General features: G+C 68.9%; 52 protein-coding genes, 1 tRNA gene and 5 pseudogenes. 32 read left to right on the top strand and 26 right to left on the bottom strand.

What is annotated here, in order from left to right; genetic code table 11:
• A partial coding sequence (locus BCY76_RS20345; protein ID WP_237090027.1) for a hypothetical protein occupies window positions 1-223 on the bottom strand: 223 nt, incomplete at its 3' end.
• Here BCY76_RS20345 and BCY76_RS07390 point away from each other — a divergent pair.
• Entirely contained in the window at window positions 213-1,058 is an 846-nt protein-coding gene (locus BCY76_RS07390) for a Gfo/Idh/MocA family protein (RefSeq protein ID WP_237090026.1), read from the top strand. The genes BCY76_RS20345 and BCY76_RS07390 overlap by 11 nt on opposite strands.
• 195 nt (window positions 1,059-1,253) lie before the next feature.
• Entirely contained in the window at window positions 1,254-3,767 is a 2,514-nt protein-coding gene (locus BCY76_RS07385; protein ID WP_070162728.1) for an ATP-dependent Clp protease ATP-binding subunit, read from the top strand.
• A gap of 128 nt (window positions 3,768-3,895) precedes the next feature.
• Here BCY76_RS07385 and BCY76_RS07380 read toward each other — a convergent pair whose 3' ends face one another.
• The 3 genes from BCY76_RS07380 to BCY76_RS07370 all read right to left on the bottom strand — a co-directional run bounded on the left by BCY76_RS07380 (window position 3,896) and on the right by BCY76_RS07370 (window position 5,410).
• Window positions 3,896-4,360, bottom strand: a complete 465-nt coding sequence (locus tag BCY76_RS07380; RefSeq protein WP_070162726.1) for a DUF3817 domain-containing protein — start codon at window positions 4,358-4,360, stop codon at window positions 3,896-3,898.
• A 107-nt stretch (window positions 4,361-4,467) separates the two neighbouring features.
• Window positions 4,468-5,193, bottom strand: a complete 726-nt coding sequence (locus tag BCY76_RS07375) for an alpha/beta hydrolase fold domain-containing protein (RefSeq protein WP_085437445.1) — start codon at window positions 5,191-5,193, stop codon at window positions 4,468-4,470.
• Window positions 5,168-5,410, bottom strand: coding sequence for a hypothetical protein (locus BCY76_RS07370; RefSeq protein ID WP_085437443.1), 243 nt, complete (start codon window positions 5,408-5,410; stop codon window positions 5,168-5,170). Before BCY76_RS07370 ends, BCY76_RS07375 begins: the two co-directional genes overlap by 26 nt.
• A gap of 915 nt (window positions 5,411-6,325) precedes the next feature.
• Here BCY76_RS07370 and BCY76_RS07360 point away from each other — a divergent pair.
• The gene (locus BCY76_RS07360; protein WP_070162722.1) at window positions 6,326-7,138 is read left to right on the top strand and encodes a lysylphosphatidylglycerol synthase domain-containing protein; all 813 of its coding nucleotides are present in this window, start codon (window positions 6,326-6,328) and stop codon (window positions 7,136-7,138) included.
• Here the strand turns inward: BCY76_RS07360 and BCY76_RS07355 are convergent.
• The 3 genes from BCY76_RS07355 to BCY76_RS07345 are packed head-to-tail and all read right to left on the bottom strand — an operon-like array spanning window position 7,131 to window position 8,401.
• Window positions 7,131-7,568 (bottom strand): VOC family protein, encoded by a 438-nt coding sequence (locus tag BCY76_RS07355; RefSeq protein ID WP_085437441.1) that lies wholly within the window; start codon window positions 7,566-7,568, stop codon window positions 7,131-7,133. The genes BCY76_RS07360 and BCY76_RS07355 overlap by 8 nt on opposite strands.
• Before the next feature lie 3 nt (window positions 7,569-7,571).
• On the bottom strand, window positions 7,572-8,042 hold the full coding sequence (locus tag BCY76_RS07350; RefSeq protein ID WP_070162720.1) for an SRPBCC family protein: 471 nt from the start codon (window positions 8,040-8,042) through the stop codon (window positions 7,572-7,574).
• Complete coding sequence (locus tag BCY76_RS07345; protein WP_070162718.1) at window positions 8,039-8,401, bottom strand: ArsR/SmtB family transcription factor; 363 nt, start codon at window positions 8,399-8,401, stop codon at window positions 8,039-8,041. Before BCY76_RS07345 ends, BCY76_RS07350 begins: the two co-directional genes overlap by 4 nt.
• A gap of 181 nt (window positions 8,402-8,582) precedes the next feature.
• Here BCY76_RS07345 and radA point away from each other — a divergent pair, with 181 nt between their 5' ends.
• Window positions 8,583-10,022: a DNA repair protein RadA gene (radA, locus tag BCY76_RS07340; protein ID WP_070162716.1), complete on the top strand. Its 1,440-nt coding sequence runs from the start codon at window positions 8,583-8,585 to the stop codon at window positions 10,020-10,022.
• Window positions 10,023-10,215: 193 nt separating this feature from the next.
• Here the strand turns inward: radA and BCY76_RS07335 are convergent, their stop codons facing one another.
• From BCY76_RS07335 to arsB, 4 genes and pseudogenes are all read right to left on the bottom strand, one after another.
• The gene (locus BCY76_RS07335) at window positions 10,216-10,587 is read right to left on the bottom strand and encodes an OmpA family protein (protein ID WP_083277821.1); all 372 of its coding nucleotides are present in this window, start codon (window positions 10,585-10,587) and stop codon (window positions 10,216-10,218) included.
• A gap of 172 nt (window positions 10,588-10,759) precedes the next feature.
• Window positions 10,760-11,723, bottom strand: a pseudogene (locus BCY76_RS07330) (A/G-specific adenine glycosylase).
• Window positions 11,724-11,784: 61 nt separating this feature from the next.
• A complete protein-coding gene (locus BCY76_RS07325) occupies window positions 11,785-12,201 on the bottom strand; it encodes an arsenate reductase ArsC (RefSeq protein WP_070162710.1) in 417 nt (138 codons plus the stop codon).
• Window positions 12,201-13,376, bottom strand: coding sequence for an ACR3 family arsenite efflux transporter (gene arsB, locus BCY76_RS07320; protein ID WP_272896827.1), 1,176 nt, complete (start codon window positions 13,374-13,376; stop codon window positions 12,201-12,203). Before arsB ends, BCY76_RS07325 begins: the two co-directional genes overlap by 1 nt.
• 224 nt (window positions 13,377-13,600) lie before the next feature.
• On the opposite strand from arsB, the gene BCY76_RS07315 reads away from it, so the two are divergent.
• The 7 genes from BCY76_RS07315 (at window position 13,601) to BCY76_RS19880 (ending at window position 19,173) form a co-directional block, all read left to right on the top strand.
• Complete coding sequence (locus BCY76_RS07315) at window positions 13,601-13,999, top strand: ArsR/SmtB family transcription factor (protein ID WP_070162708.1); 399 nt, start codon at window positions 13,601-13,603, stop codon at window positions 13,997-13,999.
• Window positions 13,996-14,457, top strand: coding sequence for an arsenate-mycothiol transferase ArsC (locus BCY76_RS07310; RefSeq protein ID WP_070162706.1), 462 nt, complete (start codon window positions 13,996-13,998; stop codon window positions 14,455-14,457). Before BCY76_RS07315 ends, BCY76_RS07310 begins: the two co-directional genes overlap by 4 nt.
• A gap of 92 nt (window positions 14,458-14,549) precedes the next feature.
• The gene (locus BCY76_RS07305) at window positions 14,550-15,257 is read left to right on the top strand and encodes a DUF4232 domain-containing protein (RefSeq protein ID WP_139827671.1); all 708 of its coding nucleotides are present in this window, start codon (window positions 14,550-14,552) and stop codon (window positions 15,255-15,257) included.
• Window positions 15,258-15,550: 293 nt separating this feature from the next.
• Window positions 15,551-16,279: a hypothetical protein gene (locus BCY76_RS07300; RefSeq protein ID WP_139827670.1), complete on the top strand. Its 729-nt coding sequence runs from the start codon at window positions 15,551-15,553 to the stop codon at window positions 16,277-16,279.
• Window positions 16,280-16,344: 65 nt separating this feature from the next.
• Window positions 16,345-16,584, top strand: a complete 240-nt coding sequence (locus BCY76_RS07295; protein WP_070162700.1) for a hypothetical protein — start codon at window positions 16,345-16,347, stop codon at window positions 16,582-16,584.
• 150 nt (window positions 16,585-16,734) lie between these two features.
• On the top strand, window positions 16,735-17,730 hold the full coding sequence (locus BCY76_RS07290) for a YdcF family protein (RefSeq protein ID WP_070162747.1): 996 nt from the start codon (window positions 16,735-16,737) through the stop codon (window positions 17,728-17,730).
• Between the two features lie 63 nt (window positions 17,731-17,793).
• Window positions 17,794-19,173: an FUSC family protein gene (locus BCY76_RS19880; RefSeq protein WP_272896826.1), complete on the top strand. Its 1,380-nt coding sequence runs from the start codon at window positions 17,794-17,796 to the stop codon at window positions 19,171-19,173.
• Between the two features lie 52 nt (window positions 19,174-19,225).
• Here BCY76_RS19880 and BCY76_RS07280 read toward each other — a convergent pair whose 3' ends face one another.
• Window positions 19,226-19,771, bottom strand: coding sequence for an amino-acid N-acetyltransferase (locus BCY76_RS07280; RefSeq protein ID WP_083277822.1), 546 nt, complete (start codon window positions 19,769-19,771; stop codon window positions 19,226-19,228).
• A gap of 262 nt (window positions 19,772-20,033) precedes the next feature.
• On the opposite strand from BCY76_RS07280, the gene pstS reads away from it, so the two are divergent.
• From pstS to pstB, 4 genes and pseudogenes are all read left to right on the top strand, one after another.
• Window positions 20,034-21,161, top strand: coding sequence for a phosphate ABC transporter substrate-binding protein PstS (gene pstS / locus BCY76_RS07275; RefSeq protein ID WP_070162745.1), 1,128 nt, complete (start codon window positions 20,034-20,036; stop codon window positions 21,159-21,161).
• Between the two features lie 140 nt (window positions 21,162-21,301).
• Window positions 21,302-22,311, top strand: a pseudogene (gene pstC, locus BCY76_RS07270) (phosphate ABC transporter permease subunit PstC).
• Entirely contained in the window at window positions 22,311-23,594 is a 1,284-nt protein-coding gene (gene pstA, locus BCY76_RS07265) for a phosphate ABC transporter permease PstA (RefSeq protein ID WP_083277819.1), read from the top strand. Before pstC ends, pstA begins: the two are co-directional and overlap by 1 nt.
• Window positions 23,595-23,710: 116 nt before the next feature.
• Window positions 23,711-24,490: a phosphate ABC transporter ATP-binding protein PstB gene (pstB, locus tag BCY76_RS07260; protein ID WP_070162697.1), complete on the top strand. Its 780-nt coding sequence runs from the start codon at window positions 23,711-23,713 to the stop codon at window positions 24,488-24,490.
• 105 nt (window positions 24,491-24,595) lie between these two features.
• Here pstB and BCY76_RS18040 read toward each other — a convergent pair whose 3' ends face one another.
• The 4 genes from BCY76_RS18040 to BCY76_RS07240 form a co-directional block, all read right to left on the bottom strand.
• Window positions 24,596-24,880 (bottom strand): inorganic phosphate transporter, encoded by a 285-nt coding sequence (locus BCY76_RS18040; protein ID WP_170922623.1) that lies wholly within the window; start codon window positions 24,878-24,880, stop codon window positions 24,596-24,598.
• Between the two features lie 23 nt (window positions 24,881-24,903).
• Window positions 24,904-25,614, bottom strand: a complete 711-nt coding sequence (locus BCY76_RS07250) for an inorganic phosphate transporter (protein ID WP_085437433.1) — start codon at window positions 25,612-25,614, stop codon at window positions 24,904-24,906.
• A 10-nt stretch (window positions 25,615-25,624) separates the two neighbouring features.
• Window positions 25,625-26,239, bottom strand: coding sequence for a DUF47 domain-containing protein (locus tag BCY76_RS07245; protein ID WP_083277818.1), 615 nt, complete (start codon window positions 26,237-26,239; stop codon window positions 25,625-25,627).
• Window positions 26,240-26,684: 445 nt separating this feature from the next.
• Window positions 26,685-27,812, bottom strand: a complete 1,128-nt coding sequence (locus BCY76_RS07240) for a DVUA0089 family protein (RefSeq protein ID WP_070162693.1) — start codon at window positions 27,810-27,812, stop codon at window positions 26,685-26,687.
• Window positions 27,813-28,108: 296 nt separating this feature from the next.
• Here BCY76_RS07240 and BCY76_RS19120 point away from each other — a divergent pair, with 296 nt between their 5' ends.
• Window positions 28,109-28,603 carry an NAD(P)/FAD-dependent oxidoreductase gene (locus BCY76_RS19120; protein ID WP_237090029.1) on the top strand — a complete coding sequence of 165 codons (495 nt, stop codon included), beginning with the start codon at window positions 28,109-28,111 and terminating at the stop codon, window positions 28,601-28,603.
• A gap of 20 nt (window positions 28,604-28,623) precedes the next feature.
• Window positions 28,624-30,660 (top strand): GcvT family protein, encoded by a 2,037-nt coding sequence (locus BCY76_RS19110; protein WP_336582014.1) that lies wholly within the window; start codon window positions 28,624-28,626, stop codon window positions 30,658-30,660.
• A gap of 61 nt (window positions 30,661-30,721) precedes the next feature.
• Here BCY76_RS19110 and BCY76_RS07230 read toward each other — a convergent pair whose 3' ends face one another.
• On the bottom strand, window positions 30,722-31,531 hold the full coding sequence (locus tag BCY76_RS07230) for an IclR family transcriptional regulator (RefSeq protein WP_085437432.1): 810 nt from the start codon (window positions 31,529-31,531) through the stop codon (window positions 30,722-30,724).
• Between the two features lie 144 nt (window positions 31,532-31,675).
• Here BCY76_RS07230 and BCY76_RS07225 point away from each other — a divergent pair, with 144 nt between their 5' ends.
• Window positions 31,676-32,926, top strand: a complete 1,251-nt coding sequence (locus tag BCY76_RS07225) for a glycine cleavage T C-terminal barrel domain-containing protein (protein WP_070162689.1) — start codon at window positions 31,676-31,678, stop codon at window positions 32,924-32,926.
• A 138-nt stretch (window positions 32,927-33,064) separates the two neighbouring features.
• Window positions 33,065-34,858: a formate--tetrahydrofolate ligase gene (locus BCY76_RS07220; protein ID WP_083277816.1), complete on the top strand. Its 1,794-nt coding sequence runs from the start codon at window positions 33,065-33,067 to the stop codon at window positions 34,856-34,858.
• Between the two features lie 124 nt (window positions 34,859-34,982).
• On the opposite strand, the gene BCY76_RS07215 is transcribed toward BCY76_RS07220, so the two are convergent.
• Complete coding sequence (locus BCY76_RS07215; RefSeq protein WP_070162687.1) at window positions 34,983-35,387, bottom strand: MmcQ/YjbR family DNA-binding protein; 405 nt, start codon at window positions 35,385-35,387, stop codon at window positions 34,983-34,985.
• Between the two features lie 205 nt (window positions 35,388-35,592).
• Here BCY76_RS07215 and BCY76_RS07210 point away from each other — a divergent pair, with 205 nt between their 5' ends.
• The 8 genes and pseudogenes from BCY76_RS07210 to BCY76_RS07180 all read left to right on the top strand — a co-directional run bounded on the left by BCY76_RS07210 (window position 35,593) and on the right by BCY76_RS07180 (window position 39,977).
• Window positions 35,593-35,979: a VOC family protein gene (locus BCY76_RS07210; RefSeq protein ID WP_070162736.1), complete on the top strand. Its 387-nt coding sequence runs from the start codon at window positions 35,593-35,595 to the stop codon at window positions 35,977-35,979.
• 45 nt (window positions 35,980-36,024) lie between these two features.
• Window positions 36,025-36,450: a helix-turn-helix transcriptional regulator gene (locus BCY76_RS07205; protein ID WP_336582012.1), complete on the top strand. Its 426-nt coding sequence runs from the start codon at window positions 36,025-36,027 to the stop codon at window positions 36,448-36,450.
• Between the two features lie 10 nt (window positions 36,451-36,460).
• On the top strand, window positions 36,461-36,868 hold the full coding sequence (locus tag BCY76_RS07200; RefSeq protein WP_070162734.1) for a VOC family protein: 408 nt from the start codon (window positions 36,461-36,463) through the stop codon (window positions 36,866-36,868).
• A gap of 86 nt (window positions 36,869-36,954) precedes the next feature.
• Complete coding sequence (locus BCY76_RS07195; RefSeq protein ID WP_070162682.1) at window positions 36,955-37,350, top strand: VOC family protein; 396 nt, start codon at window positions 36,955-36,957, stop codon at window positions 37,348-37,350.
• A 111-nt stretch (window positions 37,351-37,461) separates the two neighbouring features.
• On the top strand, window positions 37,462-37,848 hold the full coding sequence (locus BCY76_RS07190; protein WP_070162680.1) for a YciI family protein: 387 nt from the start codon (window positions 37,462-37,464) through the stop codon (window positions 37,846-37,848).
• Window positions 37,770-38,087: pseudogene (locus BCY76_RS20340) on the top strand (hypothetical protein); the annotation flags it as partial. The gene BCY76_RS07190 and the pseudogene BCY76_RS20340, both read left to right, overlap by 79 nt.
• Window positions 38,088-38,578: 491 nt before the next feature.
• On the top strand, window positions 38,579-38,950 hold the full coding sequence (locus BCY76_RS20335; protein ID WP_336582010.1) for a DUF6596 domain-containing protein: 372 nt from the start codon (window positions 38,579-38,581) through the stop codon (window positions 38,948-38,950).
• A 103-nt stretch (window positions 38,951-39,053) separates the two neighbouring features.
• A complete protein-coding gene (locus tag BCY76_RS07180) occupies window positions 39,054-39,977 on the top strand; it encodes an ATP-grasp domain-containing protein (protein ID WP_070162678.1) in 924 nt (307 codons plus the stop codon).
• A 40-nt stretch (window positions 39,978-40,017) separates the two neighbouring features.
• Here the strand turns inward: BCY76_RS07180 and BCY76_RS07175 are convergent.
• Window positions 40,018-42,686, bottom strand: a pseudogene (locus BCY76_RS07175) (aminotransferase class I/II-fold pyridoxal phosphate-dependent enzyme).
• A 262-nt stretch (window positions 42,687-42,948) separates the two neighbouring features.
• Window positions 42,949-44,178, bottom strand: a complete 1,230-nt coding sequence (locus tag BCY76_RS07170; protein ID WP_070162676.1) for an IS110 family transposase — start codon at window positions 44,176-44,178, stop codon at window positions 42,949-42,951.
• 372 nt (window positions 44,179-44,550) lie between these two features.
• Here BCY76_RS07170 and BCY76_RS07165 point away from each other — a divergent pair, with 372 nt between their 5' ends.
• Both BCY76_RS07165 and BCY76_RS07160 read left to right on the top strand, forming a co-directional pair.
• On the top strand, window positions 44,551-45,564 hold the full coding sequence (locus BCY76_RS07165; RefSeq protein WP_201791092.1) for a hypothetical protein: 1,014 nt from the start codon (window positions 44,551-44,553) through the stop codon (window positions 45,562-45,564).
• Window positions 45,557-47,017: a hypothetical protein gene (locus tag BCY76_RS07160; RefSeq protein WP_070162674.1), complete on the top strand. Its 1,461-nt coding sequence runs from the start codon at window positions 45,557-45,559 to the stop codon at window positions 47,015-47,017. The genes BCY76_RS07165 and BCY76_RS07160 overlap by 8 nt, the downstream gene beginning before the upstream one ends.
• 37 nt (window positions 47,018-47,054) lie before the next feature.
• Here BCY76_RS07160 and BCY76_RS07155 read toward each other — a convergent pair whose 3' ends face one another.
• Window positions 47,055-47,636: an HhH-GPD-type base excision DNA repair protein gene (locus BCY76_RS07155; RefSeq protein ID WP_070162730.1), complete on the bottom strand. Its 582-nt coding sequence runs from the start codon at window positions 47,634-47,636 to the stop codon at window positions 47,055-47,057.
• Window positions 47,637-47,723: 87 nt separating this feature from the next.
• Window positions 47,724-47,867 (bottom strand): annotated as a pseudogene (locus tag BCY76_RS19105) (winged helix-turn-helix transcriptional regulator); the annotation flags it as partial.
• A 214-nt stretch (window positions 47,868-48,081) separates the two neighbouring features.
• Here BCY76_RS19105 and BCY76_RS07150 point away from each other — a divergent pair.
• Together BCY76_RS07150 and BCY76_RS07145 are read left to right on the top strand one after the other, a co-directional pair.
• Window positions 48,082-48,711 (top strand): dihydrofolate reductase family protein, encoded by a 630-nt coding sequence (locus BCY76_RS07150; RefSeq protein ID WP_070162672.1) that lies wholly within the window; start codon window positions 48,082-48,084, stop codon window positions 48,709-48,711.
• Between the two features lie 557 nt (window positions 48,712-49,268).
• Window positions 49,269-50,288, top strand: coding sequence for an IS481 family transposase (locus BCY76_RS07145; protein WP_070162669.1), 1,020 nt, complete (start codon window positions 49,269-49,271; stop codon window positions 50,286-50,288).
• Here the strand turns inward: BCY76_RS07145 and BCY76_RS07140 are convergent.
• From BCY76_RS07140 to BCY76_RS07130, 3 genes are all read right to left on the bottom strand, one after another.
• Window positions 50,285-51,007 (bottom strand): HNH endonuclease, encoded by a 723-nt coding sequence (locus tag BCY76_RS07140; RefSeq protein WP_070162667.1) that lies wholly within the window; start codon window positions 51,005-51,007, stop codon window positions 50,285-50,287. The genes BCY76_RS07145 and BCY76_RS07140 overlap by 4 nt on opposite strands.
• Window positions 51,008-51,323: 316 nt before the next feature.
• Complete coding sequence (locus BCY76_RS07135; protein WP_070162665.1) at window positions 51,324-52,037, bottom strand: hypothetical protein; 714 nt, start codon at window positions 52,035-52,037, stop codon at window positions 51,324-51,326.
• A gap of 54 nt (window positions 52,038-52,091) precedes the next feature.
• Window positions 52,092-54,656 (bottom strand): AAA family ATPase, encoded by a 2,565-nt coding sequence (locus BCY76_RS07130; RefSeq protein ID WP_070162663.1) that lies wholly within the window; start codon window positions 54,654-54,656, stop codon window positions 52,092-52,094.
• A gap of 31 nt (window positions 54,657-54,687) precedes the next feature.
• Between BCY76_RS07130 and BCY76_RS07125 the strand changes: the two genes are divergently transcribed.
• Window positions 54,688-55,230 (top strand): hypothetical protein, encoded by a 543-nt coding sequence (locus BCY76_RS07125; protein ID WP_139827668.1) that lies wholly within the window; start codon window positions 54,688-54,690, stop codon window positions 55,228-55,230.
• 12 nt (window positions 55,231-55,242) lie between these two features.
• Here the strand turns inward: BCY76_RS07125 and BCY76_RS07120 are convergent.
• Window positions 55,243-55,318 (bottom strand) — tRNA-Lys (locus BCY76_RS07120).
• Between the last annotated feature and the right edge of the window lie 380 nt (window positions 55,319-55,698).

The following is a 55,698-nucleotide window of genomic DNA, read 5'->3' as shown; positions in this document are numbered from 1 at the left end:
CGATCGCGGTCAAGGCCGAGACGACCACGAGGGTGATGAAGGCGTGGACCTTGAAGCGGATGATGAGCAGCAGGATGAGCGCGACGGCGCCGACGGCGTGGCCAGCAGCGGACCGGCGCCCAGGCGGCGGTGAACGTGACGATCCCGCGCGCCACCACCCGGTCACCACGGCGGCGCTGACGGCCGGGCTGCCGGTGCTGGGGGAGAAGCCCGTGGCCGACACGCTGCCCCGCGCCCTGTCCCTGGCCGCCGCCTCGGAGGTCACCGGACAGCTGTTCATGGTGAGCCAGTCGCGCCGGTACAACCAGCAGCTGTTCACCCTCCGTGCGCAGGCGCGCGGCCTGGGCGCGCCGGGCGCGTTGGTGACCGAGTTCTTCAAAGCTCCCCGCTTCGGGGGCTTCCGGGAGCGGATGGTCCACCCGCTGCTTGTGGACATGGCCATCCACCCCTTCGACGCCGCCCGGTTCCTGCTCGACGCCGAACCGGTGTCCGTGTACTGCGAGGAGTTCAACCCGCCGTGGTCCTGGTACGACGGCGACGCCGCGGCCAGCGCGATCTTCGAGATGGAGGGCGGCTCCCGGTTCGTCTACACCGGCAGCTGGTGCAGCCCGGGGCAGGAGACCTCCTGGAACGGGTCGTGGCGGCTCTCGGCCGAACACGGCACGGCCGTCTGGGACGGCGAGGAGGCGCCGGTGGCGGACGCCCCAGATCGCGCGCCGGAGGCAGTCAGCGGCAGGTTCGGTGACGCCGACGCCGACGATGGCGCCGTCGCGCCGGGGGAGGGCATCGCCGGGGCGCTGGTGGAGTTCCTGGACGCCCTGGAGGCCGGCCCGGGCGGCACAGCGCCGATGGGCGAGGTCCACCAGAACATCATGAGCCTGGCGATGGTGGAGGCCGCCGTCGAATCGGCCTCCCGCGGCGGGCGCGTGCGGGTCGACGAGGTGCTCGACAACGCCTGGCGGCAGGCGCTCGCCATCGAGTCCCGTGGCGATGTCCGGGCACGACTGGCCGCCTGGCCCTCGGTGCGCGCGGCGCTGACACCGCCGGCGAGGGTGTGAGGCGGCGGATCGGTGCAGGGATCTCTCTCTGTGAGAGATCGTCCCTGATTTAGGGACGATCTCTCACAGAGAGACGATCCGCGCGGGAAGGGCCCTACCCGGACCGAACTTTCCCCGGTGGCGAACAGGCGCCCCAAAGCGGTCACACCCCCGTAGCATCGAGAGTGAGCATCAACGCGAGGAGTGTCATTGGCCATGTTCGAGAGATTCACAGACCGCGCACGGCGAGTGGTTGTGCTGGCCCAAGAAGAGGCCCGCATGCTCAACCACAACTACATCGGCACCGAGCACATCCTGCTCGGACTCATCCACGAGGGTGAGGGCGTCGCCGCCAAGGCCCTGGAGTCTCTGGACATCTCGCTGGGCGGGGTCCGCGAGAAGGTCCAGGAGAAGATCGGCCCCGGGCAGAACGCGCCCAGCGGCCACATCCCCTTCACTCCGCGCGCCAAGAAGGTCCTGGAGCTCTCGCTGCGCGAAGCCCTGCAGCTGGGCCACAACTACATCGGCACCGAGCACATCCTGCTCGGCCTGATCCGCGAGGGCGAGGGCGTCGCCGCCCAGGTGCTCGTGGAGCTCAACGCCGACCTGAACAAGGTGCGCCAGCAGGTCATCCAGCTGCTGTCCGGCTACCAGGGCGGCGGCCAGGAGAAGGCCGGCGCCGGCGTCGGGCAGGGGGCCACCGAAGGGCAGCCCTCCGGCTCCGTGGTGCTGGACCAGTTCGGCCGCAATCTCACCGCCGCCGCGCGGGAGGCCGCCCTGGACCCGGTGGTCGGCCGTGACTACGAGCGGCAGCGCGTGATGCAGGTGCTCTCCCGTCGCACCAAGAACAACCCGGTCCTCATCGGTGAGCCCGGCGTCGGCAAGACCGCCGTCGTCGAGGGTCTCGCCCAGGCGATCGTGAACAACGACGTCCCGGAGATCCTGCGTGACAAGCAGCTCTACACGCTGGACCTCGGCTCGCTGGTGGCCGGCTCCCGGTACCGCGGTGACTTCGAGGAGCGCCTGAAGAAGGTCCTCAAGGAGATCCGCACCCGCGGCGACATCATCCTGTTCATCGACGAGATCCACACCCTCGTCGGGGCCGGAGCCGCCGAGGGCGCCATCGATGCCGCCAACATCCTCAAGCCGATGCTGGCCCGTGGTGAGCTTCAGACCATCGGTGCCACCACGCTGGACGAGTACCGCAAGCACATCGAGAAGGACGCCGCCCTGGAGCGCCGCTTCCAGCCCATCCAGGTGGAGGAGCCCTCGGTGGAGGTCACCGTGCAGATCCTGCGCGGGCTGCGCGACCGCTACGAGGCCCACCACAAGGTGTCCATCACCGAGGAGGCCCTGGAGGCCGCCGCGTCCCTGGGCCACCGGTACATCAACGACCGCTTCCTCCCGGACAAGGCGATCGACCTGATCGACGAGGCCGGCGCCCGGCTGCGCATCCAGAAGATGACCGCGCCGCCGGAGCTGAAGGAGTACGACGCGAAGATCGAGGACGTCCGGCGGGAGAAGGAGGCCGCCATCGACGCCCAGGACTTCGAGGGTGCCGCCTCGCTGCGCGACAAGGAGCAGAAGCTCGTCGACGAGCGCCAGCAGAAGGAGGACGCCTGGAAGTCGGGCTCCATGGATGAGATCGCCGAGGTCGACGCGGACCTGATCGCCGAGGTCCTCGCCTTCTCCACCGGCATCCCGGTCTTCAAGCTCACCGAGCAGGAGTCCGACCGTCTCAAGCGGATGGAGGAGGAGCTCCACAAGCGCGTCATCGGCCAGGACGAGGCCGTCAAGTCCCTGTCCCGGGCGATCCGCCGCACCCGCGCCGGCCTGAAGGACCCGAACCGGCCCTCCGGCTCGTTCATCTTCGCCGGCCCCACCGGAGTCGGAAAGACCGAGCTGGCCAAGACGCTGGCCGAGTTCCTCTTCGGCGACGAGGACGCGCTCATCACCCTGGACATGTCGGAGTTCTCGGAGAAGCACACCGTCTCCCGGCTCTTCGGCGCCCCTCCCGGCTACGTGGGCTACGAGGAGGGCGGCCAGCTGACCGAGAAGGTCCGGCGTCGTCCGTTCTCCGTGGTGCTGTTCGACGAGGTGGAGAAGGCCCACGCGGACCTGTTCAACTCGCTGCTGCAGATCCTGGAGGACGGTCGTCTGACCGACTCGCAGGGACGGATGGTGGACTTCAAGAACACCGTCATCATCATGACCACCAACCTGGGGACCAAGGACATCTCCAAGGGTGTGATGACCGGGTTCCAGTCCTCGACGGACACCGCCACGAACTATGAGCGGATGAAGGGCAAGGTCAACGAGGAGCTGCGCCAGCACTTCCGTCCCGAGTTCCTGAACCGTGTGGACGACACCATCGTGTTCCCGCAGCTGGATCGGGCCGAGATCGTCAAGATCGTGGACCTGTTCGTCAACCGCCTGCGGGAGCGCCTGGCCGAGCAGTCCATGACCCTGCAGGTCACCCAGCCGGCCCGCGAGTTCCTCGCGGAGAAGGGCTACGACCCGTCCATGGGTGCCCGCCCGCTGCGCCGGACCATCCAGTCCATGATCGAGGACCAGCTCTCCGAGCAGATCCTCTACGGCGAGATCCCGCACGGCGCGGAGATCACCATCGGGCTCAAGGGTGAGGGCGACGACCGCGAGCTCACCTTCGACTGGACGACCCCGGCGCCGCAGATCGAAGGCACCGAGGAACCCGCCGCGATCGAGAGCTGACCTGGCAGGTCTGATCTCGTTGCGCTGAACGACAGCGGGGGCCGAGTTCCATCCCAGGAACTCGGCCCCCGCTGTCGTGCGTGGACGGTGCAGACCTCAGCTGTGAGCGGGCCGCTCGCGGCCGGGCGTCAGCCCTTCGGTACGGGCGGCCCTGCCACCAGCAGTCCGACGAACACGACGACGACGCCGACCGCCAGCGCTCCGCCGACCAGCGCCGGCCGGTTCAGCAGCACCCGCAGCAGCCGGTCATGCCAGCTGTGGTCGCGCGGGTCCTCGCCGGCGTGGAGGCGCCACGGTCCGTCCAGTCGGCCGCTGCGCTTGAGCCAGATGTCCACCGGGACGGTGGCGTAGGGGATGATCGCGCTGATGATGGCGGTGGCGGCCGGGCCGGCGCTCCAGCGCTGGTTCTTCGCCACGATCACCGCGGTGGCGGCATAGGCGAGGAACACGAAGCCGTGGATGCCGCCGCCGATGGTCACGGCGACGTCGAGGCCATGGGTGGCGCGCAGGATCATGCCGCCGATGAGCAGGGTCCAGGAGATCGCCTCGGCGATCGCCAGGACGCGGAAGAAGATCTTGGGGGAGCGGAACACGCCTCTCCTGAGGGTCTGGGATGAACGGGTCATGACGACGACGGCGGCCCCGGTGCCGGGCCGCGATCGCCCGACCGTATGGTACGGGGTCCGCCTGGGAGCGGCGCTCAGAGTGTCGGGGCGGTGCTCGACGTCGCCTGCCGCACGGCGTCGACCATCCTGCGCCGTGCCCGCCTCCCCTCCGGGGTCGGCAGCAGCGGGTAGACGTGCAGGTGGCCGGGCTCCTCGTGGTACTCGACGTCGGCGCCGTCGTCTGTGGCGCGTTGCATGAACAACCGGGTGTCAGGGTGGAGGATGTCTCGGGTGCCGCTGAAGACCAGCAGCGGACCGATGCCTGTCAGGTCACCGAGGAAGGGGTTGAGGAGGGGGTCCTCCCCATGCTCGCCGATCCACCGCTCCGAGAGTTCGAGCTGACCCTTCTTGACCAGCCACGGGTCCTCCGGTTGGCGGGCGTCGATCTCCGGGTTGCTGAACCGCAGGTCCAGGGCCGGGGAGATCAGCGCGGTCAGCGCCGCCGGCCGCTCCTGCTGGGCGAGCGTCAGGCTCACGGAGAGGGCGATGGAGCCGCCTGCGGAGTCGCCCATCAGGATGACGGGCTCACCGGAGTCGGCGGAGAGCTCTGCCGCGAGGTCGGCCACGCGCGGCACCACCGTGGCCCCCGTGCCGCCCTCCTGGACCAGCGGGTAGGCGGGCATGACCACCCGCACCTGCGCCTCCGCAGCCAGGCGCTGGACCCACCGCCAGTGCGTCGGCGCGGCCTCGTGCACCCAGCCGCCGCCGTGCAGGTACAGCACGGTCCCGCGGGGCTCACCCTGCGGTGCGAGGGTGTGGATCCGCCAGCCGCGCTCCCAGCGCCATGACGACGACGTCGCCGCGGATCCTGCGCGGAGGGCCGGCGGGACGCGGCCGCACGGTCAGCTCCTCCAGGTGCCGGCGCACATGCTCGCGGGTGCGGTAGTGCCGATTCGCCCGCCGGAGTCGCATGGCCGCGGGCATGAGGCGGGCGGCGAGGCTGAGGCGTGGGGGAGTGTCGGCGCGCGGCTCGGACATCGGCGTGCTCCAGGCGGTGAGGCTTCACGGAGAGGGGTGTGGTGTCTGAGCCTAGCTGCGCATCCCGGACGAGAGCGCCGACGCCGGGAGGGTCGCCTCCGGGACGCCCCCTGCTCGTCCACCCCAGAGACTCGGTAAGGTCTCATGCCATGACCTACTCGCCGAGCTCCCGGTCTGGGGAGGTGCTGCTGCAGCGAAGCCCTCGCGCGCGGCGCTGGGTGCCGCGGACGGCGGGTTTCGTGTGCGGAGTGACGGTGACCATCGTCCTGGCGGTCCAGGGCTTCGAGCGGCTGCCGGCGAGCGTCGGCGGAGTCCTCATGTGGGGCGCGGTGTACGGGGTGCTCCGTCTGATCCTGGGGTGGTCGGGCCCCACCGTCGCGGTGGACTTCTCACAGGGCATGATCCGCGTCGGCCGTCAGGAGCATCCGTTCGGCGCCGTGCGTCCCCTGCGGATCGAGGCGGGGGCACGTGCGGGCGCGTCACGGTATGCCGCCGTCACTCACGTCTTGGCGACGGATCCCGGCCCCCAGGTGCCGATCCTCCTGGTGGGGCGTCGGGGTGACGGCATGGATCGGGCTGCGCTGACCGCCTACGAGCGTCTCCTGCAGTCGTTGCCGTTGAGTGCGCTGGGATCCGAGGGGCCCTGGGCCGATCCGCGAAGACGTTGGGACGACGAGTGGCGGCGCGCGGAGATGCTGCGCCACGTCGCCGTCCTGCGGCAGCAGGGACACGACGGCGGAAGGCTCGAACCCGGCTGGGACGCCCATGCGGGGCCCGTGGAGCAGTTCCTCAGCCCTGCGGCCCGGCAGGCGCTGCAGCATCGGCACAGTCCGCAGCCCTCTGACGCGGCGGCCCAGTCCCCGGCTGTCCAGTCCCCGGCGGTCCGGCACCCGTCGGACCGGGTTCCGGATCACCATGGATCACGTCGCTCTCGACGTCGAGGTCGCTGCCGCCGGGATGAGGACGATACGGCGTCTCACCGGTGTTCTCGGGACACTCGCCGCCGCAGCGGCCGTCGTCGGATTCGTCGGCCTGCTGGTCACCCCCGAGGAGGGAGCCGCGGAGCGGCTGTTCACCGTCTTCGCGGTCCTGTTCATCGTGCTCGGCCCGGTGGCCGTGCTGCTGATCCTCCTCCACAGCGCGGCACATGACCTCCACCTCCGGCGGCGCCGCGCTGCTGCGCGTCGGCAGCTCGCGCCGGGCTCTCCGGCCGGTCACGCCGCGGCGGTGCTCTATACGAACTGGTGGCAGCGCGCCGTGGGGGCTCCGGCTCGGCACGCGCCGACGATCGAAGGCGTCAGCCAGGGGCACGGACCGTATGACCCCGACCAGGACCCCGTCCGTGTGGTCCAGGACAGCGCGGTGCTGCCGCCGAGCGTCGAGGACGCGTGGCGGCGGAATCCGCGTCGGCTGGCCAAGACGACGGCGGCGTCCGCCGGCCTCGCCGCCGTCGTGACGCTGCTGGTGTCCCTCACCTCGGACGGGCCCTGGCTGCTGATCACCGGCGCTGTGTTGGGAGCGCTCGGCATGGGACTGTACGTCTGGGCGCGCCAGCATGACCTCGGACGACGTCGGCAGGACATCCGTGAGCTCGCTCGCCTGCTGGAGCAGATGCGCACCGACCCTGCCTACGGGGCGCACCCTCAACCGCCCATGCCGCTGAGGGTGCCCGCGGCCGGTCGTCGTGAGCTGCCGATGCTGCGCCGTGGTCTCGCACGACTCAGCTGAGGCTCTGCGCGAGTCCGACGAGGATGCCCTCAGGCCCGCGGATGTAGCAGAGCCTGTAGGCGTCTTCGTACCGGACGATCTGGGTGCTGACAAGCTGCGTGCCATGCCTCTCGACACGAGCGAGTGTCTCGTCCAGGTCCTCGACGTCGAACATGACGCGGAGGTAGCCCAGTGCATTGACAGGAGCGTCTCGATGATCCTGGGCGATATCCGGGACGAGGAATCGAGAGAGCTCCAAGCGGCCATGTCCATCGGGGGTTCGCATCATGGCGACCTCGACGCGCTGATCGCCGAGACCGGTGCAGCGCCCAGCCCATTCACCCTCGACCATCGCGCGGCCCTCCAGCTCCAGACCGAGGTCACCGAAGAACGCGATCACCGGATCCAGGTCCTCGACGACGATGCCGATGTTGTCCATGGTGATCGACATGATTCAGCCCAGCCTCTCCCTGAGCAGGTGGCGGCCGATGTTGGTCAGTGCCTCGTCCCAACCGTCGTAGACGAAGCCGTCGCCGGGCTGGCCGTCGTACCCGCGCAGGTGAAAGACCAGCTCGGTGTGCTCGCCGTGTGGGATCAGCGTGAGCGTGATGACCGGCGCTGCGTCGGCAGGAGCATCAGGGTCGCCCCAGGTGAAGACGAGTCGGTGCATCGGCTTCACCTCGAGATACTCACCTCCCGTCGGAAAACGCTGGCCGGTCTCCTCGTTGATCATCGTGTACCGGTACCGCCCGCCCACTCGGACGTCGAACGACACGCTCTCGGTGGTCACCCCGAAGGGGTGCAGCCAGCCTGCGAGTTCAGCCTCCTCGGTCCACGCACGCCAGACGAGTTCCTGCGGGGCGTCGAAGGTGCGGATGATGGAGAACTGAGGGATCTCTCCTGCCGCGGTGTCCGTCGTGGTCATGACTGTGCTTCCTTCCTGTCGTCGGACGTCGGTCGGGTCGCCATGGTCTTCAGATGTGCGTCGAGGTGGTCGAGGCGCAGACTCCACTCGCGACGGTGCTCCTCCACCCAGGCCGATGCTGCGTCGAGCGGCTGGGTCTGCATCGTGAGGGTTCGCCATTGAGCGTGCGTGGTGCGGGTGACGAGCCCTGCGCGCTCCAGCACCTTCAGGTGCTGGGAGATCGCAGGAGCGCTGATGGCGAACGGTTCGGCCACTTCGCCGACCGTTGCCGGCCCCTGTGTCAGCCGTGCAAGGATCGCGCGTCGGGTCGGGTCTGCGAGCGCAGCGAATACGAGACTCAGAGGATCGGAGGAGGCCATTTTGCCCTTCCCTTAATTAAGAGACAACTACATTGAAAAGGTTGCTCTGTCGGAATGTCAAGAGGCTGCGGGCCAGGTTGCCTACGGGCCCCCTCTGAACCGGCCGCACCAGGGACCTTGGCTGTTGACCTCGTACTGACCCGCTCAGAACGTGTCACCTGGTCGCGATACCGTGGTCCCCATGGCCACCCGCACCTCCACGCGCAGCAAGTCCAAGGCGAAGAACGCCTCGACCTTCGAGTGCTCCGAGTGCGGCTGGCAGACCGTCAAATGGGTCGGCCGCTGCCCGGAGTGCCAGTCCTGGGGCACGGTGGAGGAGAAGGAGCAGGTCACCGCGCGGACCACCGCCGCCTCCAACCTGGCCGCCCCCGCTCAGGCCATCGGCGACGTCGACGCGTCGGTAGCTGAGTTCCGCGCCACCGGCATCGGGGAGCTGGACCGGGTGCTCGGCGGCGGTTTGGTGCCCGGGGCGGTGATCCTGATGGCCGGGGAGCCCGGCGTCGGGAAGTCGACCCTGCTGCTGCAGGTGGCCTCCGCCGTCGCGCAGGCCCACCCGGACCAGCCGGTGCTGTACCTGACCGGCGAGGAGTCCGCCGCGCAGGTGAAGAAGCGGGCCGAACGCATCGACGCCATGGCTGAAGGGCTGTATCTGGCTGCGGAGTCGGACCTGGGGCAGGCGCTGGGGCAGATCGACCAGAGCTCCCCGCAGCTGACCATCATGGACTCGGTGCAGACCCTGTCCTCGGCGGAGGTGGAGGGTGCGGCCGGCGGGGTCACTCAGATCCGCGAGGTCACCGCCTCGATGATCGAGGCGGCCAAGCGCCGCAACATGACCACCATCCTGGTGGGCCACGTGACCAAGGACGGCAACATCGCCGGGCCCCGCATGCTCGAGCACCTGGTGGACGTGGTCTGCCAGTTCGAGGGGGACCGGCACTCCCGGCTGCGTCTGCTGCGTGCGGTGAAGAACCGCTACGGCCCGACCGACGACGTCGGCTGCTTCGATCTGAACGAGGGCGGGCTGACCTCCTTGGCCGACCCGTCCGGTCTGTTCGTCTCTGCCATGACAGAGCGCGTCCCGGGCACCTGCATCACCATCACCCTGGAGGGTCGGCGCCCGCTGACCGCCGAGGTGCAGGCCCTGGTGGCCGAGTCCCCGGCCTCCCAACCCCGGCGGGCTGTTTCCGGGCTGGACTCCTCCCGGGTCTCGATGCTGCTGGCCGTGCTGCAGCGGCGCGCCCGGCTGGCCACCCTGTTCAAGTCGGAGACCTACGTGGCCACCGTCGGGGGCGTGAAGATCACGGAGCCCGCCGCGGACCTGTCCATCGCGCTCGCCGTGGCCTCGGCCGCGCTGGAGAAGCCCCTGCCCAACCGGTTCCTCGCCTTCGGAGAGGTGGGCCTGGCCGGGGAGGTGCGGCAGGTTCCCGGGCTGCAGCGACGCCTGCAGGAGGCCCAGCGGCTCGGATTCACCCATGCGATCGTGCCCCGCGGGGCTTCGACGAGCGACATCCCCGCCGGCATGACGGTGAAGGAGATCGGCTCCCTGCCGGAGGCGATGGCGCTGCTGTTCGACGGCGGCGCAGCACAGGCGTCGTCGCGCGCGGGAGCCGCGCAGAACTGAGCCCGGCGGCGCGCAGTGCGAGAGTCGGGCCGCCGCGAGTCATGCCCGACAGCCGACACGGATCAGTCCGCGAACTGGATCTCCACGCGACGATTCTCGGCGTACGTGCTCGGTTCGGTGGGGTCCTCTTCCACCGCCGGATCCGTGTCGGCCCGTCCCTCGATCGTCAGCACGAGATCATCACGTTCCGCACTCAGGCGTCGGCCACCGACTGCGCGCGCCTCTCGGAGAGCTCCTCATTGGTGAGGTCTTCATCGCTCTGGCCAATCGGCCGGGAATCCGTGTGGCCGATGATGTGGACCTCGGCGTCGTCCGGGACTGCCTCCGCCAGCTCCGCGATCAGCACGTCAGCACCCCGCGGCAGCTCCCAGCTGTTGGCGCTGAAGAGGATGTCCGACTCGAGGACGATCGAACCGTCTTCCGCCGCGCTGACGGAATCCTCGAAGTCCTGTTCGTCGACCGTGTCCTCCGGAGCGAAGATGCCACAGCCACTGAGGGCAAGGACGGTGGCGATCCCGAATCCGGCCACCGTTCCTCGACGTTGCCAGCAACGGTCGTGCCTCATTCAGGTCCCCATCCTCAGGTCGAGTGCGATGCGCGGAGCCGAAGGCGCCACGGCTCGCCCCTCCCTCGACGAGCTGAACGGCCAGCCTACCCGGCACGCCGGAGGGTCACAACGGAGGCCGGAGCGGCCGGGCAGGCTGGAGGTCCTGCAGCCGGCGGCGCCGCGGCGACACTCAGCCGCCCAGCACTCCCGGCAGCGCCACGATGTCGCCGCGCCGCTCCGCCAGGCCGTCCCGCACCAGCGAGTCCAGGCAGCGGCGGCGCTGGTCGTCCTCGGCCTCCGGAAGCGGCAGTCCGGCCAACAGGGTTTCAGCCTGCACCGGCTCACCGCGGCGCAGCACCGCCATGATCGCCCCGCGCACCTGCCGGTCTGTGCCCGCCCAGGCTTGGCCGCGGGTCTTCTGCTCCTCGGTCGGCGGCGGGGAACCAGCCGTCCGCCACGCGCACAGGTCGGCCACCGGGCAGATCGCGCACTGCGGGGAACGGGCGGTGCAGATCAGTGCCCCCAGTTCCATGGTGGCGGCGTTCCAGGCGCAGGCGCGGCGCCCGCCGTCGTCATCGGTGTCCGGCATCAGGTCACGGGCGAGCCGCCGCTGGGCAGCCGTGTAGGTCTGTCCGGGCAGGGCGACGCCGGTGAAGATGCGGGCATGCGCCCGACGGATGTTGGTGTCCACCACGACTTCCGGGATCCCGAAGGCGAAGCAGGACACCGCGGCGGCCGTGTACTCGCCGATCCCCGGCAGGGCGCGCAGCGCCTCCGGGTTCGCCGGGACCTCGCCGCCGTGCCGGTCCACGATCGCCTCCGCCCGCGGCCTGCAGGCGCAGCGCCCGCCGGGGATACCCCAGCCGGTCCCAGACCGTGAGGATCTCGGCGCTCGGCGCGGCCGCGCAGGCGGCGGGCGTGGGCCAGCGGTGCAGCCATTCCTCCCAGCGTGGCAGCACCCGGACCACGGGGGTCTGCTGCAGCATGATCTCGCTGACCAGCACACCCCACGGGGTGCACTCCGGGCGGCGCCACGGCAGGTCCCGGGCGGCCTCGGCGAACCAGTCGATCACCCGGGTGTGCACGTCCTCCGGCGCCGGCGGGATCGGGGCCTCGGCGAGGGCCGCATCATCAGGCAGAGTGGTCTCAGGCATCCCTGCGATTCTACGGACGATCGACGCGGGGCGACGTGGGGCGACGCGGGGCGACGCGGCCTCAGGCCGGGGTGCGCAGCGAGGCTACCAGCTCCTCCACGCGGGCCCGGATGTCATCGCGGATCAGCCGCACGGCCTCGATGCCCTGGCCGGCCGGGTCGTCCAGCTGCCAGTCCTCGTAGCGCTTGCCCGGGTAGAACGGGCAGTCGTCCCCGCAGCCCATGGTGACCACCACGTCCGACTCCTGGACGGTGTACGGGGAGAGCTGGTCCGGCACGCGGGTGGAGATGTCGATGCCGACCTCGGCCATCGCCTCCACGGCCACCGGGTTCACCTGGTCGGCCGGCTGGGTGCCGCCAGAGTGCACGACGACGTCGTCGCCGGCGATCTCCCGCAGGAAACCCGCGGCCATCTGGGAGCGGCCGGCGTTGTGCACGCAGACGAACAGGACGGTGGGCTTGTGGTTCTCGCGGGTCATCAGCGGGTCCTCTCAGGAGTCTCAGCAGGGGTGTCAGCAGGGGAGGGGCGCGGCGTCTCAGGTGAGGCCCCGACGGCGGCCGGCGTCGACGTCGCGAACCAGCGGCGCGCCCACAGGGCCACATAGACCAGCGCCACGAGGATGGGCACCTCGATGAGCGGGCCGACGATCCCGGCCAGCGCCTGACCGCTGGTGGCACCGAAGGTGGCGATGGACACCGCGATGGCCAGTTCGAAGTTGTTCCCCGCCGCGGTGAAGGACAGCGTGGTGGAGCGCTCGTAGCCCAGGCGCAGAAGCCAGCCGATCAGCATGGAGGCGCCGAAGGTCACCAGGAAGTAGATGGTCAGTGGCAGCGCGATCCGGGCGACGTCCAGTGGACTGCTCAGCACCTGGTCGCCCTGCAGGGCGAAGAGCACCACGATGGTGAACAGCAGACCGTACAGGGCCCAGGGGCCGATGCGCGGCAGGACCGTCTCCTCGTACCAGTCGCGTCCGCGGGCGCGCTCGCCGAGGGTGCGGGTCAGGAATCCGGCCACCAGAGGGATCCCCAGGAACACCAGCACGGAGACGGTGATCGCCACCACCGAGAACTCGGCGCTGGTGGTGGGCAGTCCCAGCCAGCTGGGCAGCAGCTGCAGATAGAACCAGCCGAGCACTCCGAACATGATCACCTGGAACACCGAGTTGATGGCGACCAGCACGGCGGCGGCCTCACGGTCCCCGCAGGCGAGGTCGTTCCAGATCAGCACCATGGCGATGCAGCGGGCCAGCCCCACGATGATCAGCCCGGTCCGGTACTCCGGCAGGTCCGGCAGGAAGAGCCAGGCGAGGGCGAACATGAACGCCGGAGCGAGCAGCCAGTTGATCAGCAGCGAGGTGATGATCAGCTTCCGGTCGCCGATCACGGTGGCGGTCTCGTCGTAGCGGACCTTCGCGAGCACCGGGTACATCATGATCAGCAGTCCCAGGGCGATGGGCAGGGACACCCCGGCGATCTTGAACGATTCCAGCGCCTCACCGAAGCCTGGTGCTGCGGCGCCCAGGCCGAGACCGACCGCCATGGCGGCGATGATCCACACCGGCAGGAATCGGTCCAGCAGTGACAGCTTCGCGACGACGCCGGAGGCGTCCGGCGGTGCTGATGAGGCGGTGGCCGAGGTGGTGCTCTGCGACACGGTGCTCCTGAGGTCTGGGTGGAGGAGGGTTTCAGGGTCTGCGGCGCTTCCGTGGAGGGGGCACCGCAGAGGGTGAGACGACGGCATCGACAACCATCGATGGTCCGAGTATCGTCAGGGGCATCGAAGAATGTCAATGTCGGTGCTCGGGGGTGTCTCTGCGCGTCGATGTCACCAGGCGTCGCGGACTGACCACCCGTGGCCCCTCACCAGTCGGAGGACCCATGACTCTCTCCCTCACGTCGGACCAGGCCGACGGCGAGACCTCGAGCTGCTGCACTCCCCAGCCTGGCACGCCCGCACTCGACGCCGAGGCGGCCGTCGAGCTCGCCGCCCGGCTCAAGGCCCTCGCCGACCCCAACCGCCTGACCTTGCTCGCGCTCGTCGCCGCCGACGCCCGCGGAGAAGCCTGCGTCTGCGACCTCACCGGCCCGCTGGACCTGGGGCAGCCCACGGTCTCACACCACCTGAAGATCCTGGTCGACGCCGGCCTCCTCACGCGGGAGAAGCGCGGTGTCTGGTCCTACTACGCCGTCGTCGACGGGGCGCTGGAGAGCATCGCCCACGCTGTCGGCCATGGGATCGTCCCACCGCACCCGAACTCTCCCCTGGAGCCCGCATGAGCATCACACCCGATCCCGCCGTCCAGCGTGCCGACCGGCCCTCCGACGGCGTGCTGTTCGTCTGCGTGAAGAACGGCGGCAAGTCTCAGATGGCCGCGGGACTGATGCGCCGCGAGCTGGAAGCGGCCGGGGTGCCGTCGTCGGTGAGCGTGGCCTCCGCCGGCACCGCACCGGGGGCGGCGGTCAACGCCCTCTCGGCCGAGGTCCTGCAGGATCTCGGCGTGGACATCACCGGCGAGACTCCCACCCTGCTCACCGAGGACATGATGCGCCGTGCCGGGCATGTGGTGGTCCTCGGCGCCGAGGCTCAGGTGCCGCAGCCCGACGGCGTGCTGGTGGAGCGGTGGGAGACCGACGAGCCCAGCCTGCGCGGCATCGAGGGCCGCGAACGCATGGAGCTGGTCCGCGACGACATCCGCCGCCGTGTGCAGGAGCTCGTCGGACGGCTGACGGCCTGACAGCCGCGCGACGGGGCGGCCGGTGAACATCACACCCGTCTCCGAGTGGCGTGGGCGGGATGCGTCCAGGACGCGGAGATACCCTGGTGCGCATGGCTTCCCCAGGTCCGCGCCGCATGCCCAGGCGCCAGTCCGCCGCGGTGTATCGGCGACGCCGGCTCGTGGTCGGGGCGCTGCTCCTGGTGGTCCTGGTGGGCCTGTGGTGGGCGGGCTCGGCGATCTTCGCGCTGCTGGTGGATGAGGACCCGCACGACCCCACGGCGCAGCAGGAGGACGACACTGAGGGCGGATCCGGCTCGGAGTCGGACTCGGACGAGGGCTCTGATGAGGGTGCCGCCTCCGAGGAGGACTCAGATGCGGACTCGGAGGAGGACTCAGACGCAGGGTCCGACCCGGACACCGACGACGTCCCGGAGGGCCACTGCGCTCCGGGCGACATTCGGGTGACCGCCGACACTGACGACGCCGAGTACTCGGCCGCCGTGGCGCCGCTGCTGATCCTCACCGTGCAGAACGTCGGGGACGAGGACTGCACCCTCGACGTCGGCACCGCCGAGCAGGAGTTCACGGTCTCCCATGCCGGACGCGAAGTCTTCACCACCACGGAGTGCGGCGGCGAGGCGGACTCCTATGAGCTCACGATGGAACCGGGCCAGCAGGAACGGGCGCAGCTGAGCTGGCCCCGTTCGGATTCGTCCGCGAGCTGCACCGAGCCCGTGGAGCTCGAGCCCGGGGCCTACGAGCTGACGGTGAGCCTGGGCGGGATCACCTCGGAGCCGCACCGGTTCACGCTGAAGTGAGGGCGACGCGGTGGACCCGTTCTGCCCCGTCGGTTCTGCACCCCGGTATCACGTCTGCCCCACGAGATCTCGCTGTGCAGACATGATGTCGGTGTGCAGAACGGCGTTCTCCACAGGGCGCACCCACACGGCCCCACTGACTCTCTGAATCGGCCACAGTGGAAGGCATGCTCACGCACACTGTCACGTCCGCGTCACGCGATCCTGTGCGCCTGCTCTGCGTCGCAGATGTGCCCCGTGAGGACCGGGCCCATCGGAGCAACAGATGGTCGTCGGCGGTGCGTCGTGGCGAGATGCTGCGCCTTGCCCATGGCGTCTACATCGAGCCCGGGCACTGGCTCAGCGCCCCGTCGTGGGACCGACATCTCATGGCTCTCGGCGCCATGGCGGCGGCAGCCTCGCCACTCTTCTGTCGCGGCTCGGCGCTCGCCCTCTGGGGTGTCCCTCTGCTGCGCACTCCGGGAGAGATCACTGTCCGGGAGACCCGGCGTGGACGCGTGGGGCGGAGGCGGGCTGGCCCGCTCACCGGGACGGCCGATGCCGCCGTCGTCGCTCGCCTGCTGGCGGATCACCAGGAGCTGGCCGGCGCGCGGGGCAGACCGCTCAGTGGCCGTGACCTGCAGCCGATCCCCCTCCGGCGCCTCGGGGCCGCCTTGCCCGAAGGCATCGGTCGTGAGGATCTGCAGGTCAGAGTCCGGCGCGGGGAGCACGCGGTGCCGCGCGAGCCCCTGGGACTGGGTGTGCATCCGTGGCTGCAGGGCGGCCCGGAAAGTGCCGACGTCGAACCGCTTGCCTTCGCTGTTCTGGACACCGTGGCGGAGTCCTCGCTGGCTGAGGCGGCGGTGATTCTGGACGCCGTGCTGGCGGGTCGGATCACCTCCGAGCGGACCCTCGTGCTGGACGACTTCGTCGAGTGGGAGCCGTATCTGCGCACGCACCGCCGACGGGCACGGTGGGCTCGGGCCGTGGAGTTCGCCGACCCTGCCGCCGAGTCCCCGGGGGAGTCCGCGGTACGAGCCTGATCCGGGAACTGGGCTTCCACGCCCCGGAGCTGCAGCGTGAGGTCGTTCTGCCCGACGGGCGGCGTGTGCGTGTGGACTTCGCCTGGGAGGGTGTCGTCGCCGAGTTTGACGGGATGGTCAAGTACCGGAGGTCCCAGGAGCTCAGTGGGGTGAGCCCGGTGGAGGCCCTCGAGGCGGAGAAGCACCGTGAGGACGGCCTCCGGGCGCTGGGCCTCGGCGTCGCCCGGATCATCTGGGAGGACATTCTGCGGCCCGAGCGACTCCGTCGGAAGCTGCTGCAGGCTGGAGTGCCTCGCGCCCGGTGATCGGTGATTGGCGCGTTCTGCACCCCGATATCACGTCTGCCCCGCCAGATCTGGCTGTGCAGACGTGATTCTGGTGTGCAGAACGGACGGTGCGACGACGGCGGCCCGCCTCACCACCCCCGCCCGCCCCGCTAGGCTGGCCCCGTGTTCATGCTGATCCTCGCCGTACTCTTCGGAGCTGTGTACCTGCACTTCCGCCGGAGGGACCGGCGCATGCTCCGCAACGGTGTCGCGCTCGTGGCCGCGGTCGGCTGCGCCCTGCTGGGCGTGGTGGAGATCCTCACCCAGGTGGTCCCCGGCTTCGGGTTCGTCACCCTGCTGATCGTGCTGCTGCTGCCGGCCAGCGTGCTGGTGCTCAGCGGCTTCCTCATCGCCAACGGGGTCACCATGCTGCGCCGTGAGGGCCGCCGGCTGGGGAACATGCTCTCCCTGCTGGCGGGGCTGGCCATCCCAGCACTGCCGGTGATCGCCGTCGTCCTCGTCGTCACCGGGGACCCGTACCTGATCACGTTGGCGGTCCTGCTGTTCCTGGCCACCGGCTACGCGGGCGCCGCCTTCGTGATCTTCCTGAGCTACGCGGCGGCCTACGGGCGGATGACGCACCAGGAGCACCCGGCCGCCGTCGTGGTGCTGGGGTCGCGGCTCATCGACGGTGGGGTGCCGCCGCTGCTGAAGGCGCGCCTGGACCGTGCCCTGGAGATCTACCGGCAGTCCGAGCAGAAGCCGCTGCTCATCCCCTCCGGCGGGCAGGGGCCGGACGAGTCCCGCCCCGAGGGCGAGGCCATGGCCGAGTATCTGCTGGGCCAGGGCGCGGCGGCAGAGGATGTGATCCCGGAGAACCGGGCGGTGAACACCGCACAGAACCTGCGGTTCTCCCAGCAGATCCAGGACGACGCCGGTCGCTCCGGTCCGCTGCTGGCGGTCACCAACAACTACCACGTGCTGCGGGCGGCGCTGCTGTCTCGGAAGGCGGGCATGCGCGCGGAGGTCACCGGCGCGAAGACGGCCCGCTACTACGTGCCCAGCGCGTTCCTGCGCGAGTTCATCGCGGTGATGAAGGGTCATATGTTCCTGCACGTGCTGCTGTTCCTGCCCTTCCTGGCGTTCAGCGTGCTGGTGCTCATCGCGGGCCTCAATGCCGCATGAGCGCCACATGGCCTCGGCCACATGCCCCCTGATCACAGGCTCGGGAGAGCATAGACTCGAAGGGTGAGCACAGCTGCGGACTCCTCGGACCCCCAGGACCCCGCCGGCACGGGCCGGTCGGGGACGGGCGCGTCGCTGCGGCAGCACCTCGCAGAGCTCGGCGCTTCGCCGTGGCCCGCGCCCGGTCCGGCGGGATCCGCGCGGGCCCGCTCAGTGGTCCCGGCCCTGCAGATGACGATCGCCGGCGTCGGCTCCTTCGCGCTGGCGGAGACGCTGCTGGGCCATGACGGCCCGCTGTTCGCCGCGGTCGCGGCCATGATCGCCCTCGGGTTCACCAAGGAGCCCCGGCTGCGCAAGGTGGTGGAGGTCGCCGCCGGCTGCACGCTGGGCATCTTCATCGGGGACATGGTGCTGCACATCTTCGGGGCCGGCCTGGTGACGGCCTCGTTCGTGCTGTTCATCTCCGTGATGCTGGCCCGGCTGCTGGACAACTCCTCGCTGCTGGCCATGCAGATGGGCCTGCAAGCGCTGCTCGTGGTGCTGATCCCGGCTCCGGAGAGCGGGCTGCTGGGTCCGTTCTCGCGCAGTGCGGACGCGATCCTAGGCGGCACGGTGGCCATGCTGATCGCCCTGCTGACGCCGAAGGACCCGCGGCGCGAGCCGATCCGTGAGCTGCGCGGAGTGGTGGACGATCTGGTGCTGGCGCTGCGGGAGACCGCCCGGGCCATCCGCACGTCGGAGTCGCGGGAGGCCTGGCATGCGCTGATCCGCTGCCGGGGGATCCAGTCGCAGATCGACGACGCCGAGGCCGCCGTGTCTTCGGCCCAGGAGCTGACCCGCTACTCGCCGGCCTACCGGCGGCATCGGCACTACGTGCGCAGGATGGGGCGGCTGACCGAGAAGATGGACCTGGCGGTGCGGTCCATGCGGGTCATCACCCGGCGGGCGGTGTCCATGGTGGACAACGCCTCCCTCAACGACGACGCCACGACCAGTCTGTCCGCGCTGCTGGACGAGCTCGCCGACGCCGTCCACATGCTGGCCCGGGCGGTGTCCGAGCCGGGGCCGGCCTCGGCGGAGCGGATGGAGGCGGCCCAGCATGGGCTGGCGGCGGTGGCCACCCGCCTGCACCCGACCCGGCTGGAGATCGACACCCTGGAGGGGGAGTCGGTGGTGCTGATGCTGCGCACCATGATCGTGGACGTCATGGAGGCCGCCGGGCTGACCCATGAGGAGGCTGAGGAGCATCTGCCGGCGCTGGGTCGGCGCGATACGCTCACCGGGCGGATCCGGATCGTGAAGGCCGAGCGTCGCGCGGAACGGGCGGAGCGGAAGCCCCAGCCGCAGGATCCCTGGCAGCACGAGCCGTTCGAAGAGGACGACGACGGCGCCGCCCCGGACGGTCCCGACGCCCCGGGAGAGGGCACGCAGCCGCCGCGCTGAGCTGAGACCTGCCCACCCGCGCACCTGCCCACCCGCGCAGGGCGGCGTCGGTTCAGAGGTGCAGGATCATCCGGGTGTTGCCCAGCGTGTTGGGCTTCACCCGCGCCAGGTCCAGGAACTCGGCCACACCTTCGTCGTGGGAGCGCAGCAGTTCCGAGTAGACCTCGGGCGGCACGGCGTCCTGCTGCTCCATGACGGTGAACCCGTGCCGGGTGAAGAACTCCACCTCGAAGGTCAGGCAGAACACCCGGCTGACGCCGATCTCGCGGGCCTGCTGCACCAGTCGGCGCAGCAGGGCGGAGCCGACGCCGTGGCCGCGCCAGGAGTCGTGGGTGGCCAGGGTGCGAACCTCCGCGAGGTCCTCCCACATGACGTGGAGGGCGCCGAAGCCGATGAGCTCGCCGGCGTCGGACTCGGCGATCTGGAACTCCTGCAGGGACTCGAAGTAGGCGACCTTCTCCTTGGGCACCAGCACGCGTCGCTCCACCAGCGGCTGCGAGAGGTCCACGATCCGCTGCACATCAGGGGTGCGGGCGGGCCGGATGCTGAAGGTGTCGTGGGCCGGATCCTGGGGACCGGCCGGCGCGGTGGAGGTCATCGCCCCAGTCTACGACCGGCCCCGGGCCAGGGCGTGTGCCGTGGTTCACCGAGCGTTCACCGGATGCGCGCGCTCTGGTCACGTCGTTCCGGCCGTTCCGTCACCTGCTGTCCCTACTGTGGCTCTCGGTCCGCGGCATGACTGTGTCCGGGCCCCTGGCACGATGCCACCCCTGGCATCATGCCGGTCCCGCATCTGCGCGGGGACACCGAGCAGGAGCCGATCGGCTCCGCCTGGCAGTCAACACCTGAGAGAGGACGACGTGAAGCTTCATCGTTACGGTCGCGCGGCGGCCATCCTGTCCGTGGCGTCGCTGGCGCTGGTCGCCTGCGGCGAGGCGAACAACCCCGGTGGCGAGAACGCCGCCGGCGGAGACGGCGATAACGGCGGGGAGACCTCGGAGGTCCAGGGCACGCTCTCCGGCGGCGGCTCCTCGGCCCAGGAGGCGGCCATGACCGCCTGGACCAACGGCTTCACCTCCGTGGCCCCTGAGGCGCAGGTCAACTATGCCTCGGTGGGCTCCGGCTCCGGTCGGGAGGGCTTCCTGGGCGGGGAGTATGACTTCGCAGGCTCCGATGCGGCGATGGACGACGGCGAGTGGGAGCAGTCGCAGGAGGTCTGCGGACCCGACGGCGCGTTCCACATCCCGTCCTACATCTCGCCGATCGCCGCGGCGTACAACGTCGAGGGCATCGACGGCACGCTGAACCTGGATGCTGACACCCTAGCGCGGATCTTCACCGGGGACATCACCTCCTGGGACGACGAGGCGATCGTCGAGCACAACCCGGATCTGGACCTCCCGGACACCCCGATCACCGTGGTGCACCGCGCGGACGACTCCGGCACCACCGAGAACTTCACCGAGTACCTGGAGGCCGCGGCCCCCGACGTCTGGGAATGGGAGGCCGACGGCGCCTGGCCGGCGGAGGTCTCCTCGGAGTCGGCCCAGCAGACCTCCGGCGTGGTGGATCTGACCACCAGCACCGACGGCGCCGTCACCTATGCCGACGCCTCACAGATCGGCGGTCTGGACTCGGTGGCCGTCCAGGTGGGCGAGGAGTATGTGGAGTACTCCCCGGAGGCCGCCGCGCAGGCGGTCGCCTCCTCCAGCCCGGTGGAGGGTCAGGCGCCGAACAACATGGCTGTCGAGCTGGATCGCGAGACCGAGGAGTCCGGCGCGTATCCGATCGTGCTGGTGGCCTACAACATCTTCTGCAACGAGTACCCGGAGCAGGAGACCGTGGACCTGGTGAAGGCGTTCGGCGAGTACGTGGTCTCCGAGGACGGCCAGTCCACCGCCGAGTCGGCCGCGGGCAACGCCCCGATGTCGGATGAGCTGCGCGACCAGGCGCTCGAGGCCCTCGACCAGATCAGCGCGGCCGAGTGACCGGCCACTGATCCGGGACCCCGGTGGCGGGCGCCGCATGGCGCCCTCCTCCGGGGTCCGTCCGTTGACCTGCGCGGTGCAGCCGACGACGACGGTGCTCGCCCGGCGGCGTGCGCACCACTGACACCTGTGATGCTCTGATGGGAGATCCTGTGACCAGCTCGGACGAGTCACCCACCCCCGGGACGGCCGTGGCGGCCGCACCCGATCGGGAGAACAGACATAATTCGCTGACCACCTCTGACTCCGGGGGAGTGTTCGGTGACCGGGTGTTCTCCGGCCTGGCGCTGGGGGCGGGCGTCGCCATCCTGGTGGTGCTGGCCTTCGTGGCCCTGTTCCTCACCGCCAACTCCACCGGCGCGGTCTACCGGGAGGAGGAGGGGCTCATCATCGGGGCGTTCCTGGAGTACGCCTATCCGCTGGTGATCGGCACCGTGGTGGCCTCGGCGATCGCGCTGGTGCTGGCCACCCCGGTGGCGGTCGGCGTCGCTCTGTACATCTCGCACTTCGCCCCGCCGCGGCTGTCCAAGTCCATCGGATACGTGATCGACCTGCTGGCGGCGATCCCTTCGGTGGTCTACGGCGCCTGGGGGATGAGCTTTCTCGGGCCGGCGCTGGTGCCCGCCTACACGTGGCTGCACGAACACCTGGCTTCATCCCGCTGTTCGGGGACGCGCCCTCGCAGACGGGTCGCACGATCTTCACCGCCGGAGTGGTGCTGGGAGTGATGGTCCTGCCGATCATCACCTCGGTGTCCCGGGAGATCTTCGTGCAGACCCCGAAGCTCCATGAGGAGGCCGCGCTCGCGCTGGGAGCGACCCGCTGGGAGATGATCCGCATGGCGGTGTTCCCCTTCGCCCGGGCCGGCATCATCTCCGGAGTCATGCTGGGGCTCGGACGGGCGCTGGGAGAGACGATGGCGGTGGCGCTGGTGCTCTCGGCGGGACCGCTCTCGGCCTCGCTGATCTCGGCGGGCAACAGCACCATCCCGGCGGAGATCGCCCTGGGCTTCCCGGAGGCCCCTCCGGGCTCCGAGCGGCAGGCTCAGCTGATCGCCATCGGCCTGGTGCTGTTCGTCATCACCCTGATCGTGAACATGACCGCCCGGTGGATCGTCAGCCGCCACAAGGAATTCTCAGGAGCCAACTGATGGCCGACACCCCGAACTCCGTTCAGCAGAGGGAGCGTCGCGACGACGACGCCTCCGCCTCCACACCTGCCCCGACACCCGCCACCGTGCAGACGCCGGGTGCCCCGACCCTCGGGTCCCGCTCCGATGACGCGCCGGGACAGTCCGCCGGGGACCTCGCCGGACGGCGCAGCCGACTGACCCGGAACACCCTTCCTCGCTGGACCTGGCTCGCGGTGCTGGCCGGATCCGCCGTCGTCGCCGCGGCCGTGAGCGCCCTGCCGGGCTTCTCGGTGCCGCTGTGGCTGGTGCTCACCGCGGTGCTGCATGTGATCGTCAGCTATGTGGTCACCCGTCTTCGGGTGGGCAGGCGCAAGGCCACCGACGGGCTCTGGACCAATCTGGTGCATCTGGCGTTCCTGACGGCGCTGCTGCCGCTGGTCTCGGTGATCTGGTCGGTGGTCTCCGTGGGGCTTCCCGGGCTGATCGAGCCCGGCTTCTTCGCCTCGGACATGCGAGGCATCGACGGCACCATCGACCAGGCGTCCCAGGAGCAGGGGGCCGCGGTGCTGGGCGGGATCCGGCATGCGATCATCGGGTCGCTGCTGATCACCATCGCCGCGACGGTCATCTCGGTGCCCATCGGCCTGCTGACCTCCATCTACCTGGTGGAGTACTCGCGCGGCGGCCCCCTGGCGCGGGCGATCACCTTCTTCGTGGACGTGATGACGGGCATTCCGTCCATCGTGGCCGGTCTGTTCGCCGGCGCCGCCATGGCGTGGTTCCTCTCCACCGTGAACACCCTCACCGGGGCGTTCGGCGGGATCCGCTCCACCATGGGCATCACTGCGGCCATCGCGCTCTCGGTGCTGATGATCCCGGTGGTGGTCCGCACCACGGAGGAGATGCTGCGGGTGGTGCCCAACGAGCTGCGGGAGGCCTCCTATGCGCTGGGGGTGCGCAAGTGGCGCACCATCCTGAAGGTGGTGATTCCGACGGCGATCTCCGGCATCGCCTCGGGCGTCACCTTGGCGATCGCACGGGTGATCGGGGAGACCGCTCCGATCCTGGTGACCGCCGGGTTCGTGGTGAACGTGAACTGGAACCTGTTCTCCGGATGGATGACGGCACTGCCGGTGTACATCTATCGTCAGTTCCAGAACCCGACCTCCCCGAACTTCTCGGACCCGTCGCATCAGCGGGCCTGGGCGGCGGCTCTGGTGCTGATCATCATCGTCATGCTGCTGAACCTGATCGCCCGCCTGGTGGCCAAGGTCTTCGCGCCGAAGCAGACGGGCCGCTGACAGACCGGGCGCTGACAGACGGGCCACTGACAGACCGGGCGGGGCTGCCCGGAGCGCCGATCAGGCCCTCATCCTGCCGGGCAACACCCGGCGCCGATCCAGTGAGAGAGTGAGACATGTCCAAGAGCATCGAGGCGAAGGACCTCAACGTCTACTACGGCGACTTCCTCGCCGTGGAGGGGGTGAGCATCGAGATCGCCTCCCGGTCGGTGACGGCGTTCATCGGCCCGTCCGGCTGCGGAAAGACCACCTTCCTGCGGAGTCTGAACCGCATGCATGAGGTGCTGCCGGGGGCCACCGTCTCCGGGAAGCTGCTGCTGGACGGCGATGACATCTACGGCCCCGGGGTGGACCCGGTGACGGTGCGGACCATGGTCGGCATGGTCTTCCAGCGGCCCAACCCATTCCCCACCATGAGCATCCGGGACAACGTGCTGGCCGGGTACCGGCTCAACGGGACGCGGCTCTCCCGCGCGGAGGCCGACGACGTCGTCGAGCGGTCCCTGCGCGGGGCGAACCTGTTCAACGAGGTCAAGGACCGCCTGGACAAGCCCGGGTCGGGACTCTCGGGCGGTCAGCAGCAGCGGCTGTGCATCGCCCGGACCATCGCGGTGAAGCCTGATGTGATCCTCATGGACGAGCCGTGCTCCGCGTTGGACCCGATCTCCACGCTTGCGGTGGAAGACCTCATCGCCGAGCTGAAGGAGGAGTACACGGTCGTCATCGTCACGCACAACATGCAGCAGGCGGCCCGGGTCTCCGAACGGACGGCGTTCTTCAACATCGCGGGCACCGGCAAGCCGGGGAAGCTCATCGAGTATGACGACACCTCCACGATCTTCAACAACCCGAAGGAGAAGTCCACCGAGGACTACGTCTCCGGCCGGTTCGGCTGAGCGGCTCCGCCCTGGGTTGCCCCCGGAGGGATTGTCGCTAAACCTCGCTTAAGTGCGCGTATTCCGACAATTGTTCCGGGGCCAACGGGCAGGGCGTGCCGGGCGTCAGTACTCCAGCAGCGGAGAGAGTGCCAGCAGCAGGACCCCGGAGGCCGCACCGACCGCCAGAGGGGTCACCGCCCAGTAGGCGAAGAGCCGGATCGCCTGTGGCCAGTTCACGGTGGCGAACCGCTGGTTGGACCCGGCCCCGATCACCGAGGAGGCCGCGGTCAGGGAGGTCGACAGCGGCAGCGACATCGCCATGGAGCCGACGAACAGCAGCGCCGAGGTGGTCGTGGTGGAGACCATGCCGCGCAGCGGGTCGATGGTGACCAGTCGGTGGCCCAGCATGTGGCCGATGCGCCACCCGCCGGTCAGGCAGCCCAGCCCGATGAGCAGCGCGAAGAGACGTAGGCGACGGGGATCCAGGCGCCGGAGTGGTCGATGTTCGCCGCCGGAAGGGCCAGCAGCAGGATGAAGGCGAACCGCTGTCCCTGCTGCAGGCCGGTGCCCAGGCTGGTGAGCCCGGCGCACACCGCCTGCACGGTCCGGCTGGTCTCGTTGACGGCGTCGGGATCCGCCCCCCGGGCGACCCGCACCGCCAGGAACACCAGCAGATAGGCCAGGCCGAAGGCGACCAGCGGGGAGAGCAGCAGGGTGGCCAGCGGGGCCGCCCACGGGAGGCCGAGCACCGCGCTGGAGTCCGTACCGTCGAGGATCATCGAGGCCAGGGCGCCGCCGATCAGTGCGGCCAGCAGGGCGTGGGTCGTCGACGTCGGCACCCCCCGGAAGTAGGTCCACAGGTTCCATCCCAGCAGGGAGATCAGTGAGGTCAGCAGGACGCCCAGGACCATCTGCGGGTCCATCCGCGGGAAGTCGAACCAGGAGAACAGGTGCACTCCCAGCGGGATGGTCATCAGCACTCCCAACGCGTTGGCCCCGGCGGCCAGCCGGGTCGCGATCCGCGGGGTCAGCGCTCGGGTGCGGGTGGGGATGGCGATGGAGTTGGCGACGTCGTGCATGCCGGCGACGAAAAGGTTGGGCAGCAGGACGACGACGATGAGGACGAGCAGCAGGATCTCCACGTGGCGGGCCTCAGGACTCCCGGACGATGATCGACCCCGCCGTGGTGCTGACCATCCGCAGCGACTCCACCGCCTGCAGCATCGCGCTGGCGATCTGCGCCTGCTGCAGTGCGATGTTGGGCTGGAAGGCGCTGTCGGAGGAGATCAGCCACTCCCGGTGGGTGCGATTGGCCTGCTTGGTGAGCCGCTGGATCTGGATCCAGTACTCCTCGAGGTGGTCGAAGTCGTCGAGCCGGGCCAGCGCGTCGATCGTGAGGTCCACCTGACGGCCCATGGTCTCCAGCTGGTCCGAGCTCTGGCGCGGCAGCACCAGGTTCTCCCGGGCGATGATGAGATCTCCGGCGGCCACCACATGTTCGAGGGTGCGGTTCAGCAGCTGGGAGAGGGCGTAGATGTCCTCCCGGGGGAGCGGGGTGAGGAAGACGCTGCGGATATGCGTCATCAGGTTGAAATGGAGGTCCATGGCGGTGCCCTCCAGGCCGATGAGCTCCTCGCGGAGCGGTCGGCGGTCGGCGGCGGGCATGCCCAGCAGCTGGGACAGCAGGTTGACCCCGGTCCGGACCTCCCGGCCGATGTCGGTCAGCAGCTCCACCGCCTGCGAGTGGCGCTGTCGTCGTGCGTTCATGCCGTGGTCCTCATCTGGTCTCCCGGTGAAGCGATGTCCGTGGAGAGTGTATAGCGGGAAGATGAATCGATTGTGTCGGTGGCTCCGCGACGGGATCCGGGGTCATGGGTCAGATCTGGGAGGCTCGGCGGGCTCTGCAGACAGGTGAACCCGCCGCATGTCAGGGCATGGGCGGGTTCAGAGCTGACGACGGTGCCTGCTGAGGGCGCGTCCGCTATGTGGTTTGGGGTGCCGGGCTGGGAACGCCTCACGGCGCGTGGCCGCTCGAAGCGGCTAAAGGTTGGAGCCCGGGGGTTACCTGCAGCCCGGCACATTCCCAGTGTCCCCCTGGAAGTCGCTGCGGTCAACTGTGTTCTCGGATCCGGTTCCCGTGTGTCTGCTCACGGGGACTGATGGGGCCGGTCGGCAGGGCCGATGAATCCTGGACCGTTCAATCGTCGACCGTTCAGTCCTCGACCTCGATGCTGATGGTGCCGGAGGCGGCGCCGGAGCCGGAGCCGGAGACCATGATGGTCAGGACCCCGCCCTCGTCGACGTCGAATTCCAGATACGGGTCCAGCACGCTGTCCGACTCCGGATCTCTGACGCTGCGGTCGTCGTTGCGCTCCTCGGAGCCGTCGGGGAGCACGACGTCGAGGACCAGGTCTGCTCCGTCGTCGCCCCGGACGTCGAGCACCACGCGGGCTCCGTCCGGGACGTCGACGGTCGCCAGCCAGGCGGCGTCCGCGGCAGCCTCCACGGTGTGCTCCCCGTCCTCGAGCTGCTCGGCGACGGCGATCTGTTCCGTGGTCACTGTCACCTCAGCGGGGTCGCCGGAGAACTTGGTGACCACCACGTCGTACTCGCCCGGGACCAAGGCGGTCTCGAATCCGCCGTCCATGACGTTGGGGGAGTCGGTGCCGCCGTCGTCGGCGAAGGCGATCTCGGTGCCGTCGGCGTCCTGCAGCGCGAGGACCGGGTCGGTGCCCTGCTCGCTCTGCGTGGCCACGTGGTAGAGGCCGGCCTCTTCGACGCTGAGCTGCAGGCGGGTCTCGGCGTCGTCGGGGACGTGCACCGTGACGGAGTCGTCGACGGAGAGGGTCTCGGGGTTCTCCTGGGGTCGCTCCGGCCCCGTGGTCGTGGTGGTGTCCTCGTCGGCTCCGATGCGCGAGACGATGACCACGACGAGGACGACGACGAGGACCAGGAACAGCCCGATGCCGAGCCCCAGCCCGATGATCAGGCCGCGGCCGGAGGAGCGTTGCGCCGGCTGCTGCTCCCAGGGCGGACGCTGGTCATGCGGGGGCTGTCCGGGGTGGCCGGGAGGTTGAGAGTGGCCCGGCTGCTGGCCATACCCGGAATGGCTGCTGTATCCGCTGGGCTGGCCGGGTACGGCAGGCTGACCGTACCCGGCGGCCTGCCCGTACCCGGTGGGCTGGCGAGACTGGCCTAACCCCGCGGCCTGGGCGTGCCCGGACGGGGGCGTGCGGTGCGGCATCGGCGTCCGGTGCGGGGTCCACTGCTGGCCGTCCCAGTAGCGCAGCTGGTCCTGCTGTTCGGGGTCCGGATACCAGCCCGAGGCGGGTGCAGTCATAGGTCCTCTTCCTTCCGGGCGTGCGGGAGGCTGTGGCCGTCCCCGCCCCTCATCGTCCTGGCTCAGCGTAATCTCGTCGCCGCAGGAGGGCCATGTATGACGGGAGTCGGCTCGGGTGGGCGATGAGCGTCGTCGCGTCGGGGCCCCGCACTCCACCCCGACCCCTGCCCCGAACCCTGTCCCGAACCCTGTCCCGAACCCCGCCCCGCACCCCGCTCCGATCCACCATGGCCAGGCCCCGGAGCGCGGCACTATCATCGGGGCACAGACATCGCCCGGCAATGGTGGTGAGAGCGATGGTCAGCATTCCAGACAGCGCACAGGTGGTCGTCATCGGGGCCGGCATCGTCGGCAGCTCGATCGTGCGACATCTCGCCGAGCTCGGCTGGCGGGACATCCTCCTGGTGGACAAGGGCCCTCTGCCGGAGCCCGGGGGCTCCACCGACCATGCCTCGAACTTCGTGTTCCCCGTGGACCATTCGCGCGAGATCACCGAGCTGACCCTGGACTCGCTGCGGCAGTACCGGGCACTGGGCGTGCTCACCGAGCGCGGCGGGATCGAGGTGGCCCGCACTCCGGAGCGGCTGCAGGAGCTGCGTCGCCGGATGAGCTCGGCGGCCGCCTGGGGCGTGGAGGCCGAGCTCATCGGCCCCGCCCGCGTCCGCGAGCTCATGCCCCACATCCGCGAGGATCTGCTGCTGGCCGGCTTCCACACGCCCACCGGTGCCATCGACGACGCGTCCGCGCCGCGGAGCTCCTGCGCGCCCGGGCCGAGGAGCGCAGGGCACTGACCGTCGCCGACCGCACGGAGGTGACCGGGCTGGAGGTCGACGCCGGCCCGCACGGCGGGGTGCCGGGCCGCATCCGCGCGGTGGTCACGGATCACGGCCGGGTGGAGGCGGAGCATGTCGTCGTCGCCTGCGGGGTCTGGAGTCCCCGGATCGCCGCCCTGGCGGATGCCCGCATCCCGCTGGTGGCCGCAGTGCACCAGATGATGGACCTCGGGCCGATTCCGGAGCTGGCCGCCACCGAGGAGTGGATCTCCCTGCCGCTGGTCCGGGACATGGACGCCCGCATGTACGCCCGACAGCGCGGACCGGATCTGGAGGTCGGCTCCTACGCGCACCGGCCGATCCTCCACGAGCCCGACGAGATCCCGCCCTTCGGTGCCCCAGGGCAGGCCTCGCCCACCCAGATGCCCTTCACCGCAGAGGACTTCGCCCCGCAGCTGGCCCATGCCCGGCAGCTCTACCCGGAGCTGCTGGGGGAGCAGGGCCGCGACGGCGTGGAGGTCACCCAGGCGATCAACGGGCTGCTCTCCCTCACCCCGGACGGTGCGCCGCTGCTCGGAGAGACCGCGGAGGTCCGCGGCCTGTGGTCCGCGGCGGCGGTGTGGATCAAGGAAGGACCCGGCGTCGGGCGGGCGGTGGCCGAGTGGATGACCGACGGGGCCTCCGAGGTGGACGTCCATGGGGCCGATGTCACCCGCTTCCCGCCCTATGCCCGCACCCGGCGCCACGTGCGGGCCCGGGCGGCTGAGGGCTTCCCCAAGGTGTACGGGATCGCGCATCCGCGTGAGCAGTGGGCAAGCAGTCGCCCGATGCGCACCAGTCCGTTCCATCCGCGCACCCAGGCGCTGGGCGGGGAGTTCTTCGAGGCTTCGGGCTGGGAGCGGCCGCAGTGGTACGCGGCCAACGCGCCTCTGGTGGAGGAGTATGCGCGCCGGATCGACCACCGGGTCCACGAATGGGACGTCCGCTGGTGGTCACCGATCATCGAGGCCGAGCATCTGAGGATGCGCCAGCACGCAGCCATGTTCGACCTCACCGCGTTCAGCGTCTTCGACGTCACCGGCCAGGCGGCGCTGGAGGGGGTGCAGCGGATGGCGGTGGCGAATGCGGACCGGCCCGTGGGACGGGTCACCTACACTCCGCTGCTGGATGTCCGCGGCGGCTTCCGCTCGGATCTGACCATCGTGCGGCTGGGGGAGCAGCACTTCCGGGTCATCACCGGAGCCGCCGACGGCGCCCGGGACCTGGCCTGGTTCCGCCGTCATCTGGCCGCTGAGCTCGACGCCGGGCGCGTCGAGATCCAGGATCTGACCTCGGCGACCTGCGCGATCGGTCTCTGGGGGCCGCGTGCCCGGGACATCGTCGCATCGCTGACCGACGACGACGTCTCGGCTGACGGCTTCCGCTTCGGCACGGCACGGGAGGTGGTGCTCGCCGGGATCCCGACGCTGATGGTGCGCATCTCCTATGTGGGCGACCTCGGCTGGGAGATCCACCTGCCCACCGAGCACGGGCTGCCGCTGTGGGACGCCCTGTGGGAGGCCGGGCGGCCACACGGGCTGATCGCCGCAGGGGGCGGGGTCTATGGGACCACCGGTCGGCTGGAGAAGGCGCATCGGCTCTTCGGCGCGGAGCTCACCCCGGAGCGGGACCCGGTGGAGGCCGGGCTCGCGCTGCCGACAGTCAAGGAGGCGGACTTCCTCGGCAAGGGTGCCTACCTTGCGGCCCGCGCCCAGGAGCCCGCCGCCGTGCTGTGCACCCTCGCGCTCACCGGCGTCGGGGCCGCGGAGCCGCGGTTCCCCACCGGCAATGAGCCGGTGCTCGACGTCGACGGCTCACCCCTGGTGGACGGCCGCGGGCGGCGCAGCTATGTCACCAGCGCGGGCCCGGCGCCGTCGCTGGGGCGATACGTGATGCTGGCCTACCTGCCGCCCGAGCGCGCGGTGCTCGGCACGGAGCTGCTGGTGGAGTACCTGGGGGTGCGGCTGCCGGCCGAGGTGCTGACCGTGGGCCGCACGGCGCCCTTCGATCCGGAGCATCGTCGGCTGAAGGGCTGAAGGGCTGAAGGGCTGACAGGCCGGGTGCCAGGTCGGGGAGGAGCCGGCGTTTCGCCGGCGGTCAGCGACGGCCGCCGTGGCCCAGGCGCCTCGACAGGGTGTCGGCGGCCTGGATCACGCTCCGGACGTCCGGGAGCCGGTCCGGCGGCAGACGGTAGGACGGGCCGGCCACGCTGATCCCGGCGACGACGGCGCCGCTGTGGTCGAAGACGGGGGCCGCCACCGCGTTGAGCCCCTCCTCGTACTCCTCCACGGCGTAGGCCCAGCCGCGGCCGCGTATGCGCTGCAGCTCCTCGGTCAGCTCGGTGGGGCGGGTGAGCGTGTGCGCGGTGAAGGGCTCCAAGCCGGCGTCGAACACGGCGTGCCGGTCCTCCTCCGAGAGGTGCGCCAGCAGCACCTTCCCGTTGGAGGTGGCGTGCAGGGCGGTGTGCTGGCCGATCCAGTTGCGCATGGCGACGGCCGTGTCAGCCTCGGCCTGGCAGACGTTGATGGCCACGCCGTCGCGGGTGATGGCCACGTTGGTGGTCTCGCCGATCTGGGCGGAGAGCTCGTCACACACGGGCTGGGCCTCCAGGGAGAGGTCCAGCCGCGCCGCCGTGGCGCCGGCCAGCCGCAGGCAGCCCACGCCCAGGCGGTACCCGCCGGCGCCGTCGGGAGCCTCGACCAGGTCATGGTGGACCAGCACCTCGGCCAGGCGACCCACGGTGGACTTGTGCACTCCCAGTTCCCGGGCCATCTGGCTGAGGGTGGCCTCGCCGTCGCGGGCCAGGATGCTCAGCACGGTCAGGGCGCGGTCCACGGACCTCACCGGTGCCCCCGGGGGGCGATGCGTCGGGGCGGTGGCGTTCTCCGGACTCGTCGGGGCGTTCATGGCAGGCCTCATCCCTTTCGAGCATGACGCGGTCGGCCTCGCAGGGCAAGGGGCACCGTCGCGCAGGGCGCAACCTATTGTGTGGTACGCGACACAGTGTCATGCTGGAAGTGTCCCGAAGATGTGGCAGCCGGGGAGGATCCCATGACGCTCGATGAAGGCCCGCTGACCCTCGACGACGGCCTCGGCGCCGTCGTCCCGGACCCACGGATCCTGCTGTATCCGCGCCTGAGGAAATCACCGTTCTTCTGGGCGTCGCGGCGGCATGGAGTGGCGATGTACAGCGTGTACAACCACACGTATCACCCCCGGCACTACGGCGATCCGGTCGCCGAGTACTGGGCGCTGCTCAACGGGGTGACCCTGTGGGACGTCGGCGTGGAACGGCAGATCGAGATCACCGGACCTGACGCCTTCGAGTTCACCAACATGCTCGTCCCGCGTGACCTCACCAAGTGTGAGGTCGGACAGTGCAAGTACGTATTCATCACCGGCGAGGACGGCGGCATCCTCAACGACCCCGTCCTGCTCCGCCTCGGAGAGAACCACTTCTGGCTCTCCCTGGCCGACAGCGACATCCTGCTCTGGGCCCGCGGGCTGGCCATCAACTCCGGATTGGACGTCACCGTCGAAGAGGCCGACATCGGCCCCGTCCAGGTCCAGGGCCCGCTCTCTGGGCAGGTCATGGCCGCGATCTTCGGCGACGGCGTCTTCGACATCGGCTACTACCGGCTCCAGGAGTATGAGCTGGACGGCATGGAGGTCATCGTCTCCCGCACCGGGTACACCGCGGAGCTGGGCTTCGAGATCTACGTCAAGAACGCCTCCCGCGACGGCGTCAGGCTCTGGGAGACCGTCTGGGCGGCCGGCGAGCCGTTCGGGATGCGCGTCATCGGGCCGTGCCATATGCGGCGCATCGAGGCCGGCATCCTCGCCCACGGCTGCGACATCACCTTCGACACCAACCCCTTCGAAGTCGGCATGGGATACGACTGGATGGTGGATCTCGAACAGGAGGCCGACTTCATCGGCAAGGCGGCCCTGACCCGCATCAAGGAGCAGGGTGTCAGCCGTCGTCTGGCCGGGGTGGAGATCGGCGGCGCACCGCTGGGCACCTTCAACGACGGCTCCATGATCGAGGCCTTCCCCGTCTGGCGAGGAGGAGAACGCGTCGGCGAGGTCACCTCCGCCTGCTTCTCCCCCCGGTTGGAGCGCAACATCGGCTTCGCGATGGTGCCGACCGAGCTCAGCGACATCGGCACGGAGCTGGACATCGAGACTCCGGCCGGCATCGTGCCCGCCGTGGTGGTGCCCAAGCCGTTCGTGGATCCCACCAAGGATACGCCCAAGCAGGCGTTCGTCGCGGGCAACGGGCATCCGGCCACGGAGAACTGAACCCGCTGGCGGCGAGTCTGGCCGCGGCGGACCGCGGCGTCGTAGTCTCAGCCGACCACCCCGTCACGTCCATTCCGGTCGCACCGGCCGGGCACCGACGTCGGCGCCGACCAGCGCGCCTCAAGGAGGGACACCTGGATGACCACCACCCGTCACACCGGATCCGACGAGGGCCGCACGGAGGCCAGCGCTCGTGGCAACGGTCAGGGGGCCGTGCCGCTCAGCGCCCAGGACAGCCTGGGGATCTCCTCGCGGACCGAGCTGCGACCCATCCATCAGATCGGCGCTGAGCTGGGCCTGGACGAGGACCTCATCGAGCCCTACGGGCGGGGCGTCGGGAAGGTGGACCTCGCCGCGATCGATCGTCTCGCGGACCGCCCGCAGGCCAAGTACATCCTGGTCACAGCGATCACTCCGACCCCGCTGGGTGAGGGCAAGACCACCACTGCGGTGGGGCTCAGCCAGGGGATGGCGCGCACGGGCCGACGGGCCGCCGTCGCCGTCCGGCAGCCCTCCCTGGGACCGACCATGGGGATCAAAGGCGGCGGCACCGGCGGCGGGTGGAGCCAGGTGGTGCCCATGGAGCGGCTCAACCTGCACCTGACCGGCGACATCCACGCGGTCACCGCGGCGCACAACCAGCTGGCCGCCATGGTGGACAACCACCTGCACCGCGGCAGCCCCTCCGGGCTGCATCCGGAGCGGGTCACCTGGCGCCGGGTCATGGACGTCAACGATCGCTCCCTGCGGCAGATCGTCTCCGGCCTGGGGCCCGCCGGGGGAGGGCCGACGGCGAACGGGCCGGTCCGCCAGACCGGCTTCGACATCACGGCGGCATCTGAGGTGATGGCCACTCTGTCCCTGGCGCGCTCACTGGAGGACCTGCGGGCCCGGCTGGGACGGATCGTGGTGGGCACCACCGGTGACGGTGAGCCGGTCACCGCCGAGGACATCAAAGCCGCCGGCGCCATGACGGTGCTGCTCAAGGAGGCCATCCGCCCCAACCTGCTGCAGACCGTGGAGCACACGCCTGCCCTGGTGCACTGTGGGCCCTTCGGCAACATCGCCACCGGCAACTCCTCGGTGGTGGCGGACCTGATCGGCGGCCGGGCCACCGACTACCTGATCACCGAGGCCGGCTTCGCCGCGGATATGGGTGCGGAGCGGTTCTTCAACATCAAATGCCGGATCTCCGGACTGGCGCCGGACGCAGCCGTCGTCGTGGCCACCGTGCGGGCACTGAAGGTGCACTCCGGCAGGCACCGGGTGGTGGCTGGGCGGCCGCTGCCCGAGGGGATGCTGCGGGAGAGCCCGGAGGACGTGCGCACCGGCGCGGAGAATCTGCGGGCGCAGCTGCGGATCATCCGCCGCCACGGGGTGACCCCCGTGGTGGCGGTCAACGCGTTCCCCACGGACTTCCCCAGCGAGCACGAGGTCATCGCGCAGGTGGCCGCCGAGGAGGGCGCGCGGTGTGCGGTGTCCACGCATTTCGCCGACGGCGGCGCCGGCGCCGCGGACCTGGCCGATGCGGTGGCCGAGGCTGCGGAGGAGCCGAGCGAGTTCCGGTTCCTTTACTCCGACGAGGCGCCGCTGGTGGAGAAGATCGAGACCATCGCCACGCAGGTCTACGGGGCCGACGGCGTGGACCTCTCGCCGGCGGCCGCCAAGGACCTCGCCGCCTACACCGAGGCCGGATACGGGCGGCTGCCGGTGTGCGTGGCCAAGACCCACCTGTCGCTGTCCTCGGACCCGAAGCTGGTGGGGGCGCCCAGCGGCTGGCGGCTGCCGGTGCGGGAGGTGCGGCTCTCCGCCGGGGCCGGATTCGTCTACCCGATCTGCGGCACCATGCAGACCATGCCCGGTCTGGGCTCCTCCCCGGCGGCGGAGAGCATCGGCATCGACGCCGATGGGCAGGCCGTCGGGCTCTTCTGACGTCTCGGCGAGCGAGCTCCCTTCTCCCTTCCCGTGAGCGTCCTTCCCGTGAGTTGGTCTGGAGTGTGCGGTACTCGACTCGATCGAGTCGAGTACCGCACACTCCAGACCAACTCGATGCGGATCAGCGTCTGTCCCGACGCCGGCCCAGGAACTCCTCGGCGAGGTCCGCGGGCGCGCAGGCGAACCAGGCGTCCTCGAGTGCCACGCGCAGATCCTCGCCGCTGACCGCGTCCAGCTGGATCAGCACGGAGGGGTGGCCGTCGAAGTGCGGGGTGCTGAACAGGCCCGGGACCCCTGAGCCGAGGACAGCGTCCTTCTCCCCGAGGTCATCCACGCGGACGGCCAGGATCGGGCCCGACGGCGGCGTCTCATCGCCGAAGCGCCGGATGTCGGCCTGTGTGAACGGCCGCTCCCAGGCGAAGGCCGCACCCCGGATCGACCACTGGGGATGCCCGTGCGAGGTGCCTTCCACGACCTCGGGCAGGGACAGGGCCAGGGTGCGGACGTCGTCGACCGTGGGAGCCATCGGGTCACTTCCTGAGCGTGCCGGACGAGCTGAGCAGCGGGTGGGACGCTGCGTCGTCGTCGCCCGCATCCCCAGGCTACCGGGGGCGGCATCTGCCGCAGCAGGGTCGGTGGCCCATTCCCTGGGGTTCTCGGGACGTGGCAGGATGCTGCCAGGCCGCCCGGGGGCGCCGGACGGCCGTGACGAGACGAAGGAGGGGCTGCGCATGGCGTGCAGGATCGGTGAGCTGGTGCTGGAATGTCGGGAGCCGGAGCGGCTGGCGGAGTTCTGGTGCGAGGTGTTGGACTTCGTGGTCCTGGACCGCCCCGGCGACGGCAGCATCGAGATCGGCGCCCGGGACGGGTTCGGAGGCTCCCAGCCCACCATCATCCTCAGCCCTCGGGACGAGCTGACGCCAGTGGACGCTCCGCGGCTGCACCTCGACCTCAACGCCACCGACCGGGACCAGGCAGCCGAGTTGGACCGGCTGCTGGCCGCCGGGGCTCGTCCCGCCGATGTCGGGCAGTCCGGTCAGGAGGAATGGCACGTCCTGCAGGATCCCGAGGGCAACATCTTCTGCCTGCTGCGGGCCCGCATCGCGCCCGTGGGGTGACCGATGGTCCGGGATGCTGAGAATCGTCACGCCACCCTGGTGCTGATGCGTCAGGTCCGTGATCGGATCGACCGGGACTATGCCCAGCCATTGGACGTGGAGAGTCTCGCCCGGGGTGTCCATCTCTCGGCGGGGCATCTGAGCCGGCAGTTCCGGCTCGCTTATGGGGAGTCGCCGTACTCCTACCTGATGACCCGCCGGGTGGAGCGCGCCATGACGCTGCTGCGACGTGGGGATCTCAGCGTCACCGAGATCTGCTTCGAGGTCGGGTTCTCATCCTTGGGCACCTTCTCCACCCGGTTCACCGAGCTGGTGGGTATGCCGCCCCGCGAGTATCGACGGCGGGCGGCGGCGTCATTGCGGGGGTTGCCGCCCTGTGTGGCCAAGCAGATCAGCCGGCCGCGCCGGGGTCGGGCCCGAGGTGGAGAAGTGATCAGGAATCGAGAAGCTGGACAGGCGCCCGCTCCGTAGTGTGAGCTCCATGAACATCACCATTCAGCACGCGTTCCTGCCCCATCTGGACCCGGAGGCGTCCCTGCGCTTCTACCGTGACCTGCTCGGCTTCGAGGTGCGGCAGGACGTCTCCTATGAGGACAAGAGGTGGCTCACGGTGGGCCCTCCCGGCCAGCCGGAGACCGCCATCGCGCTGCACCCGCCGGGTCTCGACCCGGGCATCACCGAGGAGGAGCTCGCCGCCATCCGCTCGCTGATGGCCAAAGGCGCCTTCGCGGCGGTCACGTTGGCCACCGACGACGTGGACGGGCTCTTCGAGTCCCTGGCTGCCGGCGGCGCCGACGTCATCCAGGAGCCCATGGATCAGGACTGGGGCGTGCGGGACTGCGCCGTGCGGGACCCCGGTGGCGCCATGGTGCGCATCAACCAGCGCTGACGTCCCGGCGATGCTGACAGCCGGGGGTGGGCGAGACCGGGCGGCAGCCCGGGACCCGGCCCGCACGTGGATGTCAGGATGCGTCCATGAGATTCGCGCAGCAGATCGTGGTCCTGGACGCCGACGACGTCGCCACAGTCGCCTCCTTCTGGGCCGGCGTGTACGGGGGCCGGGTCAGACCCTCTGATCCCAGTTGGTATGAGGTGGAGGTGGACGGCGACTACCCGCTGGCCGTGCAGCACGCCCCGGACCATGTGAGGCCTGAGTGGCCGGACGGCCAGCCGCCGCAGATGCACCTGGACCTCTATGTGGAGGACATTCGGGCCGAGCATGAGCGGGTCATGGGGCTCGGAGCGGAGCTGCTGGAGGCGGCCGAGGACCTCGACGCTGCCACCGGATTCCAGGTGTACGCCGACCCGGCCGGGCACCCGTTCTGCCTGTGCTGGGGCTGGCCGGTCTGGCGGGCCCAACTGGACGACTGACGATTCAGGTGTCGATTCGGTCCCGTCCCGATCGTCATCACTGTGTCACAGCATCTTCCCCTCATGACATCTTCCTGCCGTGATGGGAACCGACGAAAGGACGTGGTGGCCATGCGGTGCACCCTGCTGCTCTACTACCCGGAGCCCGCCCCCGGAGAGCTCACTGAGGAACAGCTCGCCGAAGGGATGAGGGCGTTCGACGCCTACGCGACGTCGCTCGAAGAGGCCGGCGTGCTGCGCGGTCTGGAGGTTCTGCATGACACCCACGCGACGACGTCGGTCTCCGGCTCACCAGGAGACCTCCGTATCCAGGAAGGCCCCTTCGCCGATGGCGAGGAGCGCCTGGGCGGCATCGTCACCGTGGAGGTGGCGGATCTCGACGAGGCCGTCGCCTGGGCGGGCCGGGCGCCGGCCGTCGAATGGGGGCGTATCGAGATCCGGCCGGTGGCCACCCGTTTCGTCGACAGCCAGTGGCTGGGCGACGCACCGGGAGGCTGACAGGCCCCAAGGACGAGTCCGTGCAGAAGAGCGAGCCTCCGGCGGAGGACGGCGCCACCCACGACCCAGTCCCGGGGTCCGCCCGCGAGGCGGTGGAGCGCCTCGCCGCCGAGTCCCGGGGACGGCTGCTCGCCCTGCTGGCGGCCGCAGTGCGGGACCTCGCCCTGGCGGAGGACGGCCTGGCCGACGCCTTCGAGCGGGCGCTGCGCACATGGTCGGAGACCGGCGTGCCGCAGCGCCCGGAGGCCTGGCTTATGACGGTCGCCAGGAACCGGATTCGGGACCACCTGGGCTCTGCGGCGGCCCGGAGCTCAGTGCCGATGGATGCCAAGGTGGCCGATGTCCAGTCCGAGGACAGCACGGCGCGGCTGGACGCGGTCGACGTCGAGAGGATCCCGGACAAGCGTCTGGAGCTGCTCTTCGCCTGCGCCCACCCGACGATCGCAGAGACCATGCGCACTCCGCTGATGCTGCAGGTCGTCTTCGGCTGCGACGCCGCAGAGGTCGCACGGCTCTACGGCGTCCCGACGGCGACGATGGCGCAGCGGTTGGTACGCACCAAGCGGCGCATCCGCGACGCCGGCATCCCCTTCCATATCCCCACCCGTGAGGACATGCTGGCCCGGCTGGCTGCCGTCCTGGAGGCCATCTACGGGGCGTATGCGAGTGACTGGCTCGACCAGCGCGACGCGTCCGGGAGTCGCTGGCCGACGAGGCGCGGTGGCTGGCGGTGCTGGTCGCCGAGCTGCTGGGAGACGAGCCCGAGGCGTGGGGGCTGGCCGCGCTGCTCACCTTCGCCCAGTCGCGCGCTCCGGCCCGTGCCTCAGAGCCGTGGCCGCCCATCCAGGAGCAGGACACCGCCCTCTGGGACTCCCGGCTGATCCGGCAGGCTGAGGCGTTCCTGCACCGGGCGCACCGGCTCGGCGCGCCGCTGGGCCGCTTCCAGCTGGAGGCGGCCATCCAGTCGGTCCATGGCGATCGGAAGCGCACCGGGAGGCTGGACACGGGCCGGCTCCTGCAGCTCTACGACGGTCTGATCGCCGTCGCCCCCACACAGGGGGCGGTCGCCGCTCGCGCCGCTGTGCTGGCCGCAGACAAGTGAGGCGCAGGACTCGGCGGGCGGCGGTGCCGCCCGCCGTTGTATCGTCGAGAGGCCCGGCGTCGTGATCCTGCCGAGGCGTCCCGAGGATCAGCGGAGGTGGACCGTGACCGCACATGTCGGCGTCGTCGTGACCGATCAGTACCAGCCGGGGGTGCAGGACCCGGACACCGAGGTGCTGCTGCCCGCGCTGCGCGCCGCCGGGCTGCGGGCCACCCCCGTGGTCTGGCACGCCCACACCCCGGGTGAGGGAGACTACGACCTCCTGGTGCTGCGCAGTCCCTGGGACTACCCCTGGAGGGAGGATGAGATCCGCGCCTGGCTGCATGAGACGCATCGACACGTGCCGGTGCTGAACACCCCGGCCCTGGTGGACTGGAATCTGGACAAGGTCTACCTGCGGGACCTCGAGTCCCACGGGGTGTCCACCGTGCCCACCCGGTGGGCGGACACTGCTGAGCAGCTGAACGCAGCCCTGGCCGCCCACGACGACGACTGGATCGTGCTGAAACCCACGGTCTCCGCCGGCGCCCTGCACACTGGGCTGCTGCAGGCCTCCAGCGACGACGCCCGGCGCCTGGGCGAGCAGATCCTGGCGGCAGGACGCACCGTGATGATCCAACCGGAGGTGCCGGAACTCTCCGCGGGCGCGGAGAAGGCGCTGTACTTCATCGACGGGCAGCACACCCACACCATCAGCAAAGGCGCGATCCTGGCCCGCGGCGGGGGACTGGCCGGCGGCGAGTATTCCGAAGACCCGCAGCCGGTGGAGGCCACTGCCGCCGAGGCGTCCTTCGCCCACCAGGTCATGGCCGCCATCGACGCCGCCTCCCCGGCGGAGTCCCCGCTCTATGCCCGAGTCGACCTGGTCACCAGCGCCCAGCACGGCATCGTGCTGCTGGAGGCAGAACTGTTCGAGCCGGTGCTGAACCTGCACAAGGTGCCGGAGGCGGCGACGGCGCTCGCCGCGGCGATCTCGCGGCGGATGGCGCGCGTCTCTGACGGCGCCTCCTCCCTGCCGCGCCGATGAGCCCGCCGCTGAGTGGCGGCGCGCGGCGGCGTGAGGTTCGTCACACGTCCGACGGCGGCGTCGCGAAGATCCGGTAGCCCCGGTGCGGGTCATAGCCGTGGACCTCGCGGGTGCTGAGCACTGCCATGAACTCCAGCACGTCGCTGGTGATGACCTGTCCGGGCACCAGCACCGGGAAGCCGGGCGGGTAGGGGGTCACGAAGCCGGCGGAGACCGGGCGCTCGCCGGCGGCGACCCGGGCACGCAGCTCCTCCGGGAACACATGCTCGGTGTTCCGGCGCTGCTGCCCGGCGAAGAACGCGGTGCGCATGTCGCCGTCGGGAAGCGTCGCATCAGTGGCGTAGTCCGGGGAGAAGGCGCTGAAGTCCGGCAGCGGGGGCAGCGGCTCCTCGGGCGTGGCACGGTCGTCGGGGTGGCGCCGGGACAGGGCGTCGTCGAAGCGTTCGGCCAGCTTCACCAGCACCTCGATCAGGTAGGCGATGGCGCTGCGGGAGGTGCCGATGTTGGTCATGAACAGCACCGTGTTCCCGCTGGTCTTGTTGACCTGGATGCCGTACCGGTCCATCAGGTGCTCGTGTTTGAACGTGTCCCCGTCGACGCCGGTGCGGCTGATCTCGATGGTGATGCGGCTGGGGTCGACGACGAACTCATCATGGGCCCAGGCCTCCCACAGGGGCGCCAGCCCGTGGCGCAGCGGCATGGGCCTGCCGACTCCTCGGAGCTCGGCCGGGATGAGGTCGTGGGCGGTGAGCACACGGAATGTGCGGCGCAGCAGCGGGTGGCGGGCGATCGTCTGGGCCAGGCTGGAGGCCAGGTCCAGCTGGCGCTGCACCAGCGCGTAGCCTCCAGCTCCACCTGACGGCGCCCGATGTCCAGGGAGGAGAGGATCTGATAGTTGGGCGAGGTGGAGGTGTGGGTCATGTACGCCTCATGGAAGGACTCCTCGGCCTCCCGCTCCCAGTCCTGGTCGTAGACGTGGATCATGGAGCCCTGCCGCAGGGCGGTCAGCGTCTTGTGGGTGGACTGGGTGGCGTAGACCCGGATGCGGGCCTCCGGGCTGGGGATGAGTTGCTCGGCCAGCCAGACCTCGTCCGGGGCGGGGGCGCCGTCGGCGTCGTGCAGCCGTTCCTGCTGGGCCCGGTGGGCGGCGGCATGGGCCGGGGACTTCAGCCGCTCCTCCAGGTTCTTCGCCGCGTTCATGGCGGTGCGACGCCGGGTGACCGGGTGGAATGCGGCGAAGGCGAACCACGCTTCGTCCCACAGGAACACCAGGTCCGGTTTGATGGCCAGGCATTCGGCCATAACCCGCTCGGGGTCGTAGACGATCCCGTCGAAGGTGCAGTTGGTCAAGGTCACCATGCGTACCTCGTCGAGGCGCCCGGCGGCCCGGTAGTCGAGCAGCAGCTGCTTGATGCGGTCCAGCGGCACAGCCCCGTAGAAGGCGAAGTCGTTGAGCGGGTAGGCCTCCAGATAGGCCGGCTTCGCTCCGGTGAGGACCACCGCATGGTGGTGGGACTTGTGGCAGTTGCGGTCCACCAGCACGACGTCGCCCGGTGCGGTCAGCGCCTGGTGGACGATCTTGTTCGCGGTGGAGGTGCCATTGGTGACGAAGAACGTCTGCCGGGCGCCGAAGGCCCGGGCCGCCAGGTCCTGGGCCTTCTTGATGGTGCCGGTGGGCGCCAGCAGGGAGTCGAGCCCGCCGGAGGTGGCGCTGGTCTCGGCCAGCAGCAGGTTCAGCCCGTAGAACTCCGCGAGGTCCTTGATCCACTGGGAGGAGACCACGGAGCCTCCGCGAGCCACCGGCAGCGCATGGAAGACTCCGACCGGGCGGCGGGCGTGGTCCTGTAGGGCGGTGAAGAACGGCGTGTCATACAGGTGGGAGGCACGGCGCAGCAGGGACAAGTGCAGCTCCAGCTGGTCCTCGCGCCAGAAGACCCGCCGGAAGCGGTGGGTGAGCGCCCCGGCCAGCTCCTCCAGGTGGGCGCCGGCCATCAGGTAGAGGTCCAGCTCAGGGCGCAGTGCGGCCAGCGTGTCCGCCAGGCGCAGCACCCGCTGCACCGAGGCCAGCTGGCTCTGCGACGACGCCGACCCCTCGGACACCTGGGAGCGGGCCAGGGCGATGGTCTCCCGGAGGTCGCGGCTGAGCGGCTGGTGGGTGTGCTCGCTGAACCCCGGACGCACTACGCAGGCCAGGATGTGCGGATTCGTCAGCACCGCGGCGACGGCGTCGTCCGCGGAGGGCACGACCACGAACTCATAGGTGAACGCGTCGGCGGGCGAGCGCAGCCGCAGCCCTTCGGAACGGATGGTGTCTCGATCGGCGGCGGTGGTCTCGTCGATGATCAGCACCTCGAACCGCGGGCGCGGATCCGGGTCCGAAGTGGTCTCGGGTCGCTCAGGCTCCTCCAGGTGCTCGTCCCGGGGCTCATCCGGCACGGTGTCGCCGCGCAGCCGGTGCACCACGCGGCCGATCAGGTCGAAGGCGGTGCGGTAGTCGCCGTCCTCCAGGAGTTCGCCGATGGTGCGCACATAGCGCTGGCCGAAGCCGGCCCAGTACATCTCGATGGTCTCCAGAGCGCGCAGGGAGCGGTGGATCTCGCTGTCAGAGGCGAGGACCTCGACGTCGTCGCTGCCCAGTGCCAGGCGCTTCACCGCGAACCGCAGATACTCCCAGGCGTCGCTGCGCAGCCGCCAGGTGCTCGCCGGCATCCCCGGGTCGCGCTCCAGGGCCGACGTCCAGGACGCGGTGCGGCGCGGAGACGTGTGGCGCGGGGGCGCGCCGTCGGCGGTGCGGGAGCCGGAGGCAGGGGTCTCCGGGGGTGCGGGGTGGTCAGCGCCATTGCTGATCATGATCGGGTGGTGTCCTTCCGGGTGTCGGCAGGCCGTGTGCTCCGATGATAGAGGGCATCAGGTCAACGGCATGTTGCCGGACGTCATCCGCGGACTCCGGGGGGTGCCTCTATGGTTTTCGTCAAGCCGCGAGGGCGTGGCCTGAGCCTCCGCGGGCGTTGTCTGGTTCCTGGTAGAAGGTGCCGTCTCGCAGCATGGCGTAGAGAGTGTCCAGACGGCGACGAGCGAGGGCGATGACGGCCTGTTTGTGAGTCTTCCCAGCGGCTCTCTTCTTGTCGTAGTAGGCCCGTGAAGGCCCGTGGTGCAATGAGGCGAAGGCGCTGTTGAACAGAGTGGACTTCAGTCTCTTGTTCCCGGCGCGGTTGGCAAACTCCCCGCGAATGGAAGTCCCGGAGCGCCGGGTCGTGGGGGCGATCCCGGCGTAGGAAGCGAGGTGACCGGCAGTCTTGAAGTTCTTGCCGACGACCTCGGTGAGGATTCTAGCGGCGGTCCTGACCCCGATTCCGGGCATCGAGGTCAGGACCTGGGCAAGAGGGTGGGCCTCCACCAGTGCCTCGACCTGGGCCAGCACGTGGGCCCGCTGGGTGTAGAGGTCCTTCAGCTGGTTGGTGAGGATCGGGATGATCGTGGCCGCAGCCCCGGTGCCAGCGACCACGACGGTCTGGGCATCCAGGGCGGTGAAGATCGCCTCGGTGATCCTCTCGGCCAGGCGAGGATTGTGCTTCTTGATCCTGTTGCGCACATGCCCCCGGCCAGCGGCCTTGAGCTTCTGCGGGGTCGGCCAGGCGGCCAGAGCATCGAGGACCCCGTAGTGGTGCAGGTGCGATCCGATAGCTCGCTCCAACCCGGGGTGGGTCTGAGTCAGTAACCCGCGCAGCCGGTTCCGGGTCGCGGTGGTCTGGCCCAACAGGTCATCATCGAAGCCAGCCAGCACCGCCAGCTCGGCGATCTGCTCGTCGCTGGCGGCGATCTGCCGCAGCGCTGAGGGCATGGTGCGGGCTGTCTCGGCGATGATGAACGCGTCCCGGGCATCGGTCTTGGCCGAGCCGGCGTGCAGGTCAGCCATCCGGCGCATGGTCAGCCCCGGCAGATACGCCACCTCGACCTCGGGGGTTTCTTTGGCCACCGCGACCGGCAGTGCCCCGATGGTGGCGGGCTGATCGACGACCAGCAGCGCCCGGCCATGGCTATCGGTCAGCTCGGTCAGCAGCTGCCGCAGCTTGGTCTCGTCGTTGGGCAGTGCCTTGTCGTAGACCTTCTCGCCGGTGCGGGTCAGTGCGGTGGCGTGATGTTCGGTTCTGCCGACGTCTAGGCCGATGAACAGCGCGAAGTCCTGAAGATCCCAGGCCATGAGCGGTATCTCCTCTTCGGTGTGAATCCTCGTCACCGCCCTGGGCAAAGCGCTCAGCGCGGCCAGTCATCCGGTCCGCGGCCCAGGACCTGGGGTGAGTCGGTGGGCGGGTCATGCTCGGCATCCACGTTAGAAAACAAGTCCTCAAGGAGTGGGACTGTCGTGCCTCTATCAGCGATCCACGATCCGCCCGTGACCAGCTCCTGGGTGACAACACCCCCCGGATCATCACATTGACTGGGGGCAAACGATCATGCCCAGGAGCCGGACCGGACAACACCACTTATCCTGCCGGAGAAGCGGTGCCCTTAGAAGCTAACGGGGGTTCGTCTGTCGGTGATGATCGCTATCCTCGTGCAGAGAGGTGCATGCATGAGGGGGAAGATCACGATGGTCGGACAGACCGGGGAGGACGATGCCAAGGCCACGCTCGGCAGGACCGTGGGGAGCATCGGACGGGTCCTCCGGGGGAGCTCTGCCCAGCTTGTGGGTCAGCTCGGCGGGCTCAGCAGCTCGGCCGCGGAGTCGGCGGAGCGGCTGATCGAGAAGGCCCCCGACCCATACGAGGAGGCCATCGCAGCGTATAACGGCGCCTTCACCTCCATGAGCGACAAGGGGGTCGCTCTGCTGCGCCAGCGGGAGCGCGCTGCCGATCTGATCCAGCTGACCGAGGAGCTGATCAACTCCATCGCCCACACTCCGAAGTCCTTCCACGCGGACGTCGAGGCCATGGAGTTCCACCGGGCGAGATTCGTGGCGGCGGAGCAGTTTGCTCAGGACGACGTGGAGGCGGCGCGACGATCGGCGGTCGGCACAGGAGCCGGATTCGCGGCAGGTGCCGCCGTGGCCAGCATGGCCCCGACGGCGGCGATATGGGTGGCGACGACGTTCGGCACCGCTTCGACGGGCACCGCAATCTCGACGCTGTCTGGTGCGGCGGCCTCGAATGCGGCCCTGGCCTGGTTGGGCGGCGGCGCAGTGGCCGCCGGTGGTGGCGGCACTGCCGCCGGCAGTGCCTTGTTGGCACTGGCGGGACCCATCGGATGGACGGTGGCGGGCGCTACCGTGCTGACATCGATCGCGCTGTTCGCCAGGAAGAAGCACACGACCCGTGAGGCGAGACGGGAGGCGCTGGCATCAGTCGAGCAGAACACCGCGACGGTGAGGATGATAGACACCCAGCTGGAGGACATCCTCCAGCGGACGGCGCTGCTCCGGGAGCAGCTGATGACGAGCTACCGCCGGGCTGTCAGGTTCACCGACGCCGACTTCCTCGCTCTGCCCCACGAACAGCAGGCCCGCCTCGCGGCGCTGGTCAACAGCGCCAAGGCCTGCGCGGTCCTGCTCGGCGCTCGCGTCGACCCGGAGCCGACCGGCGATGGATGAGACCGAGAGGCAGTCGACGAGTGCTGAGGCGCAGGCCGTCGCAGCATGGGTGGAGCACATCAACGGGTGCCGTCTGAGTGCCTTGCTGAGTGATCTCCAGCAGCAGGACGTGCATCTCAGCGACGCGCTGGCCAGCATCGATCACGCGTTGGAGACCATCTCCCAGGATGTGGTGTCCACGAATCGGGGCGGGGTGAAGGGGATGCACGGGTTCATCGCTGAAATCGCCGAGGTGGGGATCGGCAATGCTCGCAGCCAGGTCCGGGGCCGACATGCGGTGTATCAGTGGATCGATGACAACGGCGCGGTGGACCTGGTGCGCGAGGGTGTCGGCATCCAGCAGAAGTTCGTCGCCTCCGGAGGGCGCCTCGGGCTCGGCGCGATCGCCGAACACCTGCGGAGGTATCCCGACTTCCTCGCGCAAGGTGGGAAGTACCAGGTGCCTCTGGACCACTACGAGACGATCCGGGCTCTGTATGAGATGCCCGCGGAGGAGGCCGGGAGGACTCTTTCGCGCGTCGCTGAAGGGCCCTCCTTCGCCGACTGGAAACGGATCCGCGACTTCTTCAGCGACGGCGTCATCGACATCGAGTCGATCGAACCCTCCACGATGAGATACGACCAGGTGCAGCGGCAGGTCTACGACACGACTTTGGAGTCAGAGCGAGAGGGCCTGCGCGCCACAGACCTGCTGGAACGCGAGGGGGCGCGGCAGAGGAACCGCCCGTCTGTGCGCCAAGCAGGACAGGCGGCCGCCACCGCGGCGGCAACAGAGGGTGGGATCTCCTTCGTCCGGGCCCTGACCGCTAAGCGTCGGGAGGGTAAGAGATTCCATGACTTCGCGGAGCAGGACTGGATCGACGTCACCTCCGGCACCGCCGCCGGCGCCCTCACCGGTTCCGTCCGTGGGATCAGCCTCTACGCGCTCACCAACGTCACCGCCGCCCCGGCGGCCGTGGCCAGCTCGGTCGCGACGGCCGCCTTCGGAATTGCCGAACAGGCTCACCAGCTGCGCGCCGGGAAGATCGACGAGCTGCGATTCCTCGAGAACGCTGAACTGATCTCTGTGGATGCCTCCCTCAGCGCCCTGTCCTCGATCGTAGGGCAGGCACTCATCCCGGTGCCGGTCCTGGGGGCCGTGATCGGCAACACGGTGGGAACGGTGATGCACCGGGCGGCCTCCTCCACGTTGGCCGCGCGAGAAGCGGCTCTGGTCGAGCGCAGCGCCCGGCACCGACGGCGACTGGCGGCCGAGCACACCGCGCAGCACCACCAGCTGCTCAAGGCCCTGGACTCCGCCATGACGCGCTACCTCGAGATCTTGGATCGCGCGTTCTCCCCGGATCCGGAAGTCGCCTTGGAAGGGTCGGTGGAACTCGCCATGGAGCTCGGTGTGGCGCCGGACGAGGTCCTGGATACCGAGGCGAAGATCGCCGCCTACTTCCTGGAGTGAGGCGTCACGTGTTCGTATGCTCCCGGAACCCCGAAGGTCAGCTGGACTTCTCGGCTCTGGCCGCGGCTTTGGCGGCACGTTTGGTCTCGCGGACTTCGAGCAGCGATTCTCGGTCATAGATGTCGGCCACTGACCGTTTGGCATCTGCCTCGCCGTAGGGCGCGCTGGCCTCCCGCCAGCCCTCGCCGTCGAAGGAGAGCTGCTTGCCCAGCAGTGCGAGGAAGATCTTCGCCTTCTGCTCCCCGAAGCCGGGCAGCTTCTTGAGGCGTTTGAGCACCTCGGGGCCGGACGGGGCGTCGTGGGTCCAGATCGCTGCGGCGTCGCCGTCCCAGTCGTCCACCACAGCCTCGGCCAGCTTCTGCACGCGGCTCGCCATGGAGCCGGGGAAGCGGTGCACCGCGGGCTTCTCGCGGAAGGCCGCGGTGAACTCCTCGGCGTCGTAGTCGGCGATGGTCGCCGGGTCCAAGGTGCCGAGGCGCTCGTGCAGCTTCTGGGGTCCTGCGAACGCGACCTCCATGGCGACCTGCTGGTCCAGGAGCATGCCGGTCAGCAGGGCGAAGGGGTCCTTCGAGAGCAGGTCGTCGGCCGCAGGTTCTCCGGTGAGGTGCAGGTGAGCCATGAGTTCATGATGCCAGGTGGCGGAGTCCGCGTCATGGAGCTCGGCCGTGGGTGGAGGTGAGGACGAGGAGGGCGGCCGTGGGGAGATCAGAACACCCTGCGCCAGCTCGGTCAGCCGGGTGGACAGCAGGTGGGAGGGGTTGCCGGGCAGTGCGCCGGCGGGATCCGAGTATCGCTGAGGTCCGACCAGCAGGTCCCGCAGGATCAGCAGGGTCCATCGGCGCCCGACCATCTCGGCGGCGCGCGCCAGTCCGCAGCACTGTCCGTTTTCCCGGTTCGGCATGGTAACAGGACGATCCTTGACATCAGATCCGCATGCAGGCTTCCCTCAATGAAGGTGGCGTGATGTGTCTGTGACGCGAGCCCATCGGGCAGCGCACCCTCCACGGCCACGCCCAGGAGCTCATCCATCACTCCACACCGCGCGACTGAGGACGGAGCACACGATGGCCACGACCTACCTGCACAATGTCGTCACACTGGACGGATTCATCGCGAAGGAGGATGACGACGTCGGCGCGATGCACGACTGGTACTTCTCCGGTGACCATCCGTTGCAGGATGACGAGTCCCATGCTGATGTGCATGGCGGCGCCCCCTTCCGGGTCTCCGCAGCCTCCGCGGAGTACGTGCGCGGCATGTGGGGCCGGCAGACAGTGGGGGTCATCGGACGGCATCTGTTCGACATCACGAATGGCTGGGAGGGGCACGCTCCCGCCAGCGACCATGTCGTGGTCGTCTCGCATCGCCCCAAGCCCGACGGTTGGCATCCCGAGGCGCCGTTCCATTTCGTGGGATCCGTCCAGGACGGCGTTGCGCTGGCCCAGGAGCTCGCCGGCGAGGGCGAGATCGGGATCGCCTCCGGCAATATGGGTGGGCAAGCTCTGGAGCTGGGGCTGGTGGACTACGTGGCGATGGACCTGGTGCCCGTCATCTTCGGCCGAGGCAAGCCCTTCTTCGGGTCTTTCAGCGACGGTCCGCTGCTGCTCGAGGATCCTGACGTCGTCATCGCAGGCGAAGGCGTGCTGCATCTGCGCTATCCCGTGCGGGGCAGGGCCCAGGCCGCACGGGGATGAGACCCGGCGACGGCGGCAGCCGATCGAGGTCCGAGGGGGAGCCGGCTGTGTCGGCGCTCTGACAGTCGACGATCTGGTGGACGGCAGTGGAACCAATCCAAACACTCAACGTCGCCTGGAGCGGCTTATTTCCGCTTGGGAACAGGCGAAGTGGGGCGATGTGGATGACTCAGAGTTGGCCGCGGAAACGGAGCCAGATGTCGTCGCACACCTTAGTCGGCGTAATCGAACGCCGCTGACGGAGAAGGAAGTAGATGCTATTCGAACTGCTCGTGAGGGCGGTGAGAGCGTGCTGTCGATAGCGAAGCGCTTCGGTATTCACCGGGCAACCGTTTGGGAACACACGCGACGAAAGTCGAAGTAGGTGCGAAACCCTTGTTGGACCAGTCCATGACCCAGGTTGCGGAGAACGTGGATTCGAGGGGCTCTAGTTGTTGTGGGGCTTGACGTTGTTTACAGCACCGACGGGATGAGCCAAGAAGAGGAGCAGGCCCTCTCCGCGGCATGATGGGTAATCGCGAAAGAACCGTCATCAGCGAAAGCGAGCCTGCTCCTCGATGCCCCACGATAACGCGCCACTGACCCCGGAAGGACGACTCCGCCTCATCGGCCGCATCCAGAACGGACGACCGCTGGCCCACGTCGCGGCTGAAGCCGGAGTCTCGAGAGCCTGTCTGTCGAAATGGCACAAGCGCTACCAGCACCACGGCCAGGACGGCCTCCACGACCGCTCGTCGCGGCCGCAAACATCGCCGGATGCCACCCCGGACTGGGTGGTGGAGCTGATCGAGACCTGGCGCCGGGAGCATAAGTGGGCGGCCTCCCGCATCGCCGTCGAGCTTGAGAGAGAGCACGGCTTCGGCATCCACCCACGCACCGTGGGCCGCTGGTTCAAGCACCTGGGGATCAACAGGCGCCGCCACATCGACGAGTCCAACCGGCAGCCCGGCACGATCACCGCCACCGCCCCTGGGGCGATGGTGCACCTGGATGTGAAGAAGGCCGGCCGGGTCCCCGATGGCGGCGGCTGGTTCGCCCACGGCCGAGACTCCGACGCCGCTCGCGCCGCCAGCCGGTCGAAGAGCGCCGCGAAGAAGCAGGGCCACAAGATCGGCGGCTACACCTACCTGTACTCGGCAGTTGCTGGATACACCCGAATCGCCTACACCGAGGTGATGCCAGACGAGAAGGCCGCCACCGCGGTGGAGTTCTTGAACAAGGCCAGAGCGTTCTTCGCGGCAGAAGGCATCACTCGGCTGGGCAGGGTGGTCACCGATAACGGGGTGAACTTCGCCGCCGGTGCCTTCACGCAGGCGGTGAACAACCTCGGCGGGATCCATCAGCGGATCCGGCCCTACACGCCGCGGCATAACGGCAAGGTCGAGCGATATCAGCGGATCCTGGCCGACGAATGCCTCTACGCGAGGACCTACGACTCCGAGTCGGCCCGAGGAGAAGCGATGAAAGTCTGGGTTCAGCACTACAATCATCACCGCCCTCACTCAGCTGCAGACGGTCAAGCTCCTGCCAGCCTCGTCCCGGGGCCCGTCACCAACGTCCTGCCCTCCTACATCTAGTTAGCCGACTTTCGGACGTTGCAGATCAGGTGCGCGAGGACTGAGTTCGCTCGGGTGTGGTCTCCGCCTTTCGATAGCGGGACGACGTGGTCCAGGCTCGGACTCATGGCATCGGGGTGTAGCACTTGTGGATCTACCTGCTCTTCGCAGATACCGCAGATCCAAGCGTCTCGTTCGTACACCTCCACTGGATCAAACCGCTCGATGGTGGCTTCTGAACGGGCCCGTCGCTCGTGCTTTGCTGCATTGCTGCTGACTCGGCGACGACGATCCATCTCTGCCCGGTAGCGCGGCGAGTGCATCGGTTCGGGGTAGGCCGGTGCGTCAACGGGGACGGCAGCGTAGCACTCCCAGAAGAAGTAGTCCACGCTGTCGGGCTGTAGATCCGTGATCCGCTCGCGGCGCCATTGACACAGGACGCCGTTGATGTCGAAGGTGCGGCTGAATAACTGACCCTCAATGCGTTCGCCTCCCGGACCGTGCGGTCCAATCACCAGGGACGAGTAATAGCCATCATCAGTCGCACCGGCAACGAACATGTCACCGCTCTCGGCAACGGCTACAACGATGCGCGAGGTGAAGTAACCGTCGGGCATGTCCTGGACGAGGTACTGGGTCAAAATGCCGTAGCGCTCGACCCCATCACCAGGATGCGGCCCGTATCCCTCCCACTCGATGGGCAGTTCGGGCGAGCGGGAACTCGGACGGGTGTGGAACACCCTGGGGCCGCTGCTGCGAGGGTTCGGTCGCGGTCCGGTGGCTTCGACCGCCGCCGCCACTCGTTCGGCGTTGAGGCTCGCGCTTCCCCGACCGTAGCGGCGACGCAGGAGGTTGTTGCACCGGCCGGAACACACGTGTCGGTCTCGTTGCACCCAGTGGGCGCTCGCCGGCACTGGCGCTCCACAGATGACGCAAAGTTCTCCACCCTTGGCTCGGCCATCTGGGTGTTTCAGCGCCTCATCCATGACGCGGAAGTGAGCGTCTTGATCTGCCATGAAGTTCAGTCTTGCGTCGGCGGTGACGGTCGAGTCGCGTCTACTGCGCGAACCTGAAGTCCCGATAGGTGCTTCCCACGTTGAAGCGGCGTCCTTGCTTCCTGCGTTCCAGCAATCCGGTGATCGTTTCGATATCGTTGGGCCGCATCTTCAACTCACGGCACTTGGCTCGAACTCCCTCAACGGTGATCGGAGCCCATCGTTCCGGGCAGTTCATCATGTCCGCCTTGAGCTTGTCTTCCTCGTTCCACTTCAGTCCCGAGTTGTATCCGGCAGCCCAGGCAGCGATGTGCTCCAAGATCTCTTCGACACCGTTCGGCAACGGCTCGGCCGCTTCCACAGACGTCGGCTGAGGTGCGGAATGCAAAGCCTGACCGGGCAGAAGTCGCACCGGGTTCGTGTCTTCGACCCACGTCGCAGTCTCGGCCTGCCCCCACTCAATGACAACAAGCGCATCTGCTTCGGCGTTCCAAAGGTCGTTGAGGTGCTTCCGGTCCGGCCAGGCATAGAGCACACGGTGATCCGCGAGCGAGCCGGTGAATAAGCCCCGCCAAGTGAGGTGTGTGGTTCCTGGACGGGCAGCAAGGCGTCTGAGGATCTCGCTGTCAAACTGCTTCCGCGGCGTTACGACAATAACGGAACCGCCACGCTGCTCCAGAAGCCACTGGACGGCGCGCGCGTTCTGAGATTCGCGCGAGTCTTGCTCGCCCAGTTGGGAGACTGCAACCGGGAAGGGGTACTCGGTTGATGACATGCCGTCGCTCCTTGCTCAATTCCGTGAGCGGGAACTGTCGCTCACCATCGGGTATCACTTCGAGAGGTACTTCCGGACGCGCTTCTGCCACTCGGTCAGGCGTGTCAGTTCGCGTTCGAGGTCCGCCGGTTCGGGCGCAACGTAGTTGGTCTCAGCAGCCTTGTCATGGCGTCTTCCCCAGAGTGATGTTGCACCGTAGCCGTCTTGGACGTCCTGGTTGTCAGCGTTGGTGATATCTGCGAGCAGGCGGAACTTCATCATCCGCACCTGTGAACTTCCGCGGTCGAATACTTGGTTCATGACCTCGGTGGTCACGCTGCGCTCCCAGGTCTCGGAGAGGTATCCCGCCCATGTGGCAACACGTTCCTCCCACTCGTCCTGAACGAGGCCAGGGCGCTCATTCTTGAGCTTCGCGAGTGCGCTTGTGAGGTGGGTGACGCGCGAACCAAAGTCCTTCGCCTTCCATGGGAAGCTCTCGATGCAGATGCCGGGATCGACTCCGCGGCGTTCCACAGCGCGCTCGGTAAGTGCAACACCTTCTCGCTCTGCTGCCGCGGCAAGGTCGCCCGTGAAAGCGACATCGTGGGTGAAGACCACCACCTGCCGGTCTTGGGCGAGTTGAGCCAGCCGTTCGGCGACCTTGTCTCGTCGAACGTGGTCCAGGGACGTGACTGGGTCATCAAAGATGAGCGCCGACTTTGACTGATCGAAGATCGCCTCCGTGAAAAACCCTGCGAGTCCGAGAGCTGTCTGTTCACCCTCGCTGAGCACGGTGTGTGCAGCTACACTTTTGGCGGCGCCCAGCAGGCCCGGTTTCTGGTTCAGCTGCCCCTTACGTCCGCCAAGATCCTGCAACGTCACTTTCTGAAGCCGCAGACGCTGGGTCTCTCGGGTGAAACGGTCCAGGATGCGATCGGTGGCGTGCTCGCGAGTGAGCGCAGATGCCTTCTGTGTGATGCTGTTCGTGTCCGCAGCGGTGCGCGCCGACTTCAAGTCCTTTAACTCGCCCAAGCGCTGGACTTCGGCCTTGACCTTGTCCACCGACTCTGAGAGCCGAACACGTGCCTGCAGCTCAGCCTTCTCATCTCTCAGTTCAGTCACCGCGGCTCGGAACTGTGTCACATCCGTTGCGGCAGCACGCTCCAGGAGCTTCGTAGAAAGAGCGGTGAGTTTGTCAGGGACGTCGATCACCGTGAGTGGTGCGGGAGTGGGATCCTCGCTGGTCAGGTGTAGCACGATGGCATCACGCTGATCCTCAAGCTTGGTGAGAAGTGCGGTGGCTGCGACGCCGAGCTGGGTGTCGTGCGCTTCCAAGGCGGTGAGAGCAGCGGTTCGGACAGGTGTCGCGAACTCCAGTGCTTGCAGTTCGCTGAGGCTTGCGGCGAAGTTCCGCTCGGCAGTGACGGCGTCGCGTTCAGTGGTGTCGGTCATGTACTGGTCGAACTGACGGAGGCGGGTCTTGGCCTCATCGTCGAGCGTCTGCTGGCACAGCACGCAGACCGCGCCCTCGCTGGTGACCGGGAACTGGTGGGCGTGGTATGCCTCGGTGATCGAGTAGTTACGCGCTGCGCTCCACAGCAGGCGCCAGGTCTCCGAACCCACACCGGCCAGTGGCTCATCATCGAACGAGGACGCTGCCGCGACCGACGCGGCTGCCCGCGCTGCGGCCGAGGCAACTCGGAGTTCTGCCCGTGCGGTCGTCTTCTCTGTCCCCAGAACGTCGAGTAACCGAGCCAGATCGTTGCCCAACGTCTTGACTTCGTTCGCGAGCGTCGTCAGCCGCGTCTTTTCCTTCTGTGGGTCGGTCGCTGCGAGCCTCGCCTCTTCCTTGAGCACCTCGGCCAGCCGCTCGTTCGTCCCCTCGGCCAGGGTCGTAGCGGCCTCGACCTGTGTAGTGGTTATGCCTGCGGTAAGAGTTGACAGGAAGGCACCTGCTGTCGTTGTCGGCGGCAAATCCAGGGCGAGAGCCTTAGCTTCATTGGCTTTGATCCGCGTCGCGATCTCACTTCGCACCTCGTCGCACACCTGGATGAGACCGTCCAGGAGAGTCAGTGCCGAGGGACGGTATGAGATCGTCGATGCTGTGGTGAGATACTCGTCCCCGCAGTGCTCATCGTAGAAGCTCATCTTCAGCAGTTCCGGCGGTGGCGTGGCGGGGAATGCCAGCGTGTGATCCTCGCCAGCAACCCGGTAGTGCAATGCACCGGAAGGTTGGTCTGGTGAGTCCTGAAAGACGTTGGGGAGGATGTCGGACCGGTGTCGGGCGTTAACCATTGCCTTGATCAGCCGTGCATACCCGGACTTGCCGCTGCCATTGTCACCATAGATGACGGTGACGCCCGTTGTCGCAAAGCTCAGATGTTGACCGCTCACGAGAGCGTTCACTCCGCGAAGCTCAGCGACCGCCGCGAGGTCGACCTGCTCGACCACAGCGGACTTCACCTGGATGCTCTTGGCCTCTTGGCTCGGCGCATTGTTGCTGCCCGCCACCACCTCATCAACGAGGTCTGTGATTTGCTCCGGCCCGTACTGCTCGCCATTGGCGAGAGCGACGAGCACGTCTTGTTGCCATCCAGGGCGGTCCACTGCCCAGGTAATGATGTCACTCTCGATCGTCATAACTCATGATCTCACTGATGTAGAACGGGTGGTGGAGGACTACTACCGGCAGGTGCAGGTACCAGAGCATGTGATCACGGCGTTGCGGGAACTGATCACAGCAGAGTTTGACCGGCTCAGCGCCACAAACAGACAGGAACGTCAGGCATACCAGCGCGAGCGTGATGGCCTGGTGGATGAACGGACCAAGCTGCTCCAGGCCCACTACGCCGGGGCTGTGCCGTTGGACCTGTTGAAGGCCGAGCATGACAGGATCAGCAAACGCCTGGCTTTCCTAGAGGCACAGATCGAGGCCGGGGCCACCGAGTATGAACAAGCCCAGGCACATCTGGACCACTGCCTGGCTCCGGCCAGGGACTGCCATGCGATCTACACCAGCATCGATGACTCGCTGCGACGGATCGCGAACCAGGCCTTCTTCGACAAGCTTCACGTCACCGAGGCAGACGCCGTGGACGGGAGCCAGGGGTGCCGTTCAACATCATGTTCAACCTCGAGGTCCAGGCCACCGCGTTACGCCGTCAGGCTGGCGAAGGCCTCAGTAGGACTCAAGCCGATGATGTCGGCGGTTTGAGCAACGACGATCTGGTGGGCCCTGCGGGGCTCGAACCCGCGACCAGCGGATTAAAAGTCCGATGCTCTACCAACTGAGCTAAAGGCCCGCGATGCGGTCCTCGGAGCACCGCGGGGCGCACCTCGTGGCGGCTCGAGGACGACTTCCATCGTAGCCCATCACTCCGGGCGGTCGGAGGCGGGTGCCGGCGTCGTCGCCGTCCCGAGGAGCTCAGGCGACGAGCCGCCTGCCTCGCTCCGAGGCCCTGTGGGACTTCTCTCGCCCAGGAATCGCGCTCCTGCCGGACATGTTGCTGACACCCCGTGGTGCCTCATTGTCAAGTCCCCGGGAAATGATCCCTCGTGCCTCATGTAGATATCCCCGCGTAGCTTCAGCTGGCTCGGCGCTTCTGGTCGAGCTTGATCCATTCGGCCTCTGGCATCGCTGCAGCCCTGGCTTCTTCGATCTCGCACTGCAGTCGGCGGGTCG

Source organism: Nesterenkonia sp. PF2B19, from assembly GCF_001758425.2.
GTDB classification, from domain to species: Bacteria; Actinomycetota; Actinomycetes; order Actinomycetales; family Micrococcaceae; genus Nesterenkonia; species Nesterenkonia aethiopica.
The sequence above is the reverse complement of the archived record's forward strand: the minus strand, read 5'-3'. Positions and strand labels throughout refer to the sequence as shown.

What these genes read in the sequence shown, in the direction of transcription:
- BCY76_RS07290 (WP_070162747.1), top strand. Translation starts at nt 16,735, where the DNA reads ATGCTGATCCTCGCCGTACTCTTCGGAGCTGTGTACCTGCACTTCCGC.
- BCY76_RS07155 (WP_070162730.1), bottom strand. Translation starts at nt 47,636, where the DNA reads ATGGCTCACCTGCACCTCACCGGAGAACCTGCGGCCGACGACCTGCTC.
- BCY76_RS07305 (WP_139827671.1), top strand. Translation starts at nt 14,550, where the DNA reads ATGGCTTCCCCAGGTCCGCGCCGCATGCCCAGGCGCCAGTCCGCCGCG.
- BCY76_RS07215 (WP_070162687.1), bottom strand. Translation starts at nt 35,387, where the DNA reads ATGGCTCCCACGGTCGACGACGTCCGCACCCTGGCCCTGTCCCTGCCC.
- BCY76_RS07240 (WP_070162693.1), bottom strand. Translation starts at nt 27,812, where the DNA reads ATGACTGCACCCGCCTCGGGCTGGTATCCGGACCCCGAACAGCAGGAC.
- BCY76_RS07355 (WP_085437441.1), bottom strand. Translation starts at nt 7,568, where the DNA reads ATGTCGATCACCATGGACAACATCGGCATCGTCGTCGAGGACCTGGAT.
- BCY76_RS07135 (WP_070162665.1), bottom strand. Translation starts at nt 52,037, where the DNA reads ATGTCATCAACCGAGTACCCCTTCCCGGTTGCAGTCTCCCAACTGGGC.
- BCY76_RS07315 (WP_070162708.1), top strand. Translation starts at nt 13,601, where the DNA reads ATGACTCTCTCCCTCACGTCGGACCAGGCCGACGGCGAGACCTCGAGC.
- BCY76_RS07220 (WP_083277816.1), top strand. Translation starts at nt 33,065, where the DNA reads ATGACCACCACCCGTCACACCGGATCCGACGAGGGCCGCACGGAGGCC.
- BCY76_RS07385 (WP_070162728.1), top strand. Translation starts at nt 1,254, where the DNA reads ATGTTCGAGAGATTCACAGACCGCGCACGGCGAGTGGTTGTGCTGGCC.
- BCY76_RS07190 (WP_070162680.1), top strand. Translation starts at nt 37,462, where the DNA reads ATGCGGTGCACCCTGCTGCTCTACTACCCGGAGCCCGCCCCCGGAGAG.
- BCY76_RS07345 (WP_070162718.1), bottom strand. Translation starts at nt 8,401, where the DNA reads ATGGCCTCCTCCGATCCTCTGAGTCTCGTATTCGCTGCGCTCGCAGAC.
- BCY76_RS07200 (WP_070162734.1), top strand. Translation starts at nt 36,461, where the DNA reads ATGAACATCACCATTCAGCACGCGTTCCTGCCCCATCTGGACCCGGAG.
- BCY76_RS07280 (WP_083277822.1), bottom strand. Translation starts at nt 19,771, where the DNA reads ATGACCTCCACCGCGCCGGCCGGTCCCCAGGATCCGGCCCACGACACC.
- BCY76_RS07150 (WP_070162672.1), top strand. Translation starts at nt 48,082, where the DNA reads ATGGCCACGACCTACCTGCACAATGTCGTCACACTGGACGGATTCATC.
- pstB (WP_070162697.1), top strand. Translation starts at nt 23,711, where the DNA reads ATGTCCAAGAGCATCGAGGCGAAGGACCTCAACGTCTACTACGGCGAC.
- BCY76_RS07360 (WP_070162722.1), top strand. Translation starts at nt 6,326, where the DNA reads ATGGATCACGTCGCTCTCGACGTCGAGGTCGCTGCCGCCGGGATGAGG.
- BCY76_RS07310 (WP_070162706.1), top strand. Translation starts at nt 13,996, where the DNA reads ATGAGCATCACACCCGATCCCGCCGTCCAGCGTGCCGACCGGCCCTCC.
- pstA (WP_083277819.1), top strand. Translation starts at nt 22,311, where the DNA reads ATGGCCGACACCCCGAACTCCGTTCAGCAGAGGGAGCGTCGCGACGAC.
- BCY76_RS07245 (WP_083277818.1), bottom strand. Translation starts at nt 26,239, where the DNA reads ATGAACGCACGACGACAGCGCCACTCGCAGGCGGTGGAGCTGCTGACC.
- BCY76_RS07145 (WP_070162669.1), top strand. Translation starts at nt 49,269, where the DNA reads ATGCCCCACGATAACGCGCCACTGACCCCGGAAGGACGACTCCGCCTC.
- BCY76_RS19120 (WP_237090029.1), top strand. Translation starts at nt 28,109, where the DNA reads ATGGTCAGCATTCCAGACAGCGCACAGGTGGTCGTCATCGGGGCCGGC.
- BCY76_RS07160 (WP_070162674.1), top strand. Translation starts at nt 45,557, where the DNA reads ATGGATGAGACCGAGAGGCAGTCGACGAGTGCTGAGGCGCAGGCCGTC.
- BCY76_RS07195 (WP_070162682.1), top strand. Translation starts at nt 36,955, where the DNA reads ATGAGATTCGCGCAGCAGATCGTGGTCCTGGACGCCGACGACGTCGCC.
- BCY76_RS07210 (WP_070162736.1), top strand. Translation starts at nt 35,593, where the DNA reads ATGGCGTGCAGGATCGGTGAGCTGGTGCTGGAATGTCGGGAGCCGGAG.
- BCY76_RS07225 (WP_070162689.1), top strand. Translation starts at nt 31,676, where the DNA reads ATGACGCTCGATGAAGGCCCGCTGACCCTCGACGACGGCCTCGGCGCC.
- BCY76_RS07370 (WP_085437443.1), bottom strand. Translation starts at nt 5,410, where the DNA reads ATGTCCGAGCCGCGCGCCGACACTCCCCCACGCCTCAGCCTCGCCGCC.
- BCY76_RS07230 (WP_085437432.1), bottom strand. Translation starts at nt 31,531, where the DNA reads ATGAACGCCCCGACGAGTCCGGAGAACGCCACCGCCCCGACGCATCGC.
- BCY76_RS07350 (WP_070162720.1), bottom strand. Translation starts at nt 8,042, where the DNA reads ATGACCACGACGGACACCGCGGCAGGAGAGATCCCTCAGTTCTCCATC.
- BCY76_RS07165 (WP_201791092.1), top strand. Translation starts at nt 44,551, where the DNA reads ATGAGGGGGAAGATCACGATGGTCGGACAGACCGGGGAGGACGATGCC.
- BCY76_RS07325 (WP_070162710.1), bottom strand. Translation starts at nt 12,201, where the DNA reads ATGACCCGCGAGAACCACAAGCCCACCGTCCTGTTCGTCTGCGTGCAC.
- radA (WP_070162716.1), top strand. Translation starts at nt 8,583, where the DNA reads ATGGCCACCCGCACCTCCACGCGCAGCAAGTCCAAGGCGAAGAACGCC.
- BCY76_RS07300 (WP_139827670.1), top strand. Translation starts at nt 15,551, where the DNA reads ATGCTGCGCCTTGCCCATGGCGTCTACATCGAGCCCGGGCACTGGCTC.
- BCY76_RS07130 (WP_070162663.1), bottom strand. Translation starts at nt 54,656, where the DNA reads ATGACGATCGAGAGTGACATCATTACCTGGGCAGTGGACCGCCCTGGA.
- BCY76_RS07170 (WP_070162676.1), bottom strand. Translation starts at nt 44,178, where the DNA reads ATGGCCTGGGATCTTCAGGACTTCGCGCTGTTCATCGGCCTAGACGTC.
- BCY76_RS07205 (WP_336582012.1), top strand. Translation starts at nt 36,025, where the DNA reads ATGCGTCAGGTCCGTGATCGGATCGACCGGGACTATGCCCAGCCATTG.
- BCY76_RS18040 (WP_170922623.1), bottom strand. Translation starts at nt 24,880, where the DNA reads ATGCTGGGCCACCGACTGGTCACCATCGACCCGCTGCGCGGCATGGTC.
- BCY76_RS07335 (WP_083277821.1), bottom strand. Translation starts at nt 10,587, where the DNA reads ATGAGGCACGACCGTTGCTGGCAACGTCGAGGAACGGTGGCCGGATTC.